The sequence below is a fragment of the Flavobacterium daejeonense DSM 17708 genome, assembly GCF_000425425.1.
Lineage (GTDB): Bacteria > Bacteroidota > Bacteroidia > Flavobacteriales > Flavobacteriaceae > Flavobacterium > Flavobacterium daejeonense.
In genome coordinates this window covers 1-40604 of record NZ_AUDK01000033.1, presented here as the reverse complement: position 1 = coordinate 40604, position 40604 = coordinate 1, and the positions used below count along the sequence as shown (strand labels likewise).

Annotated in this window: 50 protein-coding genes; 3 read left to right on the top strand and 47 right to left on the bottom strand. The window is 27.2% G+C overall.

Annotation, left to right across the window (positions count from 1 at the left end; genetic code table 11):
• Window positions 1-302 precede the first annotated feature (302 nt).
• The 7 genes from H599_RS0117160 to H599_RS0117130 all read right to left on the bottom strand — a co-directional run bounded on the left by H599_RS0117160 (window position 303) and on the right by H599_RS0117130 (window position 3488).
• Window positions 303-776 carry a thermonuclease family protein gene (locus H599_RS0117160; protein WP_026715258.1) on the bottom strand — a complete coding sequence of 158 codons (474 nt, stop codon included), beginning with the start codon at window positions 774-776 and terminating at the stop codon, window positions 303-305.
• 12 nt (window positions 777-788) lie between these two features.
• Window positions 789-1211, bottom strand: a complete 423-nt coding sequence (locus H599_RS20020) for a hypothetical protein (RefSeq protein ID WP_051590794.1) — start codon at window positions 1209-1211, stop codon at window positions 789-791.
• Between the two features lie 328 nt (window positions 1212-1539).
• Window positions 1540-2133 (bottom strand): recombinase family protein, encoded by a 594-nt coding sequence (locus tag H599_RS0117150; protein WP_026715257.1) that lies wholly within the window; start codon window positions 2131-2133, stop codon window positions 1540-1542.
• 115 nt (window positions 2134-2248) lie between these two features.
• Window positions 2249-2386, bottom strand: a complete 138-nt coding sequence (locus H599_RS20840; protein ID WP_155960817.1) for a hypothetical protein — start codon at window positions 2384-2386, stop codon at window positions 2249-2251.
• 2 nt (window positions 2387-2388) lie between these two features.
• Complete coding sequence (locus H599_RS0117140; RefSeq protein WP_026715256.1) at window positions 2389-2610, bottom strand: hypothetical protein; 222 nt, start codon at window positions 2608-2610, stop codon at window positions 2389-2391.
• 19 nt (window positions 2611-2629) lie between these two features.
• Window positions 2630-2950, bottom strand: coding sequence for a hypothetical protein (locus tag H599_RS0117135; RefSeq protein ID WP_155960816.1), 321 nt, complete (start codon window positions 2948-2950; stop codon window positions 2630-2632).
• A 244-nt stretch (window positions 2951-3194) separates the two neighbouring features.
• Window positions 3195-3488 carry a hypothetical protein gene (locus H599_RS0117130; RefSeq protein ID WP_026715254.1) on the bottom strand — a complete coding sequence of 98 codons (294 nt, stop codon included), beginning with the start codon at window positions 3486-3488 and terminating at the stop codon, window positions 3195-3197.
• Between the two features lie 452 nt (window positions 3489-3940).
• Here H599_RS0117130 and H599_RS0117125 point away from each other — a divergent pair, with 452 nt between their 5' ends.
• Complete coding sequence (locus H599_RS0117125; RefSeq protein ID WP_026715253.1) at window positions 3941-5824, top strand: DNA methyltransferase; 1884 nt, start codon at window positions 3941-3943, stop codon at window positions 5822-5824.
• 3 nt (window positions 5825-5827) lie between these two features.
• On the top strand, window positions 5828-8398 hold the full coding sequence (locus H599_RS0117120) for a DEAD/DEAH box helicase (protein ID WP_026715252.1): 2571 nt from the start codon (window positions 5828-5830) through the stop codon (window positions 8396-8398).
• Window positions 8399-8918: 520 nt separating this feature from the next.
• On the opposite strand, the gene H599_RS0117115 is transcribed toward H599_RS0117120, so the two are convergent.
• The 27 genes from H599_RS0117115 to H599_RS0116980 form a co-directional block, all read right to left on the bottom strand.
• Entirely contained in the window at window positions 8919-9416 is a 498-nt protein-coding gene (locus H599_RS0117115; RefSeq protein WP_026715251.1) for a beta-barrel fold lipoprotein, read from the bottom strand.
• A gap of 11 nt (window positions 9417-9427) precedes the next feature.
• A complete protein-coding gene (locus H599_RS0117110; protein ID WP_026715250.1) occupies window positions 9428-9889 on the bottom strand; it encodes a PH domain-containing protein in 462 nt (153 codons plus the stop codon).
• On the bottom strand, window positions 9886-10515 hold the full coding sequence (locus H599_RS20440; RefSeq protein WP_155960815.1) for a hypothetical protein: 630 nt from the start codon (window positions 10513-10515) through the stop codon (window positions 9886-9888). The genes H599_RS0117110 and H599_RS20440 overlap by 4 nt, the downstream gene beginning before the upstream one ends.
• 13 nt (window positions 10516-10528) lie before the next feature.
• Window positions 10529-11167 (bottom strand): hypothetical protein, encoded by a 639-nt coding sequence (locus H599_RS0117100; RefSeq protein ID WP_026715248.1) that lies wholly within the window; start codon window positions 11165-11167, stop codon window positions 10529-10531.
• A gap of 5 nt (window positions 11168-11172) precedes the next feature.
• The gene (locus H599_RS0117095; RefSeq protein ID WP_155960814.1) at window positions 11173-12435 is read right to left on the bottom strand and encodes a DUF4099 domain-containing protein; all 1263 of its coding nucleotides are present in this window, start codon (window positions 12433-12435) and stop codon (window positions 11173-11175) included.
• A gap of 31 nt (window positions 12436-12466) precedes the next feature.
• Window positions 12467-13150: a M23 family metallopeptidase gene (locus H599_RS20435; protein WP_081810595.1), complete on the bottom strand. Its 684-nt coding sequence runs from the start codon at window positions 13148-13150 to the stop codon at window positions 12467-12469.
• Window positions 13151-13174: 24 nt separating this feature from the next.
• On the bottom strand, window positions 13175-15169 hold the full coding sequence (locus H599_RS0117085; protein ID WP_026715246.1) for a type IV secretion system DNA-binding domain-containing protein: 1995 nt from the start codon (window positions 15167-15169) through the stop codon (window positions 13175-13177).
• Between the two features lie 12 nt (window positions 15170-15181).
• Entirely contained in the window at window positions 15182-15643 is a 462-nt protein-coding gene (locus H599_RS0117080; RefSeq protein WP_155960813.1) for a hypothetical protein, read from the bottom strand.
• A gap of 10 nt (window positions 15644-15653) precedes the next feature.
• Window positions 15654-16562, bottom strand: a complete 909-nt coding sequence (gene traN / locus H599_RS0117075; RefSeq protein ID WP_026715244.1) for a conjugative transposon protein TraN — start codon at window positions 16560-16562, stop codon at window positions 15654-15656.
• Window positions 16563-16566: 4 nt separating this feature from the next.
• Window positions 16567-17724, bottom strand: coding sequence for a conjugative transposon protein TraM (gene traM, locus H599_RS0117070; protein WP_026715243.1), 1158 nt, complete (start codon window positions 17722-17724; stop codon window positions 16567-16569).
• The gene (locus H599_RS0117065; protein ID WP_026715242.1) at window positions 17724-18122 is read right to left on the bottom strand and encodes a hypothetical protein; all 399 of its coding nucleotides are present in this window, start codon (window positions 18120-18122) and stop codon (window positions 17724-17726) included. Before H599_RS0117065 ends, traM begins: the two co-directional genes overlap by 1 nt.
• Window positions 18103-18720 (bottom strand): conjugative transposon protein TraK, encoded by a 618-nt coding sequence (gene traK / locus H599_RS0117060; RefSeq protein WP_026715241.1) that lies wholly within the window; start codon window positions 18718-18720, stop codon window positions 18103-18105. The genes H599_RS0117065 and traK overlap by 20 nt, the downstream gene beginning before the upstream one ends.
• Window positions 18721-18736: 16 nt before the next feature.
• Window positions 18737-19888: a plasmid transfer protein gene (locus tag H599_RS0117055; RefSeq protein ID WP_026715240.1), complete on the bottom strand. Its 1152-nt coding sequence runs from the start codon at window positions 19886-19888 to the stop codon at window positions 18737-18739.
• A 5-nt stretch (window positions 19889-19893) separates the two neighbouring features.
• Window positions 19894-20115, bottom strand: coding sequence for a hypothetical protein (locus H599_RS0117050; RefSeq protein WP_026715239.1), 222 nt, complete (start codon window positions 20113-20115; stop codon window positions 19894-19896).
• A gap of 18 nt (window positions 20116-20133) precedes the next feature.
• On the bottom strand, window positions 20134-20937 hold the full coding sequence (locus H599_RS0117045) for a hypothetical protein (protein WP_026715238.1): 804 nt from the start codon (window positions 20935-20937) through the stop codon (window positions 20134-20136).
• A gap of 1 nt (window position 20938) precedes the next feature.
• Window positions 20939-21601, bottom strand: coding sequence for a hypothetical protein (locus H599_RS0117040; protein WP_026715237.1), 663 nt, complete (start codon window positions 21599-21601; stop codon window positions 20939-20941).
• A gap of 1 nt (window position 21602) precedes the next feature.
• A complete protein-coding gene (locus H599_RS0117035; RefSeq protein ID WP_026715236.1) occupies window positions 21603-22256 on the bottom strand; it encodes a hypothetical protein in 654 nt (217 codons plus the stop codon).
• Window positions 22257-22267: 11 nt separating this feature from the next.
• Window positions 22268-22927 (bottom strand): hypothetical protein, encoded by a 660-nt coding sequence (locus H599_RS0117030; RefSeq protein ID WP_035141844.1) that lies wholly within the window; start codon window positions 22925-22927, stop codon window positions 22268-22270.
• Window positions 22924-25917, bottom strand: a complete 2994-nt coding sequence (locus H599_RS0117025; RefSeq protein ID WP_026715234.1) for a TraG/VirB4 family ATPase — start codon at window positions 25915-25917, stop codon at window positions 22924-22926. The genes H599_RS0117030 and H599_RS0117025 overlap by 4 nt, the downstream gene beginning before the upstream one ends.
• Window positions 25904-26203 (bottom strand): hypothetical protein, encoded by a 300-nt coding sequence (locus H599_RS0117020; protein WP_051590792.1) that lies wholly within the window; start codon window positions 26201-26203, stop codon window positions 25904-25906. Before H599_RS0117020 ends, H599_RS0117025 begins: the two co-directional genes overlap by 14 nt.
• A 2-nt stretch (window positions 26204-26205) precedes the next feature.
• Window positions 26206-26523, bottom strand: a complete 318-nt coding sequence (locus tag H599_RS0117015) for a DUF4134 family protein (RefSeq protein ID WP_026715232.1) — start codon at window positions 26521-26523, stop codon at window positions 26206-26208.
• A gap of 48 nt (window positions 26524-26571) precedes the next feature.
• Window positions 26572-26883, bottom strand: a complete 312-nt coding sequence (locus tag H599_RS0117010) for a hypothetical protein (RefSeq protein WP_155960812.1) — start codon at window positions 26881-26883, stop codon at window positions 26572-26574.
• 64 nt (window positions 26884-26947) lie between these two features.
• Window positions 26948-27373 carry a hypothetical protein gene (locus H599_RS0117005; protein WP_026715230.1) on the bottom strand — a complete coding sequence of 142 codons (426 nt, stop codon included), beginning with the start codon at window positions 27371-27373 and terminating at the stop codon, window positions 26948-26950.
• Entirely contained in the window at window positions 27361-27990 is a 630-nt protein-coding gene (locus H599_RS0117000) for a ParA family protein (RefSeq protein ID WP_026715229.1), read from the bottom strand. Before H599_RS0117000 ends, H599_RS0117005 begins: the two co-directional genes overlap by 13 nt.
• A 24-nt stretch (window positions 27991-28014) precedes the next feature.
• Window positions 28015-29412, bottom strand: coding sequence for a relaxase/mobilization nuclease domain-containing protein (locus tag H599_RS20005; RefSeq protein WP_051590791.1), 1398 nt, complete (start codon window positions 29410-29412; stop codon window positions 28015-28017).
• Window positions 29412-29810, bottom strand: a complete 399-nt coding sequence (locus H599_RS0116990; RefSeq protein WP_026715228.1) for a plasmid mobilization protein — start codon at window positions 29808-29810, stop codon at window positions 29412-29414. Before H599_RS0116990 ends, H599_RS20005 begins: the two co-directional genes overlap by 1 nt.
• Window positions 29811-30274: 464 nt before the next feature.
• The gene (locus H599_RS0116980) at window positions 30275-30511 is read right to left on the bottom strand and encodes a hypothetical protein (RefSeq protein ID WP_026715227.1); all 237 of its coding nucleotides are present in this window, start codon (window positions 30509-30511) and stop codon (window positions 30275-30277) included.
• 203 nt (window positions 30512-30714) lie between these two features.
• Here H599_RS0116980 and H599_RS20945 point away from each other — a divergent pair, with 203 nt between their 5' ends.
• Complete coding sequence (locus H599_RS20945) at window positions 30715-30891, top strand: hypothetical protein (protein WP_162174272.1); 177 nt, start codon at window positions 30715-30717, stop codon at window positions 30889-30891.
• A gap of 1335 nt (window positions 30892-32226) precedes the next feature.
• Here H599_RS20945 and H599_RS0116970 read toward each other — a convergent pair.
• From H599_RS0116970 to H599_RS0116910, 13 genes are all read right to left on the bottom strand, one after another.
• A complete protein-coding gene (locus tag H599_RS0116970) occupies window positions 32227-33321 on the bottom strand; it encodes a hypothetical protein (RefSeq protein WP_026715225.1) in 1095 nt (364 codons plus the stop codon).
• Between the two features lie 10 nt (window positions 33322-33331).
• On the bottom strand, window positions 33332-33817 hold the full coding sequence (locus tag H599_RS0116965; protein ID WP_026715224.1) for a hypothetical protein: 486 nt from the start codon (window positions 33815-33817) through the stop codon (window positions 33332-33334).
• A gap of 1 nt (window position 33818) precedes the next feature.
• Window positions 33819-34571 carry a ParA family protein gene (locus tag H599_RS0116960; RefSeq protein WP_035141842.1) on the bottom strand — a complete coding sequence of 251 codons (753 nt, stop codon included), beginning with the start codon at window positions 34569-34571 and terminating at the stop codon, window positions 33819-33821.
• Window positions 34572-34646: 75 nt separating this feature from the next.
• Window positions 34647-35012: a hypothetical protein gene (locus H599_RS0116955; protein WP_026715222.1), complete on the bottom strand. Its 366-nt coding sequence runs from the start codon at window positions 35010-35012 to the stop codon at window positions 34647-34649.
• 52 nt (window positions 35013-35064) lie between these two features.
• Window positions 35065-35463: a DUF6876 family protein gene (locus tag H599_RS0116950; protein WP_026715221.1), complete on the bottom strand. Its 399-nt coding sequence runs from the start codon at window positions 35461-35463 to the stop codon at window positions 35065-35067.
• A gap of 24 nt (window positions 35464-35487) precedes the next feature.
• On the bottom strand, window positions 35488-36081 hold the full coding sequence (locus tag H599_RS0116945) for an LPD29 domain-containing protein (RefSeq protein WP_026715220.1): 594 nt from the start codon (window positions 36079-36081) through the stop codon (window positions 35488-35490).
• A gap of 1309 nt (window positions 36082-37390) precedes the next feature.
• The gene (locus H599_RS0116940; RefSeq protein ID WP_026715219.1) at window positions 37391-37648 is read right to left on the bottom strand and encodes a hypothetical protein; all 258 of its coding nucleotides are present in this window, start codon (window positions 37646-37648) and stop codon (window positions 37391-37393) included.
• A gap of 23 nt (window positions 37649-37671) precedes the next feature.
• Entirely contained in the window at window positions 37672-37917 is a 246-nt protein-coding gene (locus tag H599_RS0116935; RefSeq protein WP_026715218.1) for a hypothetical protein, read from the bottom strand.
• A gap of 186 nt (window positions 37918-38103) precedes the next feature.
• A complete protein-coding gene (locus tag H599_RS0116930) occupies window positions 38104-38505 on the bottom strand; it encodes a type II toxin-antitoxin system HicB family antitoxin (RefSeq protein ID WP_026715217.1) in 402 nt (133 codons plus the stop codon).
• Window positions 38506-38540: 35 nt separating this feature from the next.
• Entirely contained in the window at window positions 38541-38729 is a 189-nt protein-coding gene (locus H599_RS0116925) for a type II toxin-antitoxin system HicA family toxin (protein ID WP_026715216.1), read from the bottom strand.
• A gap of 95 nt (window positions 38730-38824) precedes the next feature.
• A complete protein-coding gene (locus H599_RS0116920) occupies window positions 38825-39433 on the bottom strand; it encodes a hypothetical protein (protein ID WP_026715215.1) in 609 nt (202 codons plus the stop codon).
• A 1-nt stretch (window position 39434) separates the two neighbouring features.
• Entirely contained in the window at window positions 39435-39632 is a 198-nt protein-coding gene (locus tag H599_RS0116915) for a hypothetical protein (RefSeq protein WP_026715214.1), read from the bottom strand.
• An 18-nt stretch (window positions 39633-39650) separates the two neighbouring features.
• A complete protein-coding gene (locus tag H599_RS0116910; protein WP_026715213.1) occupies window positions 39651-40298 on the bottom strand; it encodes a DUF3560 domain-containing protein in 648 nt (215 codons plus the stop codon).
• Window positions 40299-40604 lie beyond the last annotated feature (306 nt).

Below are 40604 nucleotides of genomic sequence, written 5' to 3'. Positions count from 1 at the left end.
CTGCAGCTGAAAAATTTCCTTGTTTTTATTCCTGGTTAATTGGCTACACTTGGCCAAGATTAACCAAGCAATAAAAACCCTTGTAAAGCCTTGAAAAATGGGAGAAGTTCGGGCGGGATTTTGAATGTGTTTTTTTCAAAACTTATTCAAAATATCGAAAAAGGAATTTTTTAAGGCTGTTTTTGGTGGAATACGGACTAAAAAATAGTACAGTTTTTTCAACTGATCTATTTTTTAGTTGGTACTGGAGCATTGGACTGTTAGGTTTTTTTAGAATTGCGATATTGACCGAAGTATAATATTTAATAGTATGATGCTCTTTTTAAATTTCTAAATTCCCAAGGTGGAACTGGAGCTTTATCTTTCCAAAGTCCTAAACCATTTTTTTTTGCTAAAATTTCTATTTCCGCTAGTTTTTTTGAAATGGAATATTGTTTGTAGTGCCAACCAAAACCATTTTTTATAATTTCTTCGGATAAATATTTTCCATCATAAAAGACTTTAGCAATAGTCCTACCGTATCTATCTTTAGAATCAACTTTATAAGTTACTTTTTTATTTCCAACTTCATTAGCTGTAAATTGTTTGGCTCTATTTCCAAAAGCTTGACTATTTTCAGGACAATCGACCTCTGCTAATCTAATTGTAATTTGATTGTTTAAAGAATCAAGAACTACGATAGTATCTCCATCTTTGATTTTAATAACTTTTCCTGATTGAGAAAAAGCATATAATTGAAATAAAAGTCCAAAAAAGAAAAATGTTAATTTAATCATTGAATTAAAATTTTACTTGGTATATAATAAAGCTTTTGGCTTTTCATTTAGTTCACTTTTTTGTAAACTGGATAATAATTTCAATTTAGCAAAATAGTTATTAAACAATATATCATTACCTTTTTCTTTTCTCATTGGGTTTGTACCATCATCATATAAAAAAACCTTTGCTATTGCTCCATTTTCATGGCATTGAATAGCATTAAAATCATTATCTATTGAGACCAGTTTTTTTATAAATGCAAGATTTAAATTCTTATAAAAGGTGTAAACTGGTAAATTTCCAAAACTATTATTATTATCATCAACTGAAACAGGAAAGTTCCAATCATTAATTCCTAAAGGACGATATTCTCTGTTAAAAGCGAACCATTCTCCTTTTTCATTTTGAGCTATTCCGTAAGGTAAATTAATTCTAAAAAAATCTGTAAGCATAATTATTTAATTTAAAGTTTATATTTTTTTATTTATAAAGTTAATCAATGCAATAGGGATAGGAACGGCATCCTTTTTTTTGGACCAGGAGTAGCGTAGCGAAACCTAGTCCAAAAAAAAGATATAGTGTATAGCCCGACCTTTGGGATTGCCCTAAAAATTATTTTTGTTTAATTATTAATTATATAAAAGTTTTGACTCAACTTAACAATTGTTTTATTCTTTAAAGAAGAAATAGCATCACATATCCATTTAGCCAATCTCGAATTAGTTATAATAAATCCATCAGAAGAAATCATAAACCCCAATATTCTTAAACAATTATTTTTCATCTTTTTACTTTTTCTAAACGTTCGTTTTCAAATTTCAAGTATTTATAAAGCGTTGTTTTTGATGCAATTTCCAGTACTTTACAAATTTCGTCTATGCTTAATTTTCGTTCATCGTATAGTTCTTTAGCTCTAACTGCTTTTTTTTGTGCTGCTGCTGAAAGTCCTTTCGGTTTACCTCCAGTTCTTCCCCTTGCTCGTGCGCTTGCTAAACCTACTTTTGTTCTTTCTGAAATTATATTTCTTTCAAATTCTGCGAACGCTCCTACTAAATGAAACATTAATTTTCCAACAGCTGTTCCTGTATCTATTCCATCTGATAAACTTACAAAATCTACCTTTCGAACTCCTAAATCATTTACTAATTCAATTAAATCTTTTAAAGAACGTCCTAATCGGTCTAATTTGTAAACTACTACTACATCATTTTCTCTTAAAGAATCTAATAATTTTTTTAACTCTGGACGAGCTAAATTTTTCCCTGAAGCTTTTTCAAAGAAAATTTTTGAGCATCCATATTTTAGAAGCTCGTCTTTTTGTGAATCTAAATTTTGGTCTAACGTTGAAACTCTAGCATATCCAAAAACCGCCATATATCGTGATATTTTTAAATTTTAAAGTAATCGATATTTATATAAAAAATATGCGTGGAAATAAGAGAAAAAGTGCCGTAGGCACTCTTTACTTATTTATTGGCGAAGCCACTAATTATTTTTTTAATTTATCTTTTAAGTTTTTAAAAAATTCATCAGGTTTAACAAAAAACCATGTATGAAAAAAGAAAAATATTTTTTCTATTACAGTAAATTTATCTTCATTTTTGAAATTATCATTTTTCTTTTTCATGTTTAAAATTTTTGAATAAAGAGTTCTAAGTTTTCGCTATCTAAAGCCCAAATAAGGCTATCAGCGTTATCATATTTACCTAAAAAATGATTTGCCATACTTTCTCCCCAAACGGCTTTAAACTTGTCAAAAACTTCTTTTTTAGCCTCTGCGCCTGTTGGGTATAATTTAAAACAATTTTCTAATCTAATTGCTTTTAAAAGCGTTTTCTTAACATCGTTCATTTTATATTTTTTTAAAAGGTTAATCAGGATAAAGAGTTTTAAAAAGCTTTTCGGCTAATTCACTATCTACTATTTTAAGATTGTGTTTAAAACCAAATGAATTTTCATAATCCAATTCTTTTTTAATTTTAAGAACACTATCAATTTCAAATATTTCAAACATAGTTGTTTGAAAAAAAGGATTCAAAAGGGTTAAATGACCGTTATAACTTTTAATACGTTTTGAAATAGTAGCTTCTTTAGGAACTCGATAACCTTTAGAAGTTATACATCTTAAAGTTCCTCTTAAATCTTTCAATGTTGGAGAATAGAAATATAAAAATTCGGATGGTTCACTCATAAAGAAATTATTTTTTCCTTTTGAAGCTTTTATTAAAAAAATTCTAGCCATAATTTATTGTATAAAAGTTGAAACACTTGTTTGAAGCTCACAATTTATAAGTAACATTTTTTTGAATTTTACTGCCGTATCTAAATCATCGAAAACCATTGCATCGAAGATGGAACTGGAGAGAACCAAAGTACCAATTAGATATTCTACGAAGTAGGTATTTTGAAGAGTTAAGAGTACGTACATAGGATAATTAGATTATTAAATTAAGATATGTTTTGAATTTATTTATTATTTCGGATGGGGAAACAATTCTTTTTTGGTAATAATCAAAACAATGAAATTCAATAGTATTTTCATTTTCATTAAATACTTCACATTCTCCAATGAGGAATGCACTTTTATCTGAAAAGAAAATCAAATATTCATATCCAATTTTATCTTCACTATCAATTATCCTATCCTCAATTTGAAAAGTTGTATTAGGATAATTTTTAAGTTCTATCTTGTTAGTGTTAATAAAATCGATTATAGCTTTTTCAATCATAATTAATTTTCTTTTGATTAGAGATTAACAAAAATCAAATATACAAAAAAGTACATTAAAACGTTATAAAAAACATAAAAATGTACTTTGATTAATGAACTAATAAAATGAACCTAAATATTTATCTCCAGTTAAAAAAAGAAATCATTTTCTAAAAAATAATTTGGTTCATTTAAACGAACGTTATTATGCAATCTCAAATATTTTTTTTATTTAATAAAAAATTTCCATGTTTTTATTTCTGGTTATGGCTACACTTGGCTAAGATTAACCAAGCAATAAAAATCCTTGCAAAGCCTTGAAAAATGACAAAAGTGCTTGTGGTATTTTTTAATATTATTTAAGAAATATTGCAAAATAATAAAGTCAAAATATCTATTTATAATTAAAAAAATAGATAATGAAATATAAATAAAACCCATATTTTTACAAAAAATGATTTAAAGTATTAAATGAAGAATTTAAATTTAGAAGAACGTGAGTTTCTAATGGAATGTTTAGCGAAAGGCACAACTATTCCCGAAGATTTTAGAGAAAAACTTTTCCCAACAATTCATAAGGAATATGAACTTCGTTATGCTGGTAAAATGCGTAAAGAAGACATCTTAGCTGACCAAGACGGAACTTTTGCTGTACCTTTACAGCTTGAAAAGATATATAATGGAGAAAGAGAAAATTTTAAAGATGATTGGAAAAATATGCTCGTATTTGGAGATAATTTACAATTTTTAAAAACTCTTTACAAAAATGAAGACCCAATTATAAAAGATAAAGTAAAAGGTAAAATAAAACTAATTTATATTGACCCTCCATTTGCAACAGAAGATGAATTTCAAAATAAAGATGGTATTAAATCCTATAGTGATAGAAAACAAGGTTCTGAATTTATTGAATTTTTAAGAAAACGTTTAATTTTAGCTAAAGAAATATTATCAAATGATGGTAGTATTTTTGTTCATTGTGATTGGAGAATGTCTGCATATATTAGGGCAATATTAGATGAAATATTTGGAAAAGAAAAATTCGTTAATGAAATTATTATTTGTTATTCAGGACCAACTAATCAAAAAAACAATTTTCCAAGAAAACATGATAATATTTTCTACTATAGAAAAAGTAATTCATTCACGTTTAATAACGAAACAACAAGAATAGACTATAAAAAATCAAATTTCACAACTGGAAAAACTTCATTGGCAGGTAGAGCAGATGATGACTATTTAAGACAACTTGACGAACAAGGAAAGCAAATAGAGGATTATTGGACAGATATTAGGACTGGTTCTCATATCCCAAAAAACATAAGAGAAAACGCTAGTAATTATCCAACACATAAGGATGAAAAATTGTTGGAAAGAATTATTAGAGCAGTCACAAATGAAGGCGAAATTGTGTTAGACTTTTTTGGTGGTAGTGGTGTAACTGCTGCTGTTTCCGAAAAATTAAATAGAAAATGGATAACATGTGATATAGGGAAATTTAGTTTTTATACAACACAAAAAAGGTTGCTTAAAATACAAAACTCGCTAAATTTAGAAAACCCTAAAAAACTATATAACAAACTTGCTAAAACTTTTGTAACTATAAATACTGGCATTTATGACCTAAAAAAAATGCAAGAACTCAATCAAGATAAATATATTGAATTTGTATTGCAGTTATTTGAAGTTACACAAAAAAAACAAACGAAAAAGGGATTTTCATTTCATGGAGAAAGAAAAGACGGTTATCCAGTAATTGTTTGGGAATACTGGAATAATAAAGACAGTAATTTAGATATATACTTTTTAGACAATTTACATCAAACTTTGGGTAAAAGCATTTCTAAAAGAGTTTATATTATTGCGCCAGCAAATGCAGTTGATTTCATTAGTGATTTTCATGAGTTAGATGATGTTCGTTATTATTTTCTTAAAATCCCATATCAAATTATCAAGGAATTACATCCAAAAGATTTTGCTAAAATAAGACAACCCAAAAGTAAAAATAAAGTTAATGATTTAGATAATGCAATAGGTTTTCATTTTAGTTTGCAACCAGATGTAGATGCTTCTTTCGAAAACAATATTTTACTAATCAAAAAATTTGTTTCAAATTTTAGAGAAGAAGAAACTAATAAAGAATTAGAAAATTTTGAAAGTTTAAGTATGGTTATTATTGACAATCATTATAGTGAAAAGGACGGTTTTATTATGAGTGATTGTATTTTTAGTGAAGATATAGAAATTGTGCAGAACCAACTTCAAATTCCAATACCAAAAAAGGGAGATGATATTTGTGTTATATTTATTGACATTTACGGCAATGAATTTAAACAAGTGATTAAAACTAAATAAGCAATGGCAGTAAAAAAATTTTTTAACACCCAAGATTTAGTTTTAAAAGTAAACTATAAAAATTTTGATCCAATAAAATATCCTTTAGATGAATGGGAAAGGTATTTAGATGTTCTTTGTCAAAATAGAGAATATCAAAAAGAAGCAATTAAAATGGCTATTCACTATTTGATTTCGACCAAATATAATAGTATTGAAGATTTGGTGAAAGAAAATTACAAATCAAATGAGCAATTACAATTAAGATACAAAACTGAAAACGAATATATTAATAAAATACAGCTACCAAACAAACTTTCAGCTAGTATAGATTTAGCAACTGGTACGGGTAAAAGTTTTGTAATGTATGGTATTGCACAAATTGCATTAGGTTTAGGAATTGTAGATAAAGTATTAGTTTTAGGTCCGCCAAGTTTAACGATTGAAAGAGAATTGACTAGAAAATTTGAAGGACTATCTACAAATTCTAGCTTAAAAAATGCAATTCCTCCAAGTTCAAAAGTTAGCAACCCTACAATTATAAACGCCGACCAAACTATAAAAGATAATTGCATTGCTATTGAAAATATTAATGCAGTCTACTCAAAGACTGGTTCATCTATCTTCGACAGCTTAGCTTTTGGAAAAGGGGAAAGATGCTTAGTATTAAATGATGAAGTCCATCACGCATATAACAAAGTTGAAGGAACAACAAACGAAAGTAGAAGTATAAAAAAATGGAAAGAATTTCTGTTAGATACTACTTTTCAATTCAAATACATTTTAGGATTTACAGGCACATCATATATAGACAATGACTATTTCAATGACGTAATTTACAGATATTCTTTGCGTTCCGCTATTGAAAATCGATTTGTTAAAAGTGTCAATTATGTTGTAGAGAATGAAGATAGTAATGAAAATGAAAAATTTCAAAAAATATTACAAAATCACAAACTCAACAAAGCAAAATATTCAACCCTAAAACCTTTGACAATTTTATTAACAAAAGATATTAAAATTGCAAAACAATTAAAAACTAGATTAGTAGAGTTTTTACACGAAAAAGAGGAAGGGTCAGAGGAATTTCTAAGCAATGATAAAGTTTTATTAGTAACTTCTGACAAAGACCATAAAGCCAATGTTTTAAAATTACCTTATGTAGATAATCAAGAACAACCTGTCGAATGGATTATTTCAGTCGCAATGCTTACTGAAGGTTGGGATGTGAAAAATGTTTTTCAGATTGTACCTATGGAAGAAAAAGCTTTTAGTTCAAAGCTTTTAATTGCACAAGTTTTAGGTAGAGGTTTACGTATCCCAAATGGCTATCCAAATGCAGAAGTAACAGTATTTAATCATGATAAATGGAGTGAAAGAATAAAGGATTTAGTTGAAGAAATTTTGGAAATGGAAACGAAAGTAAAAAACAGTCCAATTCTTGAAGGAGAGAGAGCTTGTTTTCATTTTACATTACATAATTTAGACTATACAAAAGAAAAAAAGGAGATTGAAATAGAGAGAGAAACAAAAATATTTAATTATAAAGATTATATAAATTTTTCTTCTGAAACTTTAAACATTATAACAGAAACCAAATTTGTTAAATTTGGAGATAAAGAATATAAAATCCCTTATGAAATTGAAAAAGAAAAATTTTCTTTAGAATATATTGTCAATAAAATTTATGATGAATTCCAGACAAGAAGATTAGAAGGAATAATTTTAAAATTAAATGAAAATGATTTTAACAGCGATAATTTACCTCAAAAATCAGATATAGAAATATATATTAGAAACTCTATGGAACAAGCGGGTTTACTTGGAGATTATTTAGGTAAAAAAAACACTATGGCAGCGTTTAGTTCTTTTAATACATTACTTCGTAAAAAACCTAAAAGTATTATTTTAACTAGAATACCAAATTCGATAACAGAAATAAAAACACAAAACAGAGAACATGAAAGTGTTTCTGTTTTAAGTTTAAGAAGTGATTCAACAATATTTTTTTCTGATGATTATATGAACGAAGTTGTTATATCTGATTCTTTAATTTCATTTAATGAAATTAAAGAAGATATGTCTTTACCACGTTCTGCATTCGCTGAAAGTATTAATAAATCTCTTTTTAAGACATCAATTGATTTAGTATTTACTTCACGTGAGCCTGAAAGAAAATTTGTTTGTGATTTAGTTAAAAAGGAAAATGCAAAAAAAATAACAAGTTGGATAAAATCAAAAAATCAAAGTTTTTATTCCATAGAATACTCATTGACTAAAGGGTCACACACCAATAGTCATTGGTTTAATCCTGATTTTTTTATCTTAATAGAAAAAGATAATATTCAATATATTTCTATAATTGAAATTAAATCTGACAATGATAACAGTGATGAAAACAAGGCTAAAAATAAATACGCAATTGAACATTTTAAAGAATTGAATAAACAACTTGAAGAAAGAAAAATAAACCAAATGTATATATTCAATTTCTTAAGTCCTAAAAACTATAATGATTATTTTACGTTTCTAAGAGATGAAAGACTTATAACTGGCAAATTTAAAAGTGAATTAGACGTTCTACTTAACGAATAGATTAAATAAATATATTTCAATAAATCAGCTCGAAATCAAATTATGAATATGATTTCAAAATTTAGTGATTGGAAGAACTGGAAGGAAAAGATAAAACTATTTTTGGCAGCGGTTCTGCCCTGCGAAATTTATGTAGCCGGGCAGATCTGCAGCTGAAAAATTTCCTTGTTTTTATTCCTGGTTAATTGGCTACACTTGGCCAAGATTAACCAAGCAATAAAAACCCTTGTAAAGCCTTGAAAAATGGGAGAAGGAGGGCAGGGATTTTGAATGTGTTTTTTTTCAAAACTTATTCAAAATATCGAAAAAGGAATTTTTTAAGGCGGTTTTTGGATGGAATACGGACTAAAAAATAGTACAGTTTTTTCAACTGATCTATTTTTTAGTTGGTACTGGAGCATTGGACTGTTAGGTTTTTTTTAGAATTTCGATATTGCCCGAAATATAAAAAAAAAGCCTAGTCCCATTTTCGGGACCAGGCTTTTTAATTTATAAAATTGTATTGATAAAAAAAGGAAAATTAATTTCCTAAAACTACTGGAACAGTAAAAGTACTGGAGCTTCCATAAGATGAATTAAAAACCTCTGTTTTTATTAATTTATCATCAGCGTAAACTTTAACAGTAGTATTCATTTTCTGAACGTTATTATCATCAATGATTTTCGGAGTTGTAACATTTGAAATTGTTAAAGATTTAACTTTTTTTGATGTAACAAAAGTTCTGTTTTGGCTTGAAATTTCCCCATATTTAGAAAACCATCTAGCAACGTTTTCAGGGTTATCAATGTTATCCCAAGTTTCTCCAGTAACATTAATTTCTTTAGCATTATCAGCAATAATTTGAATGGTCAAGGATTCGTCAAAATCAGTAAAATTTGAAGTATTTAATACTTCAACTTTTATAATGGCTTCTGAATTACTGCTTTCTCCATTTTCTCCATCATCATTGCTACAAGAGAAAAGAGTTAAGAAAGTTAAACCCAAAAATAAACTTTTAAAATTGTTTGAAATAGTCATTGTATATTAATTTAAATTGTTTCGAAAATTCTGTTGTTTCTTCTGTTTTGTTGAACTAAACCTCTAATAGTTTCATCAATATTAGAGAAAGGAATCCCCTCTATTTTCAAAATAGGATTTGTTTCGTCCATTGTAATTAATGTAATTGTCATTACATTAAATATTCTCATTATAACGGATTGTTTGGTAACATAGTCTTTAACTCTATATAATTCCAAAGAATTAAATGTCCTTGATAATATTCCAGTTCTTACTACAATTGTTTCCTCAGAAATAATGTAATTAATACTAATAATAGATAAAAATTTATACCACATATAAGCAGTAAATCCAAGAGAAACAAAAATCAATCCATTAAAAAAAATGATAGCTAAAATTAAAGCCAGCAAAGCTAATACTAAATATTTACTTACAACCGCAATAGCATAAAGATTAGTAGGCTTTAAAATTATACCAGTATTGTTATTTTTCATTTTAAATTATTTAGAGCATTAAAAAAGTTACTTGGTATTGTATCAGAAATTGTCATTCTTAAAGAAGTGAAACGATCCTTTTCAATTTCATAAGTATCAACCCGATTTAAAATCCCGTGAAAATCTTTATCAAATTGTTTTGATAATGAAAACGGTAAAATAGTATCTGTTTGATGGATATAAAACACTGTATAATCTTTCTTAGTAGCTATTGCAACTCTTTTGTAATTGTAGCCATTAAAAGAGGTATCAGTAAGTATTTTTTTGGAAGTATAATTTTGAATAGAATCATTTATAAATTTAACTCCAAAGTTTTTTTTAGCAAGGTCATAAAATTTGGTAATCTGATTTATTTTTTCAAGATTATTAAATCTCGCATATTTATCTCCAGTTATAAAAGCAAAAGGAATTTGTTTTCTATTTTCAAAATCAGGTAATACTTCTATGAAGTTATTATCTTTAAAATACATTTTTGAAATAGGAATCCTAACAGCATCATAAATATTTTTTGATGGTTGGTTGTAAACAAAAATCTCTAATGAAATTTTTCCCATAGTCTTTTTTTCTCTATTATCGCAAGAAAATAAAGCAAAAGAAAATAGAATTAGCAATAATATTTTTCTCATAATCATAGTATAATTATTTATTTAGAATAAGCTCTTCAAAATAGCTTTTAGCAATTTTTGATTTAAAAGTTTTGTATGGTAATGTTATATTCAAGGCTTTACGAATCATTGATAAAGTGACGTAGTTTCTATTTATAGAAACCGATTGACTATTATAGTAAACAGTTAAAATATTGTCTTTAAGAATAAAAGAAACGTTATTAATTCCTTTAAGGTAACAAGCAATTTTAATATCTAACATTTTACCATAAAATGAGTTAGGATAGACTAAATAAAATTTTTTTAAATTAGTATAATCTTTCTTTAGATATTGGATATATGAAAATTTAGGATTGTTTCCAGTAACAACAAACAAAGCATGATTGAATGAAATGTTTTTTTTGATTTGATAAAAAGCCATAGCATCCAAAAAAGAATTAAAAAAATATACCTCATATATAAATGCTGATTCTAAAGGATTAATTAAATTAAAAAAATCAGCAGGAATAAATCTTTCTCTAGTAATAGATAGCATTTCATTTTTGAAATTTGGTTCAAAAAACGCTTTATGATAGGTAAAATATATTTTATTTAATTCGTTATCATAGATAATACTATCCCCAAATATGGAGATAGTATTATTAGTAAAACCGATGTTATTAAGGAAATTCATTTGATTTATCGTCCTATTTTATACGTTGTTTCTATTTCAACCTTTTTTGAAGTTTCAAGTTTTTCCTCTTTTAATTTTTCCTCTTTTTGATGTTTAGCTGAATTTTCAATTTCAGGGTCATTTACTTTTTCTAAAACATCATTAACTGATTTTTGTTTTGTAAGTGTAATATTTGAAGCAGTTGTAAAGCGTGTAATTTCTCCCTTAATAGAACTTAAATCATTTTGAATTTTAGTGTCATTTGGAAAATTATGAGCTTTCCTTTCTAAATCATTTTGAATTTTTTTCAAGGCTTCTAAATACCCTCTTGAATACTCAGTTTCTTTTTTCTTATCTAGTTTATCAGCTATGGTACGACTAGCTTTAATAAACAGATAAGATAATCCACCATCTAACAACAAAGAAGTTATTAGTAAATTTTTATTTGCTTTTATAGAATCTTTAGAAGTTGGCGAATATTGAATTTCAATACCATCTTCTAATTCAACTTTTTTTCCTTTTTTGAAATCTTCTTTATTTTTTTCAGATAGATTTTTTCCATTCACTTGAAATGGTGGTTGAATATTTGAAGCATCAACTGAAACAAAACTTTTTGTTTCTTTATCAAATTCATAAACAAGTGTCTTTTCTTTTTTCTTGTGTTCTGAAAAAGGTTCAATGTTCCAAATGTTTTTATCAACTGTTTTTTCCTCAGTTTTGATAAAAACATTTTTATCATCATATACTGGAACATCTACAAGTACTGGAACTTTGCCTAAGTGTGAAATTTGAATCATATCTCCTTTTTTAAGATTAGATTCTTCTAAAGCTTTTTGAAGTTCAACTCCCCAAAGAACAGTTTTCTTTCCATCAAATTTTTCCAGTTCTACAAAGAAACTTTGTTTGTTTTTTGGGTCATGCTCATAATTAGCATTTCCAAAATTAGTTAATTTTCCATAAGCAGAAATTACTTTTTCAGTAGCTCCATTTTCCTGAATTAATTTTGCTTCATCTGGAGTTAATTCTTTAGGAATATTGACTTCATTATAAATTGGATGAATTAATAATGAAACCCCTCCATTTTCCTTTTTATGAAGCGATAATTTAGCATCTAATGAAATATTATCAGTTCCATTAATATTGATGTTATCTAACTTAACAAAATCCGTTAATTCGCCTTTTAAAAGCTGTTTAAGAGTATCTTCTTTCAAAGTTACTATATCATTTTTTATTAATCCCAATGCCTTTAAGTCCTCTCTAGGAACTTCATTTAAGCTAAAATTTTCCATGTTTTTATTGTTTAAATTAATGTATTGTTTATCACTCAATATTTTGAGCTAAATTTTTAAATGTTTGTATGTTTTTATCGATTAAAACTAAATCTTTAATAAATCCTAAAGGATTAATACTTTCTCCTTTATAACTAACGGAGAAATGCAAATGTGCGCTTGTTGACAATCCTGTATTTCCTGTTACACCAAGAGCAGTTCCGACTTTTACAAAATCATTCTTCAAATAAAAGTATTCATTCAAATGAGCATAAGTAACTACATAATCATTATACTTTACTTTGATAAAATAACCTAAGCCTTTGTTATAACCTGAGTTCAGAACCACCCCATCTAACATTGATTTTATTGTATCATTGTTAGCTCTGAAATCTATTCCATCATGGAATATCCATTTTGCTTTTACTGGATGAAATCTCATACCGTAATTAGATGTGATTTTTAATTCATCTAAAGGCAAGGTTAAACTGTTGTATAAATCAGTTTTTTCAAGAATTGGTTTATTAACAACTATTTTTTTCTGAACCTGTGCAAATTTTGCACTTGTTGAATCTTTTTTAAAAACAGTATCTAGCGGTTTCTTTTTTATAATCTCTTCTTGCTTTTTAATTGAGATATTTTTATAATCTCTCTGAAAAGAAATAGAATTGAAATTTTGAGAATACATTATTATTTGAAAAAAAAGTCCAAAAAAGAGAAGCAAATATTTATTCATTTCTTCTTATTTTAGATTAATAATTTAATTTTTATTTGATAAAATTTCTTCCATCAAATCCTTAACAAAGAATGTGATTTCATCATTTATTTTTTTGAAATTCTTAAAAAGGATTTCATCTTTTTGACTTCCAAAGTCATAATAATTAGGCAGTTCTTTATAATTATCTTCTTCAATCTTAAGATTTTTAAGGTTCAAATTTATTTTACAATTAACAGCTGACGTTTTATAATTTCCAAAATCTGATTCTCCAACATCTTTAGCTATAATACCTACCATTTCACCAGTTCTTAAACTGGCTATTTTACCCGCAGGAATTAAAGCATCTAATTTCTCATTATAGGAAACTGAGGTTTTATTTCTGTCAATACTCAACCCCTCACCTTTTTGTTTTACTTTACCGAAAAGCCTTTCTAACCAATCTAAAGTTTCTTTATTCCTTACAGAACCTGATAAAATATTACCAACAATTGAATTAATTGAATCAGCTGTTTCTTTTCCATACTGCTGTTTAAATTGTGGTAATTCTTGTAAACCCAATAATACCGCAACTTTATTACTTCTTGCAGTAGCAATAAGATTTTCAATCTTATGAATATACAAAGTAGGTACTTCATCAACTACGATAGAAGTTGGTAAGTTATTCTTTGAATTTATCAATTTTAACATTCTATTTAAAACTAACGAGTACAAAGCTGAATTAATATTTTGTGTGGCAGGGTCATTGGCTAAAATCAAAATAGATGGATTTTCGGGGTCTGATATTTTGAGGTTAAAATCATCATCTGAAAAAACCCAAAATGATTCTTTAGTAGCTAACCTACTTATAAAAACTTTCAATGTACCAATTTGCCCCTCTAACTGGTCAAACGCTTTTTTTTCAAAAGCACTATAAAAAGGAGATAATAAAGAATGTAATTCAGTATTTGAATATAATACCGTAAAAATTTCTTCATAACCTTTATTAATAAATGCTAATAAATGAGGAAGAGAAGAGTATTTCCCTTTCTCATATTTAGCTAGAAAATAAATTGAACTAGCTAAAAAGTTAATTGCTGATTGAGTAAAAAATTGGTCTGCTCCTCCTCCTCCTCTATCTCCTTTTTTCAAAGCTTCAACCATAGCTTCGGCAATTTCCGAAGCTTCGGCTAAAGTATTAACGTACTTTGAATTTAAAGGATTTATTCTATTACTTTTCTCTACATCATTAAGATTAATAACATGGAAGTTATGATTTTTTAATCTTCCTTGCTGTTTACCTAAACAGTAATGATAATAGGCTATTTTTCCTAAGTCTGGAAATTTAAAATCATATAAACACATTGTAAATCCTTTCTTTATCAGTTGTCTAATAGCTGGATTTATAACTCCAAAACTTTTACCCGATCCTGGAGTTCCAATTACAATAGTTCCTCTAAATGGATTAATATTTATATATCCATTATGAATTTTTTTATCATAATAAAATTGAGTAGGTAGATTAATTGAATATGGGGTATCATCTATTATTGTTTCTTGCATAAAACTCTCACCCTCGACATTCCATTTATCTTTTCCAAAACCTGATTTGACAATCTTACTAATATTATCAATTGCAACTAAAGTTAAAATTGCACCTAGAAACGAAAGTATAATATAAGCCAACTCATACTTATCGGTATAGGATAATAGTAAATTTTCGGGATTTTCTTTTGAAACAGTTAAAAATAAAATTGAACTGAACAAAGAAAGTAATCCTAAAACTAAAGGATATACAATGTGATTTTTAACATTAATATCTAATTTTTTTTTTGCTAAAGTTCCAATTCCAACTAAACAAATTAACAATAAAGTAAATAACTTAAAGTATAAAGGTTTTGAAAAAATTACAATTGCAGAGAATTTTTGAAGAACAACGTTACCCATTCCTAAAAAAGCTTCTCCTTTATAAACATTAACCAAAACATCTAAAACAACTAAGCCATATACCGCCATTTGTAAAAAGCCATAAAGCTTTTTCTGACTTTGGTTTTCTTCCATAATTTATTTGTGTTATAAAGCTATTCTTAATCCTATATTTGCAGTCGTAACCCATTTTTGACTAGTTTCAAAATAATAACCGTTATCATTACTTAAAAACAAATCCACGTTATTAGATAAAGATTGGATAAATTCAAATCCAATATTTGGGGCAATAGCAAAATTTTCTGTTCCACTTCCTGCATAAACCCCAACCCTTAATTTTCCTAAAGTATTTCTTTCTCTAAAAAGCAGAGGTTTATAATTCACACCAAACAAATAATTTTCATAATCAATTAAATCGTTTCTCTTAAAATAGTTTGCCGATATTTCAACAGAATTATAATATTGCCCTGCAAAATCAAATCCTAATCCAACATTTATTCCATTTGATATAACAGCACCTCCTTTAAAAAAGAAGTGCTTATATCCATCCTGTGCGTTCATTGTATATCCTGAGATAATAAATATTGCAACTAAAAAAAATCTATTCATAATTTTATTATTAAAGTGTATCAGCGTTTAGTAAATCTCTGTAATCAATTTTTAATTCAATCATTCGTCCGCTTATTTGTTCTTCGGTTAATTGAATATTCAAAACCTTAGAATTTGGAAAAGTGAATTTTTTAAATACATAAATATTTCTAAAATTCTTTCTAAAGGATTTATTATTGTAAAGAGTGAAATCAGGCTTTACTTCTAACTCTTGAACGTTGGTAGCTTTAAATATTTTTTTATCCTCAATTTTAAATCTTACTTCGTTAAAATCATATTTTATATTGGTTCGGTTTTTATAAGATACATCAAGAAAAATATAATCTCCGAAAGAATATATGTTATTCAATGAAGCTATTAAACCAAGACTTTTAGAAGTAACATTTTTAAAAGTCGGTTTTCTTTTTAGCAATTCATACGAATAACTCTTCAACTCATTATTAGTTAATGTAACCTTTGGAAATTCTAAAGGTTTCATGTCTTTAGGTTGAATTTCGATTTCTGTAGATGTAAGTTTTGAATCTTTATTTTGAGTGTAATTGATTCTATATTGAGCAAGAAATGATTGTCCAACAACAGTTACTATAGCAACTTCATTATCACTACTAACATTCACTTTTTTTAAGGTGTCATTTTCGGGAACGTATTTTATTCTTAATACATTTTCTACTGGCAAATCTCCAACAACTAAATTTGAAGATATATCAACGTACTGGATCGGTTCAGGAGAGCGAAAATGAATAGAAACATCATCTGTAATAAATAACCAAGTCAAATCCTCTTTTGCTTGTTGTCCTTGCATCCCTGCATCTTTAATTCTGGAAATATAATCTTCTGTCTTTTCTACAGAATCATTTTGTGCAAATGATGCAATTGAAAAAAATATTAATGCTGCTAAAAAAAATAATTTGTTTTTCATCGTATTAGTTATTTTGATTTTTAAGTTCTTCTTGGTCTATTAAAAAAATATAAGTACTGTATTTAAATTTTGCTTTATTCTTGCGAATAGCTGTTGCTAAAGCTTGCGAGGTGGATTGAAATGCTTTTCCAATTGTACTCATTACAAAATCCTCACTATTACCGCTTGAAATATCTTGTCCTTGCATTGTAGTACTACCTAATTCTTTGGTAAAATCTCTAAAAGCAGAAGCCGGAACATACAAACCAAGCATACCATCCAAATCGAACACATCTAAATTTACTGGCAAAATTTTATTTTGATACATAACAGATATTACTTTCATCATAACTCTTTGCTCGGTAAAACCGTTTATGATAGCATATAAATACGTTCCTTTTTTTAAAAGATTTGTACCTACTTTAATATCTTCTAAAAGTTTAATTCTAATTCTACTACCTGCATAACCTTTTGTATTTTCATCAATGATTGCTTTGATAAATTCATTTGCTTTTACTGGTTTTATAGTATTAAAATTGTTTCTTAAAGACGATGCTTTTTGAACTGCTAATTTTTTGCTGTTTCGGTTAGCTTTTTCTTTTTCAAAAGCTTCCTGTTTTTTTAATCGCTTTAATTCCTCTTGATATTCAGGGTCATTTGCTTTATTCAAACTATCCATTAGTCTAGCCTGTTCCTGCATCATTTTAATAGGATTGTAATCTTCTTCTTTTTCAGATACTTCTTTTACTGGTTCTTTTTCCTTTTTAAATAATGCCAATAATTCTTTATTTTCATTGCTTTGATTTCGAATAGGATTATAACCTTTTGCCTTTTCTTCTTGCAATTTTTTACTGGTCAAAATTTGATTATCTAAATCATCATTTTTAGAATTAATCCCATTTTGATAAGTTGGTAGTTCCTCTTCTTCTAATTCGGAAATGGCACTATAACCGTTTGCATCTTTATAAGAGTTCTCATAATTTTCTAATTTATCCTTTAGCTCTCTATCTTTAATACTTTCTGATACATCAGAAATATTACTTTGCATTCCATCATTTCCAACAACTACCGTTTTAGGTTCATCTTTGAAAGTATCTTTGTACAGATAGAACCCTAAAATTGTAAAAGGAAATAGAATTAAAGGAAGTATGTATTTTTGTTGCTTAAAATTTATTTTTGCCATTATTTCTTTGGATTTAAACGTTTTTGAATAATTTGTAATTCATTTAATGAATTAAGCAGTTCAGTACTATCTTGTTTTGTCAAAGTTTTTTTAGCTAAAATTGTTTGAATTTTAGAATCTAAATCTTTGATTTCATTTATTGAACTTCCTGCATTTATTAACCCACCTAAACCAGTAGAAAGAGTATTTTCAATTGAATTACTTTTTACTACTAAAGGTTTTCTAACATAAGGTTCTTTAAATACAGAGTATAAAACAGAACCTACAATAGAAACTCCTAATATTAAAATCATTGCTTTAAAAACCATTTTTGGATTTCTTTCCAACCGTTCTATAAAATAACCCTGATAATCATTATCAGGGTTATCATTTTCTTGATTATAATTGCTGTTTTTCATCTACTTTTAAATCTTTATTTTCAATTGTTTTCCAGTTTTGAATTATTACACCGTGAGGGTTATTAGCACTTCTTGGAATATCTTTTAAAGACCCCTCCGTAATTAACGACCTTATAATTATTGTTGATTTTCTTTCAATTTTCTGCTTACCGTAATAAATAAAATGACGTTTAGGATAATCTAAATGAATACTATCAGTTTCTAAACTCAATACGGCTGAACTTGCTAAAATTTGATTGAAATAACCTTTTTCCTTTAAAGTATTATATTGTACCATTCCTGATTCATCAATTAAATACATGGCTTTCTCCATATTGTATTTTATATGTTGCTCGTCAGGACTTAAGGAAAAGTATAACGAATGAAATAAATCAACGTGAGCTTTATACTCTACTGGTCGATTTACTTCTTGATTCGTCTGTTTAGCAAGAATAGGAACATCCTTATCTAAAACATAAATTGATTTTCTTGATTCAATTATTAAATTATTTGCAAAAATTGCACCTATAATAATTACCGCCAAAGAGAAAAGTAAAGAAGAAATTGAAATGATTGTCGCTAATTTTATCTTATCTTCTATGTTTTTTATTAAACCCATTTTTTATATTTTAAAGTTAAAATCCTTTTGCTATTCTAGCAATTGTACTTGCTCCTCTACCCATTGTAGAAACAGCAGAAGTTGCACCACTTGTTGAAACAATCCATGTTGAAATACTTGGAACAGTAAATATGGAAATTGCTGAAATAAGAAAAGTTACAATTACAACTCCAAAAGACATAATTCCATTTGTTCGTAAATACATTAGTTTCTCCATTGAAACTATATCTCCGTTTTCTGTAACTATTTCTTTAAATTTTTGAATTTCTGAGGTTAAAGCAAATTCTTGTAATATTCCACAAACAAAGAGAATAATAAATGCTACACCTAAATAGAGCTGAACCGAAATAAACCTACTAATCCATGTACTAAATGATTCTTTAAACATAGGTAAAATGGACATTGCAACTGAAAATGGTCCGAGCATAATAAGAACTCCAGAGTAAATAATCTGTATCATAAATATGGAATAAACTGCAATTCGTAATATCCATAATCCCAGTATTTCTAAACATTGAGTTATAGCCAAAGAAATTGCAATGTTAAATTTCTCTTTTAATTCTAAAATAGGATTTACAACTGCCGAAAGTCCATCTTTAACAGTACTTGAAATACTTCCTAAAGGGTCACTCATAAAATCGCTTGACTGGTCTGCTGCTAAAGAAGTTTCAGCTGAAACTTTATACAAACTATTAACCATTGCATACTGATATGTAGCTCTAGAAATTCTCAACTTATTTATTCGTTGTTGTTGAGCTTCATATTTCTGACTAGCTACATTTGCAACTATTGTTGTTGGAACAGAAATTGCATCAATAAAAGCTCCCCAATAAATAATGACTAAGCATAATCCAAAAGGTCTTAATAATGGCAGTATTTCTAATTGTTTATCTCCTGTCATCATTTCATAAGCTTTGATTGCAAAATAAATTAAAGCCATTGCACCGCCTAATATTCTAGCGGTATCTATAAAAGTTGCATATTCAGCCCAAACCATCGATTTATAACCTGAAAGAAAATCTTTCATAAACCAATCTTCTAAAACATTTCCTCCTTGCGCCCAATCAACAGCTTTTTGTTGCTCTGCGGTTGTTTGAGAAAATAAAAAACTTGGTACAAAAAAGAGAATTATTGTACCAAGTATTAAATAAATTTTTTGATATTTCATAAGTATTATTTTGAATTTTTAAGAATGTCCTGCATCAGTTGAGAATCAGTTTTTTTCTCTTCTTTTGGCTTTACTTTTGGTTTTTCTAAAGTGTCTTTTTGAAGAACAAGATTTATTTTTTCTTGTTCTTCTTTTTTAGATTCCTCCTCTTTTTTTCCGCAAGAAATTATAAGAGTTCCTACTATTAAGACTAAACCGATTTTGATTATTTTCTGATTATTTTTCATAGTTTTTATTTTATATATTTATTTTGAATTTTTAAGAATGTTTTGCATTATTTCTCTATCTGATTTATAGTTCCACTCCGCATTTTTTAAATCGTCTCCTGAATTTTGACTTTGTGAGCGTTTATTTAATTTTATCATTGTAGAAGCCATTGTTAAATGCTGTCCTAATTTACCTTGTACTAACTTGTATTCTTTCATTATCCTATGGTAATTTAGAATTCTATCTCCCCGATCCATATTCGTTTTAAACGCTCCTGTTAATCTATCTTGAAACCTCTCCATTTCTGATTGATACCATTCTTGAACTCCTGTATCTTTCAAATATTTTTCCGTTTCTAAATCAGTACTTAATGGTTTTGATTTATTATAATCAATAACATCTGCTAATTCTATTTTATAATACAAATTCCATAAAGGGTCAACTCCTGCAAAAAGTCCTGAATAATAATATAGTTCACTAAGAGCTGTATTTCCTAATTCGTCTGTTTGTTCTCGATACTGTTGAGTAACATTTTCAAGAGAAGTATTCATAAGCATTCTTTGAGTTTGTTCTCCAGTAGGACTTAGAGGTCTAATATCTTTTCCTTTGCGATATTTTTTATATTTCGAATTTGCTAACCAACCCCAAGTCATAGCGTAATGAATATTAGTTTGAATCCCGAAAAAATTATACTTTGGATTTGGTAAAAAATTTCCCCAACTTTTATAAACCATCCTATTTTGTTGTGCTGTGATATGTGGGTCACTAATTTTTTTTATTCCTTGTGAATAAGAAATCACAACTATAAAAAAGAATAGAATAAAAAATATTTTTTGTTTCATCTTATAGTTGTTTAGAATTAATAATTATAGAATTTATTAAATACATATCCTGATTAATCCAAGATTTGAAAGGATTCAAACTGTTCCACATTCCGTTCATTTTCGCCCAATAAATACTGGTTCTTGCTCCGTACAATTCAGCTCTTAAAAGTTGTAATTTGTAAACCACTTTTTTAAGCAATTCATCCCTAGAATTATAATTCATAAGAATATCTTTATTACTTGTCAATACCATTGTTCTAACATCTTCATATAATGTCAAAGATGTTGTATAGATTCTTTTTCCGTAAGAAACCGCAAAAACATTATATTGAGGACTGTCTTTTGTTAAAGCGAATAATCCATCTGCTTCATTTTTAATATCCAGTAATAATTGAGCTATGTATTTCACTTCCTTTCCATCTTTTATAACCTCATTAACTTCATACAATGAATTATAAATCAAGTTTTTTGTAGCGACTACTTTTGCTAAATTTTTATTAATAGAATTTACGTTTTCATTAATTTTATTAGTTTGCTTTTCCAAAGCAACTTCTGCTGTCATACGCATAACATTATTTTCTGTTACTGCTTTATAATGTTTTTCATCATAGTATGGTTGAAGATACTGTTGAGAAAAACATTTCCACCCAAAAAACAAAAAGAGAAAAAAGAATTTTTTCATATTAAATTTGCTTAGAATTATTCATAATTTCTTTGATAATATCTTTTTCTCGATTGATGTAATTATTCCAATTATGCTTTGCTATAAGTTTTTCCATTTTAATATTTTGGATGATACTTAATAAATTTCCTGAAATTGATTCCAGTATATTTATTTCATCAATAGCATGATTTAACAACATCTTTCTATCTCCTGATTTCATTTGGTTAATATCTCCGTAAGAGATAGCTAAACCAGTTATAAATCTTGAAATCATTTGTATTTTATAAACAAAATCTTTTTCTGATTTTAAAGCAATAGGAATCAATAAAGGGTCATTTTGCACTTCCTTTATTATTTTATCCTGATTAGCTATTGTATTTTTTATAGCAGGAATAGCACTTGGTGTTACCATTACGGCATCAAATAAAAATCCTAAACTATTTAATCGAGATTTTATTTTTGCGTATTTAGTTTTTAAAGTAGTGGTTTGTTCTTTGTTATTTTGCTCCAATGCTAAAACCCCTGCTTGATTGTCTTTTATTTTTATTTGCCTTTTGTTTTCATCAAGTTGGTGGTCAATGCCGGTATGAATTAAATAATAAGATATATAACTTGCTTTAGCTGTATTAACATAAAAGCAAAAGAAAAGCAGTAGTAATAAATTCTTTTTCATAATCGTAAATATTAAATTTGTTTAGACCTTTGCATCACACTTTTTATTATCATTTCATCCTGATTAATCCAAGCTCTAAAAGGGTTTAATGTATTCCAAATCCCGTTCATTTTTGCCCAATACATACTTTCTTTCATCATATAAACATTCGCTCCTAGAAGTCTAATTTCAGTATGGATGTAGTTTAAAAGTTTTTGTCTTTCCCCTGCATCCATCATATTAGTTTCTCCACTAGCTAAAATCCTTGAAATTTCAGCAGTCATTAAAACAGCTCTTTCTTTAAAAGTTTTAGCAGAATTAACAGCAAATACAGTTAGAACTGGATTACCTGCTGCTAAATCAATTGTCTGTTTAGTATCATTAATAATGTCAACAGAAGTCGAGTAGATTTCTTTAATTGTTAGGGCATTATTCAAGGTTTGGGAAACTTGGGTTAATCCCTTTAAAACCTTGTCGTGCAAATCATTTGCTACTTTTAATTGACTTGCAACTAAAGCCTGCCCCTTTTGAATATTTGACAAATTTGTATTTGTCTTATTTTGTTCAGTTTTGAGAGTATTAGAATAAGCTATCATTGCAGGAGCTGTCAATACATCAACATAAACAGTTTGTGAAAAACCTTTAACCCCACCTACAAAAAGCAGGGTTATTATTAAAACTCTTTTTTTCATGCTACCTTATTTAATTGATTAATATATTGTTCAAAAGTAATTTCTTGGTTTTTCAAGATTCTTTTGATATAATTAAAAGTGTTTTGTTTATGTTCTTCTTCTAAAATTTTTATTTTCAAAAGAATATCAAAAGGAATAGGTTTACCGTATAGATTTACAAAATTCACAAGAGTAGGTAATGACAGTTTAGCTAGTTCTAAAGATTCAATAAAGGCATCTAAACCTTTAGGATAACTACCGTAAGAAGTTGTATAAAATTCGACTGCCATTTTCTCAGGTTTTTCAGTTGTATAAGTTAAATATTGAGCTAAAGAAACTTCATTTCCGTAAACTTCACCTCTATCTCCTCTTTTAAAATAAAACTCTTTAAATCGGCTACGATTAGCCCTGTTATCCAAATTATTAATTGTGAATATTTTCTTTTGCTCAACAGTATTTAATGATAAAAGATTAGCTATTTCAGCAAAATTATCTTTGAATTTAGTTTGGTCTAATAAGAGTAAACTATCGCTATTATTAATAATAGAATCTTTCACAACTGGATTACCTATAATATCTCCTAGTTCCTGCGTAACAACAATAGCTTCTCCCCAAAATTTTCTAACTGTCTTATACAAGTAAAGAATATATCCTGCCATCATTGGAGAAGCTATTGCTTTCCACGCTTCCTCAATAATTAAAGCTTTTCTTTGGGTTTTTCTTAATCTCATTTTCTGAATAAAAACATCCATAATAATAAGAGTTACAATAGGAAATAATATTTTGTGTTCTTTGATATTGTCAATCTCAAAAATGATTAACTTTTCATCAAAAAGAGAAGAATCAGAATTTTCATTTAAGATTGTTTCAAACTCCCCACCTCTGTAAAATTTCTTCAAAATATATCTGAACTCGTCAATTTCAAAAGGTATTTTTTCCTTTGTTGTAACTAAAGGAATTTTATATAAAGCAAACTCATAAAAAGAATTAAAACTCAATTCCTTAACACTTCCTTTTTCTTCAATTTCATCAAATTTTTGAAGCAACTTAGATTTATAGACTACAATTACATTATTATCTATATCGCTTTCCAGTTCCTCTTTTTTCAAAACAATACTTGTGTTTTTAGATTTTTCATCCCTAAGTATCATTCTATTTAAAATCACATTATAGGCTTCTGATATTGAAGAAAAAATAGCCGAAGCATCTTTTAAGTTTGGGTTTTTATCGGGATGGTACTCAATTGCCTTTAATCTATAAGCTCGTTTTAGTTCCTCCTGTGTTGCTTTTTCAGAAATACCCAGTATATCGTAATGATTAAGATTTTTATCTCCAAAAACAGCTAATTTACTTTCTTCTAACAAAAGCGTTACATTAACTCCTCTGTCTTTTAAATATTCCTCTAATTCTGAAATTGATAAAGAATCTTTATCAATTGAGTTATTAAAATACGTTGCATAATAAGCAGTTATTACTTCTGCTAAAACATCTGTTTCAATAGATGTTATTTTTCCATCCGCACCTTTCCACAATAAAGAAATAAGAGTTTGTAAAAACTCTTTCTTTTCTAAATTATATTCCTCCTTTTTCATAATAAAAGGATTCATTGTAATAGGTTTCTCGGCTGTATAAGTGATGTATTTTCCATTATAATATGAAGATAATCCTGAATAACTATCTCCAGTATCTACAATAACAACATCCATATTGTATAATAAATACTGTTCAATAATATTATTCATTACAAAGGATTTACCCGAACCACTCGGACCTAAAACAAATTTATTTCTATTTACAATTCTCCCAATTTCCATTGGATAATCTGAGGGATCTACTTTTAATGGTATGCCCTGTCTATCGGTAAATCTCAAAAAGAAATTAGAAGGTTCACTAACAGGCAGGGCTTCTTTAAAAAAAAAGCAAAGACTAGCATCAGAGGTAGTCATAAACCAATCATAAGGTTTTAATTCAACTGAATTTCCTGCTAAAACAGTTCTAAATAATTCCATTTGATTAAATGACCTTTTAGATGCTATTACATTTTGATTAAAAAGGTGTGTTTCAATAGAATTTAATGCTTTAGTTACTTCATCCTCTTTAGCACAAATAACTATATTAAAATGAGCATTTACGATTAATTGACTTTCTCTAGCAACATCATTCAATAATGCGTCAATATCTTCTACACAAAGGTCATTTGCAGGGTCAGGCATTCCTGAGTGTCTTTTCTTCTTAACCTCTAATTGTCTTAAAGTTTTCATCTGATTAGGGATTTCAATAACTTGATTATAAATCAATGTTTCATAATCCCCTACTTTGTTTAAAAATCCCATTCTATCTACTGGGAAATTTTTCAAAGCATCTTCGTTAATTTCTATATATGGAGTTACTGTAGATGGTAAATCGCAATTATCAATATCAATTAAGGATAAACATTTTATAAGTTTACCCTCCATTTTAATATTATAATCTGTTGGTTGCATATTATCCAAGTGAACGAACTTTGAAGAAAAATCCATTACAAGAGTTCTTCTAATAAGGTCATTGATTTCTTTCTCAAATAATAATTTAGGATTGAATCCCGAAGAGGATAAAAGCTGTAAAACTTTATTTATTTTCTGCTTAAATTCATCATCTTCTTTTTTAGAATATTTCTTTTTTGCCTTTCGTGTAATTGCTATAAAAGTATCGATACTTTTATAAGCTCTTCCATCAAAATGAGAATCATATTTTTTTTGTAAATACTCCTCAGAAATATTTTCAGAAAATATCTTTTTTGAAAATACATCTAATTTTTGTATAAAATGTTCTTCTCCAATTATCTTAATTACATTTAAAAAAGCGTTGTGAAAATCTAAATAATAATCTGGATTTGCTGAATACTGTAATACGTTATTAATTATTTTGAAAACTACTGTAGCTTCTCCTTTTTTTCCATAAAGAATATTAATAGTTTCGTCACTTTTATCAACTGCTAAATATGGTAGTTGAAATTCTTTATTTTTTCCCATTGTTACTAATGTGTTTAATATTATTTGAAATTATATAAATTTCATTTTTACTTCTAGTCTTATCATACAAACCTCCTTTCTGTTTTTGAGAGGTGTAAAAAATACCACCAACAGAAACAATAATCATTGTTAAAACTCCTATTCCTAAATTAAATATTGCTCCAATAATCCCTGCTAAAACAAATCCACTAATAAGAAATCCAGCTCCCCAATAAATATATCTTCCTTTGAAACCTTTAAAAACAAGGGGCTTTTGAAGCCCCTTATATACCTTATATTCTTTCATAATTAAACTCCGAAAAATCCTTTTACGATAAGTGGTGCAATGATTAGAAAGACACAAGAACCACCCCATCCCATTAATTCTTTATTAATGTCATTATCTCCAGAGTTCCATTTAGAGTAAACTCTAATTCCTCCAACAATTCCAACAATTCCACCAATTGCCATCGTTAAGTTGGTAATTGGGGTAATATAAGTCTTTAGAATTGTAACTCCTGCGGTTATTCCTGTAACTCCATTTTGAGCATTCATACTGTCGATTGCTAATACAAAAACTGCTAATAATGTGAAAAGTGTTTTTTGATTCATTCTAAATTTGTTCATAATAATTGTTTTTAAAAATTGATATTTGATTTATTTAATTGTTCTTTTTTATGCAAAAGCAATTGATTTAGATTTTACTATTGCTTCTGTTTTTGCGAGATTAATTAATTCGCTAATTGTTAATCCTCCTGATACTCCAATCTCAGTTTTTTTATTACTACCCTCCTTTCTTTCTATTAGTTCTACATTTTCAATTTGTTTTTCTTGAACAGAATTTTTTTCATCTTCTAATCTATCAGAATTAATGTTTTTTTTTTCTGTTAATTCCTCTTCTTCAAATTGCACCTTTTTAGGGGTGTAATCATCAGAAAAAGATAAAGTTTCTAAAACCTCATTATCCGTTTTTTTACCTCTATTCATTAAATCCAACACTATATTAACTGTGTAATAAATAAAGTAAATCACGAAAATTGTTATAAAGAATTTACTCCAACTCATTTTCTAAAATTTGTTTAATTAAAATTTTTACTTCCTCTTTTTCTAAAAAATCACTAATCAAAAATGAAACTATTGATTGTGTAGATAAACCGTGAGCATTTAATATTTTGAGCTTCTTAAATGCCTTTTCTTCCGTTCGTGTGTGAATCATATTATCAACCGATTTTGATTCCTTATTTGACTGCTTAATCTTTAAAATTAAAGCATCTATTTTTTTAATTATTTTTACATCTTCATCTGTTTTTGATTTTTTAATTATTATTTCATTTTGGGGTTTCTCTTTTAAAATTTTCTCATTTTCAATGGGAGTAATTTTTTCAACTACAACAACTTTTTCATCAGCAACATTAGAAATTTGTTTTCCCGATTGCTGTGCTTTTATTTTATCAGCTAAATCTTTTAATCCTCCCATCTATCTATATTATTAATTATTGTTTCGAAAACTGGCTCAACTATATTAAGTAAATTGATTGGCAATTCTTTAGTAGTTATTCTTTGAAATCCAACACTATCGTTAATAACAGATGTAACGATACCATTCTTTTTGAAATCATCATTAACAGAATCTAAAGTTTCATATTTAACATTCCCCTTTATTCTATTGGGAACAAAAAATTTTTTAGCATCAGGATTAATCTGTTGAGATATTAAATTGAATATAGTTGTAGCTTGATAAGTCAATTTATCATAACAAAAAGGGATGATGAAAACATCCGCATTTTGCAGGATCGGAAGCAAATTTTCATCATCTAATTTCCCTGGTAAATCAATGATAATATTTAAGTTTTTTTCCTCCTTTAAAAAAGGAATAGTTTCAGGAAATTTTTCAAGATTCAACTCTAAAACTTCGTATAATTCGGGATTATCTAAAATTTTATCTTCTTCATATCTGTTAAAAATTGAAGTTTGATAATCCATATCAAGCACAATGCATTTTTGTTTTTTTACAAGCGTTAAATAATTTGCGTATAAAATAGCAAGAGTACTTTTTCCTGCTCCACCTTTTTGATTACCAAAAACAATTATCATAAGAATATTTTTTATTAATTAATACTATCTTTTTTTTCCTTTTTTATTTCTTTCATTTCCATGAACTTTTTCATCATCTACATCATTTGCCAAACTCCACCCAAACACAACCGAATTTTTATTTTCTTCTTCATTTTCTAAATTCATTTTTCTATTTTCAAAAAATTCATCTATTTTTCTTTGGTCTAAAACTTCACTAGCAGGAACAACGTTTAATCCTAGCTTATCAACTAAATACAAGTTGCCACTTTCAACAACTGGATAGATGTTGATTTTTGACATATCAAGCCAATTGTTGTTTTTAAAAAAAACATCAAGTAAGCTCTTATAGTAAGAGGTTTCGTTTTTGGATAAAGACCTTTCATTAGGGAGAATCTTATCAGGGGGTATTTGATAAAGATTTGAAAGTACTTTTAAGTTTGCAAAACTATTAATATTATACGAATTTACTTCGTTAATTTTTTGGTAATTTTTACCTTTTGTCTTACTAATAACCTCTTCTCCAATTAAAGCTTTCAATTTTAAAACATCACTACCTTTTTGTATAGTCTTATTTTTATTATCAATAAGACTATAACCGAAAGGTTTTTTTTCATCTGAAAAATGAAATACAAACTGTAAACCAAATGAAGTTTTTAAAAAGTTTGTCAAATCAGATTCATAAGCAATAATTTTTCCCTCTCTATCACCTTTTAATTTTTCAAAAACTGGGAATACATTATTTGAATATTCTTTAGAATATTTATAAATCAATGCTCTAATTTGTTCATTTCTTTTTTCTGAAAAATTATCAGCTAATTCAATTTTTGAGTGTTCAATCTCTTTTTGAAAATCCCCATTCTTATATATCTTAAGTAGATTATTATCATCAGATAAAGTGTAACCATTATTATTTAATAACAGCTTTAATTGATTAACAGATGAATATTTATAATCGAATAACTCTTTAAGATTATTGTCATTTTTAATGTTATAATCTTTTTCTAAAATTTCTTTAATAGCAGTTTTAGAACGATAACGTTCGTTAGAATCATTAATCTTTTTACCATCCTTACCAATTCTTGTAGAAACTATATGAACATGATTATTAGCAGTATCATTATGAAAAATAACTAAATAAGGTTGTTCAGAATATCCCATCTTATCCATATATTTTTCAGCTATAACAGTGAGTTCCTTTTTATCAAATTCTTTACCTTTACAACTTATAGCACAATGAAATTGAGGTTTTTTAACCCTTTTATTTGTATTTGATACAGCCTTTAAATAATTCTTAATTGATTCTGAACTTATGTTATTAATGTTTCCCATTTGAGAAAGATTTTTAACTAACATTAATTCTCCTTTTCCTTTATCTACCTTGTTTGAATTATACTGAACACTACTAAAAGAACCCCCTGAACTTAAAATTTTTGCTACCATTATTTACTTAATTCTCGATAAATCGAATTAATAATTGATTTTATTGATTCAACTTTTTTCACATAATCACTAAGCAAAAAAGAGAAATTTAAAAAAAGGCTTTGGTCTAAACCTCCAACATTTTTTATCCTATTGGCGTGTTTAGCTAATTGATTAATATTATTTCCTCCTTTATGAATTTCCAAATTAAGAGCATCTAATGATGATATTAATTCGATCCTATTAGATATTATTTTTTCATCTAATCCTTTTTTTATTAAATATTGTGAAAGGGATAAATTATAAGACTTAGCATTTTTTTTCAAAATATCTTTTTCAGACTTTGAGCATCTAAATTTTATTATTTCGGTTGCTTTATCTTCTTCTTCCAGTTCAGGTCTTCCAACTTTTTTTTTCATTTTTTTATAATTTGAGTTCCGAAAATTATATTCCAATTTCTAATTGGCAAGAAGTTTTTGTGTACACAAAAACACATCTTGCTTTACAAAAATATAAAAGTAATTTTCATAAAAGAACAATAACCTTTATTACTTGAAATAAAGGTTGAAAAATTAAATAAATAACAAATATATTAGATTGATATGGAATAGATATTACGATGTAATAAGTGTGCTTAATTTGTAAAAAAAGATATATAACAATGTAACAGTATAACATTATAACAAAGGGTTGAAGTTGCAATTTTACACTACCCTAGATAACATTATAACATTATAACAATGTAACAGTATAACATTATAACAAAGGGTTGAAGTTGCAATTTTACACTACCCTAGTTTTATTAATCGAAGTTATATTTTTATAAAAGCAGAATGCTAGAAACACTCTGCTTTTATAAAAATTTTCCAATATGTCAAAGACCTTATTCTTTGGATTCAAATCGCAATTGAGTTATAGCAAATAATATTTCTCTAAAAGCTGTAATTATGTCTAAGTCTTGATTATTTGGCATTTGTATTAATTGATATAAAACTTGGCTTCTTGTTTTGCCAGTTCTAATCATTACCATTTTAACCATGCCTTTAGGCATATTTTTCTTTATGAAGAGTAATTCTTCTTCGCTTGCTTCAATGCTTTGTTTTGTAGCTTTTTTATCCATAATTAAAATCAATTAATCATATTTGATTAATCAATTTTGATTAATCAAATATATACATTATCTTTATAATAACAAAAAATCTCACAAATTTCTTTAAAAAAAATTTGTAAGACTTTAGTAATAAAAGAGTTAAACTAGTTTATATAATGTAACAATATTACATAATAACTATATAACATTATAACAATTTAAACAAAAGTCTAATGAAAAATCTATTTTTATTCTTCATTGTAAACATTATCTCAGTAATTAGCATCAGTTCAGCTATGGGAACAAAAACATTAACTGGAATTATCATTGCTTTTTTTGCGTGGGGATACTTCTTAAATAGAATTATTTTTGTTCAAAAAAAAAGCAATACTAGAAAAAGGTTTTTTTAAGAATTTCGATATTGCACGAAGTTAAAAAAGTTTTCTTCTTAAAATGAGAATATATATAATCAGCTCCTTTTTTTCTCCAGTATAACTAAAAATATCCATTTTTCGGCAACAGTTCTGCCCTGCGAAATTTATGTAGCCGGGCAGATCTGCAGCTGAAAAATTTCCTTGTTTTTATTCCTGGTTAATTGGCTACACTTGGCCAAGATTAACCAAGCAATAAAAACCCTTGTAAAGCCTTGAAAAATGGGAGAAGGAGGGCAGGGATTTTGAATGTGTTTTTTTTCAAAACTTATTCAAAATATCGAAAAAGGAATTTTTTAAGGCGGTTTTTGGATGGAATACGGACTAAAAAATAGTACAGTTTTTTCAACTGATCTATTTTTTAGTTGGTACTGGAGCATTGGACTGTTAGGTTTTTTTTTAGAATCAGGATTTTGCCCGAAGTGATGTAAAAATTAATTTCTTTTTAATCAAATATGATTATTTTTTTATATATTTGCTCTGTCGGGTAGGAAAGACAAAGAGGCAACGTGAGGACGACCTTGAGAAGAGCCGAACCCGAGATATTATACCGAAGTATATAAAAAGTCACTAAAAAAGTGACTTTTTTTTTGCGCAACTTTTTTTTAAAATAGGTTGTCTTCGGGAAATATCGAAATTCTAAAAAAAACCTATCCTTTTTTTTAGCAAAGCTAAAAAACATAGAAGTACCTATTTTAGCCATTTTTTTTAAAATAAGTACTTGTAGTTATTTTTTATTAAATAATTCCTCTATTCGCTTATATTTGTTCTTATTTGGTTTTCATTTATAGATTTCTATTGTAAAAATAGCGACCAAATTTTTTTTTTAAAAAATTTAGCGTTCCTTATCTTTTTCTTTTATATAAAGTTTTTAAAAGTTTTAAATACTTAGTTTTAAAACTCCCTTAAAAAAACAATATAAACACTTATTTTACAGCGTTTTAAGGTTACAAAAGTAAAAATATTAAGGTAGTGTAAAATCGTGGGTATAAGGTAGTGTAAAATTGCAATTAAGGTAGTGTAAAATTGCAATTCAGGGTAGTGTAAAATTGCGCAGGGTAGTGTAAAATTGCACAAGGTAGTGTAAAATTGCGCAAAAAAAGCAATAAAAAAACACCCTGATTTATATAAATTACTGTAAAACAATGGCTTAAAATAAATCTAGGGTAGTGTAAAATTGCTATTTAAAGGTGTAAATTATTAAATAAGTGCTACATTTTAACTATTTCAAGGTAGTGTAAAATTGCAATTAGGGTAGTGTAAAATTGCAATTCAAGGTAGTGTAAAATAGTTCAAGGTAGTGTAAAATTGCTGTTATTCAATAGTAGGATAACCATTCTTACTCACGCTTCCCCACGCTGAATTTTTATAAGTTTCAATAATTTCTTCTTGAAATTTTTTAATAAACTCATTTTCTTGTAGCTCAACTATTGGAATTTTTTGCGCTCTATAAGTTTTTAAAATATTAGAATATGCTTTTTGGAATAGTTTAAAATTAGAATAATCAATATTAATCAATGATTTAAGAATGTCAATATTGTATTTACTAAGATTATGCCGTTGTTTCCAGTAATTTAACTTTTGTACAATTTCTTGTTTTTTATTAGTTTCTGAACTTATTTTAAGTTCAGTATCTTTAGTATAAAACGGAATAATATTTATCAAATCGCCTTTAACAGAATAGTTAAACGACCTATTAGAATATTTATCTAAAACCACTTTAAGCGATTTTAAGACATTTTTAGCGTATGTATTTGCATCTAAGTAATTATATCCATAAGCTTCTTGAAAAGTTATAAAATTAACCCTTGTTCCTTTATCGGGTACTTCCAATAGCCACAAATAAAATAGTATTTGTTTACTCTTGGTAAATTTCCACGCTATTTCAGTATAAGCTGGATTATATCTTTCTAATGAAATTACTTGTTCTAAGAAAAAGCTTGACATTAAAAATGAAATCTTTCCATCAGAAATATTAGAATTAGTAATAAATCCTCCTAAAGATTTTATTTTTTTTCCTTTTTCATTAACTGATTCGTGCCAACCTTTTTTATAATTTTCAAGGAATTCCAATCCTTTTTTAACATTCAAATAATCCCCTCTTTCGGCAATATCAGTAATTTTAAATGTAAATCTTGCAAAAGTATTATTTTCAGTTTTGAAATCACTTTCAAAAAGAGAATACTGTTTATTCTGCAACTTATTGCTCCCCCTAAACTGGTCGTGGCTGATGTCATTTAAAATTTTAATAATAATTCTTGTAGCACTAACAGGAGCGTCTAAAATTTCTTTATTTACTTGTGGAGATAAAAAATTTCTTCTCAAATCAACTGGAAAATTCACAATATCACTATTCTTTTTTCCTTGATAATGTCTTTTTTCAATTGGTTTATCTTCTTTATTTTCCATAATTCAAAAATTATTTTTTCTTATAAGATGCTTCTAAAATATCAACGAGTTCTATAATAAAATCTGTTTTAGAAAAAAACTGATTTTTTTTTCTTCTTTCTGCAATAAAGTTATCGATCCAATTTATATCTGAAACCAAAAGAATACTAGAAGTATTATAACTTTCAATTTTTTCTTTTTGTCCTCCTCCCCTATAATATCGTCTTTCTAATGATTTCTCACTAGTAACTAAAGGATTGGCTTTTTTAAGCAATTCTAAGCCCTCTGCAAAAGCATCTTTTAAATTGTAATTATATATACCTTCACTTGTTTTTTTACTGATTAAAGATGTAATATATACATATTTATCAAGAGGAAAAGTAAGGCTAAAGGTTTTTTTATCATTACTTATTTTTTCTTCTTTCGGTTTTTTAACCTGTGGATTAAATAACGTTGAAACTCCTCCTCCTAAGTTTTTATTTCCTTTTTCTAAATCTTCAAATTTTTTATTTTTCATATTAAATTTTCATTAAAATTTCATCAACTAAATTTCCATAATCAATTGCTCCATTTGAAGTTGGAGAATAATCAAAAATATTTTGTCCTGATACTGGAGCTTCTGCAAGTGCAACATTTACTCTAATAGAAGTATCAAATAATTTCTCTCCAAAATATTTTTTCACACTTGTTTTAATGCTGTCAGTTAATATTCTTTGAGAATTACATTTTGTAATAAATACCCCTCCAATAGCTAATTCAGGATTAAAATTAAATTGAACATTTTCAATTATATTAATAAGCCTATCAATACCTTTATAAGCGTAAAATTCAGCTTCTAAAGGAACTAATACCGTTGTACTCGGAACAAGTGCGTTTAGAGTTAATAAACCCATCGCAGGAGGACAATCAATAATAATATAATCATAATTGATATTAATTCCATGAATTAGTTTTTCTAAAATACTTTCTCTCTTACTACGTGATACTAATTCTAATTCAGCTCCTAATAAATCCAAAGAAGAGGGAACTAAATGTAAAAACTCACTAATTTCTACAATAGGAAGAGGTGTTTTATATTTATCATCTTTAATAGAATCATAAATTGATTTTTCCGTATTAATTAAACCTAAACCCTCTGTTAAATTAGCTTGGGGGTCAATGTCAATTAACAACGTTTTTTTGTTTAGCCTTGCTAATCCTGCTCCGATATTAGCAGTCGAAGTAGTTTTTCCAGTTCCTCCCTTGTGATTTAAAATAGATATTATTTTCATAGTTTTGATATGATTATGTTTTACAAAATTATATTATTTAGACAATATAAACAAATTAATTAAATAGTATTTGTATTAAAAAAACTCTAGTTGTGTATTTTCTGGAATTGGCAAAAAATCTATTGATTCTCCAATAATTACCCAATCAACTTTTTTACATTTAAAGGTAATACCTGTATATCCTCTTTCTGCTTTGCCATCTAAAACATCAAAGCCGTGTTGAGCATAAGAAACAGCCTTTCCTTTGTAATTTTTTAAAAGAACCACCTCATAAGCATTAACTAAAGAAACTCCTTTAGCACCGCTAGAAATGCTCCCTATAACTATATATTTTTTGTTTTTATAGCTAAATAGTTCAGTTATTTTATTTGAACACATTTCACTACAAGCGTTTATTTTAGCCAAGTCATTTAATAGGCTTTTAGAAATAAAATATTCCATAAGACAAAATTTAAACCTATCTAATTTTAAAACGTAGATAGGTTAGTTAATATTAATATTCAACTGGCAATAATACCACCCCATCAACACACCAAACTGTATATTCATCAAAAGTAAAATCTGAAAATTCAATGTGTTGTTTAATTAAAATTCTATTGTTTCCATCTTCACAAATTACATTAAAACTATCCTTTCTTTCATCAATAAATTTTTGGTCATTAACTGTGGTAAAAGAATATTCTCTTTCAAGCTTCCAAACCTGAAATCCCTCTTCCATTAGTTTTTTTTGATAACTTGCTATAATATCTAAGAACCAATAAGATTCTGTATTTTTAGCAATCTCTTTCACTCCCTCTGTATATTTTAATTTTGTAACTGGATTAACAAATAATTGTTCTCCTCCGCAATACCCTTGTAAAGAATCGTTTGCATTTTGTACTTGTGCGCTCATAATTATATTATTTATAGTGATTAATTAAATAGTATTTTTGTCGAAAATAATAGTAAAAGAATCTTCACTATTTCCTCCTTTAAAGTTATCATCTTTTTTTATTCCTATAACTTTTGCACCAATGGGAAATGATGTTTTTCTAAGCAATCGATATAAAGTATCGCTTACATTATTTGGATAATTTCTATCTGTATCATTCATTAATTCCCCTAACTTTTCCAGTAATAGTTCTTTAGAATCTCCAAAATTTCTATAGGTAGAAATAAATTTAAACCCTCCAAAAAGCTTATTAAAATTGGTTGGGGTGTAATCTCTGAAATCTCCTGATACATCATTTTGATGGTCAATAAATTTTCTTACAACATTATCAACTTCTTCAATTGTTACACTTTCAAACCAAGTCACACTATAACAATCGCTAAACTCTTTTTTTACTGAGAATTTAACTTTAGGAAAGTTTTTTTTAAGTTCAACTACTAAATTTTTTTTTGTAGTTCCTTGATGCTGATTTTCATTAATTATAAACTCAGGATAAAACTCAATTAATTCATTTTTTCCTGAATTAAGACCTATTACTATTATAGGCTCAACAACTTCAATTTTTTCAACGTTTTCCATAATTATATTATTTATAGTAATTAATTAAATAGTATTTTAGATTTAGAAGAGGGAATCATTTCCCTTTTTTACTTATGTAAAGATAGTTTATTTATACCGTATATACAAATTAATTAAATAGTATTTTATAAATAAATACAAAGTATTTTACTGAAGTACTATTCAATTTTTGTTGCTTTTAAATAACATACGTCTAAGAAATAAAAACCACACAAAGAAAACTACAAAAACACCTGTAAAGGTTCTTGTACCCATTGCAGAAGAAATACCTATTACAGATATTATATTTACTAAAAAAAACAAGAATACTGACTTCATAAACCACGACATTAATTATCCTTAAAGATAGTTTATTTATATCATATATACAAATTATTTAAATAATATTTTGTAATTAAATGCAAAGTTTTTTAGATGGAGCAGGAGCAGAACCACAATAAATAAGAAATTGATTTTTTTTGAAAATAGTTAGGCAAAAATTAGGTTATAAACTCAATTATATCATTTGCAAGATTTAGATTTTGAAGCCTTTAAAATAGGTGTAATCGGTATTTTTTATTTTCAAAAAATCCGATATCCGAACAGCTCCTTTTTTTTCTGCAATAAGACTAAAAATTTTTAGAAAATTACATCTTCCGCTGAGTTTGAGTTTTTCGCCTTTAAAACTAAACCGTTTAATAGAAATTCGAATTTTAAATAAGCAATCAGATAGAGTATAAATCTAGTATTCTTGACTTGTAAGGAACGAAAACAAGTCTTAGAATACTTTTTAAGGCGAGAGCTGTAATTGTGTTTAAAATCGAATTTAAAACCTTTGTTTGGTTTTATGGCTAAAACTTGAACTCAGGATGTCATTTAAAATTTTTTGAGGATTATTGCAATAGAAAGAAAATGTAAATATCCATTTTTTGGCAGCAGTTCTGCCCAGAACTTTTTTTGTTCCGGGCAGATCTGCAGCTGAAAAATTTCCTTGTTTTTATTCCTGGTTAATTGGCTACACTTGGCCAAGATTAACCAAGCAATAAAAACCCTTGTAAAGCCTTGAAAAATGGGAGAAGGAGGGCAGGGATTTTGAATGTGTTTTTTTTCAAAACTTATTCAAAATATCGAAAAAGGAATTTTTTAAGGCGGTTTTTGGATGGAATACGGACTAAAAAATAGTACAGTTTTTTCAACTGATCTATTTTTTAGTTGGTATTCAAAGCGTGGGGAAATCGCTTCTAATTTTTAAACTCGTTATCCCTAGATAATGAGTTTAAAAATTAGAAGCGCACGCAAAAAAAAATCCTACCAAAGCAGGACTTTCTTTTTATTCAGAATCAAGTTTTAATTCTAAATTCCAATCTTTTATTAACTGTTCAAGTTTTTTCTTAAAAACATTAAATCGAGTTGAAGAAACAACAATCGCCCCGTTAAATTCAATTTTAAATCCATTCGCCCAACTATTGCGTGATTCGTCTCTGAAACTACATAAAGCAACTCTAAAACCATCATCACTATTGAAAGTTCTTTCGTTATCAAAAACAACTTCTTTACCACTTTTCAATACTTCTTTTAAATTTTCCATCTTGTATCTTGTATATGGTTTTATTATTTACCGTGTTGAAATTTTCCATCAATAAAAAGAGGTTCATATTCTCTATGTTCTGCTATCATATCTCCAGTTTCAAAAAAATCTGAATATGAAGCTAATTTTAATTCGTGACATATACAAATAACTCTTTCTTCATCCCCTTTTAATGGATGTTCCACAAATGTGATTTTTTGCCCTAAAGAATTAATAAACTCTTCATAAACAAAAGGATTAAGATTCATTAATTTTTGATAATTAAGCATAATAATATATTTTAAAATTGATTTTTAAATTTTCCTTTTTACTTACGTAAAGATAGTTTATTTATATCATATATACAAATTAATTAAATAGTATTTTATTAAGCCAATCAATATTTCTAAGCACTCATAAAAAGAAAGACCCCCTAAATAGAGAGTCTTTTCAAAATCAAAAGTTTAATCTATTAATCAAATGAACTCGACTTGATTTAATTCCTTACCAAATTCATGTAATTTTTTTTCTATCTTAAGAACTGTTGTTTTAGAAGGCTTTCTTCTTCCAGTTACATAATGACTTAATTGACCTTGATTTACACCTGTCAACCTCTCTAAACCTGCCAAAGAAATAATATTTCCATAATATTCTAAAAAAGATGCTATGTCATAAGAAAATTCAAACTCACATTTTATAAAGCTTTTATTTTCTTCTTTATAATATTCTTCCATTTCCTTATATGAATTTAAAAAATCCTTTTTTGCTTCTTCAACAGTTTTGCCGTCTCCAACAATCCCAAAAGGTATATTATCAGAGCCTATATAAGCTCCGTAACTTCCATCTGTTCCTCTTTCAATAATAACTTTTGCTTTCATAAAACTTGATTTTAATAACTTTTAAAATTCCCCGATTACTTCTTTAATCCTGAATCTCGTAAAATACTTTGTAATGTTCCAAACTTAATTTCCTCACTTTTATGGTGGCTAGTTTGAAATTCTTTTTCTGTAATTGGACTATACCAAATAGGATGTTTTTTACCATCTTTTACCCAATAACAACCAGCCTTTTTTAGCTTACGCTCTAATTCCGAATATTTCATAGAACAATCATTTAATCACATTGCAAAGATACGAATATTAATATCATTAAACAATGTAAGTATTAATTTTTTTCTTCTTTATAAAAGCATAATAATTATGAAGAAAAATAAAATTTATCGATTTTATTTTTCACGTTATCCATAACATTGATTATTCTTTCTACTTGTAATTCAAGTTTATTTATTTCATTAGAGTTTTCCTTTTTTTCGTTGAAATTCTCTAACTTTTCAATTTTTTTATTCAGATATATTAAACTATCACTCATTCTAAAAAATTTAATTCTCATTAAATTAATTTTTTCAGGTAATGAATTTTTGAAATAATAACTTCTTTTCATTTTTTTTGATTCTTTGATAAGAACAAATTTTTTCAAAAAGCAATCTTCAAAAACACTATAGTACATTTTTAATTCTTCACTACGTGGTAAATCTCCTAAAGTGATTAAAGTATTATCTATTACATAGCTCGATTTAGCTTCAATTTTCAAATTTATATTCAATCCATCATCCAAATATTTCAAAATTTTACAAGTATCACCTACCCAAAAAACCCAACTTTGTCCGCTTCCTGAATCTTCCCAAAAAACCGAATTATTATTTGTATTTAAAAAACCTGAATACTCTTTATTGACTTCCAATAAAGAATTTGATTTTCTAACATCTTCGATTTTTGTTACTTTAAAAACAACTTTTATAGCTTTCATATTATCCAAAATTAATACTTATATCATTAATATTTTCAACTTCTTTATCACATTTAGCACACGTAATTGATTCAATTTCATTTCCTGAATTTTTTGCGCCTAATTCTTTTTCTCCATCGATAGAGAAACCTTTCCACGTTATGATTTCTAAAATTTTAAATTCTGTACTTCCACATTCACAAATAAGATTTTTACACATAGTCTTTAATTTTAAAAATTACTCTCCCCAAAGTTTTTTAGCAATTTCTAAATTTTTCAAAGCTTCATTTAAAGCTTTTTTAGCATAAGTAAGAGAGTAACCGTGTGGACGTTCAATTTTTCCAGATTTCATCCCCTCATGTTTTTCTTTTGCTTCTTCCGCTTTATGCTCATAAAATTCTATGCTTTCAGGCATCGATAAATTAATATCGTTCGTTCTTTTTTCCCAATATTCCGCTTTACTTTCGTGTTCTTCCGCTTTTTTCATTTCCTCTACACATTTTCCCATTCTATTATGGTTTCGGTCAATTAAGGCTCTATGTCTTTTTTCGCTGTGATGTCCTATTTTTATAGGTTCACCCAATGAAAGAAAATCTTTTCCCTCCTGTGATGCTTTCCAGTATTCAGTAGATTTATTTTCTGCTGAAATCGCCCATTGTTGGTAACGTTCGGCTTTTTTCTTTGCGAACTCCTGCATATTAAAACCATCAGCACGAACAATTGAGTAATAAAATTCTCCTGATTTTCCTTTAGCCACAAGATTAAAAACAATACACTCGTGTTCTTTACCGTATTTAGTAGTTAAAGTTATTGTTTCCCCTTTTTCGTGTTGCTCTTCACATTTTGCAACAAAAACATTAGCCGTATATTTTGCGTAAGTATTCATAATTATATAGATTATAGTAATTAATTAAATAGTATTTTAGATTAAGAAAAGAGAATCATTTCTCTTTTTTACTTACGTAAAGATAGTTTATTTATATCATATATACAAATTAATTAAATAGTATTTTGTAATTAAATGCAAAGTTTTTTAGATGGAGCAGGAGCAGAACCACAATAAATAAGAGATTGATTTTTTTTGAAAATAGTTAGCAAAAAATTAGGTTATAAACTCAATTATATCATTTGCAAGATTTAGATTTTGAAGCCTTTAAAATAGGTGTAATCGGTATTTTTTATTTTCAAAAAA

Bases quoted from the DNA above. Each gene is read 5' to 3' on its own strand.
- H599_RS0117050 (WP_026715239.1), bottom strand. From the start codon at position 20,115: ATGAAAAATAATCAGAAAATAATCAAAATCGGTTTAGTCTTAATAGTA.
- H599_RS0116950 (WP_026715221.1), bottom strand. From the start codon at position 35,463: ATGAGCGCACAAGTACAAAATGCAAACGATTCTTTACAAGGGTATTGC.
- H599_RS0116970 (WP_026715225.1), bottom strand. From the start codon at position 33,321: ATGGAAAATAAAGAAGATAAACCAATTGAAAAAAGACATTATCAAGGA.
- H599_RS0117030 (WP_035141844.1), bottom strand. From the start codon at position 22,927: ATGAAAAAAAGAGTTTTAATAATAACCCTGCTTTTTGTAGGTGGGGTT.
- H599_RS0117080 (WP_155960813.1), bottom strand. From the start codon at position 15,643: ATGAATAGATTTTTTTTAGTTGCAATATTTATTATCTCAGGATATACA.
- H599_RS0116945 (WP_026715220.1), bottom strand. From the start codon at position 36,081: ATGGAAAACGTTGAAAAAATTGAAGTTGTTGAGCCTATAATAGTAATA.
- H599_RS0117130 (WP_026715254.1), bottom strand. From the start codon at position 3,488: ATGATTGAAAAAGCTATAATCGATTTTATTAACACTAACAAGATAGAA.
- H599_RS0117120 (WP_026715252.1), top strand. From the start codon at position 5,828: ATGGCAGTAAAAAAATTTTTTAACACCCAAGATTTAGTTTTAAAAGTA.
- H599_RS0116935 (WP_026715218.1), bottom strand. From the start codon at position 37,917: ATGCTTAATTATCAAAAATTAATGAATCTTAATCCTTTTGTTTATGAA.
- H599_RS0117100 (WP_026715248.1), bottom strand. From the start codon at position 11,167: ATGAATTTCCTTAATAACATCGGTTTTACTAATAATACTATCTCCATA.
- H599_RS0117110 (WP_026715250.1), bottom strand. From the start codon at position 9,889: ATGAAAAATAACAATACTGGTATAATTTTAAAGCCTACTAATCTTTAT.
- H599_RS20005 (WP_051590791.1), bottom strand. From the start codon at position 29,412: ATGGTAGCAAAAATTTTAAGTTCAGGGGGTTCTTTTAGTAGTGTTCAG.
- H599_RS0116955 (WP_026715222.1), bottom strand. From the start codon at position 35,012: ATGGAATATTTTATTTCTAAAAGCCTATTAAATGACTTGGCTAAAATA.
- H599_RS0117160 (WP_026715258.1), bottom strand. From the start codon at position 776: ATGATTAAATTAACATTTTTCTTTTTTGGACTTTTATTTCAATTATAT.
- H599_RS20440 (WP_155960815.1), bottom strand. From the start codon at position 10,515: ATGAGAAAAATATTATTGCTAATTCTATTTTCTTTTGCTTTATTTTCT.
- H599_RS0116930 (WP_026715217.1), bottom strand. From the start codon at position 38,505: ATGAAAGCAAAAGTTATTATTGAAAGAGGAACAGATGGAAGTTACGGA.
- H599_RS0116960 (WP_035141842.1), bottom strand. From the start codon at position 34,571: ATGAAAATAATATCTATTTTAAATCACAAGGGAGGAACTGGAAAAACT.
- H599_RS0116990 (WP_026715228.1), bottom strand. From the start codon at position 29,810: ATGAAAAAAAAAGTTGGAAGACCTGAACTGGAAGAAGAAGATAAAGCA.
- H599_RS0116925 (WP_026715216.1), bottom strand. From the start codon at position 38,729: ATGAAATATTCGGAATTAGAGCGTAAGCTAAAAAAGGCTGGTTGTTAT.
- H599_RS0117005 (WP_026715230.1), bottom strand. From the start codon at position 27,373: ATGGGAGGATTAAAAGATTTAGCTGATAAAATAAAAGCACAGCAATCG.
- H599_RS0117135 (WP_155960816.1), bottom strand. From the start codon at position 2,950: ATGAGTGAACCATCCGAATTTTTATATTTCTATTCTCCAACATTGAAA.
- H599_RS0117040 (WP_026715237.1), bottom strand. From the start codon at position 21,601: ATGAAAAAATTCTTTTTTCTCTTTTTGTTTTTTGGGTGGAAATGTTTT.
- H599_RS0116940 (WP_026715219.1), bottom strand. From the start codon at position 37,648: ATGGAAAATTTAAAAGAAGTATTGAAAAGTGGTAAAGAAGTTGTTTTT.
- H599_RS0117015 (WP_026715232.1), bottom strand. From the start codon at position 26,523: ATGAACAAATTTAGAATGAATCAAAAAACACTTTTCACATTATTAGCA.
- H599_RS0117000 (WP_026715229.1), bottom strand. From the start codon at position 27,990: ATGATAATTGTTTTTGGTAATCAAAAAGGTGGAGCAGGAAAAAGTACT.
- H599_RS0117025 (WP_026715234.1), bottom strand. From the start codon at position 25,917: ATGGGAAAAAATAAAGAATTTCAACTACCATATTTAGCAGTTGATAAA.
- H599_RS0116920 (WP_026715215.1), bottom strand. From the start codon at position 39,433: ATGAAAGCTATAAAAGTTGTTTTTAAAGTAACAAAAATCGAAGATGTT.
- H599_RS20840 (WP_155960817.1), bottom strand. From the start codon at position 2,386: ATGAAAAAGAAAAATGATAATTTCAAAAATGAAGATAAATTTACTGTA.
- H599_RS0117065 (WP_026715242.1), bottom strand. From the start codon at position 18,122: ATGAAAAACAGCAATTATAATCAAGAAAATGATAACCCTGATAATGAT.
- H599_RS0117115 (WP_026715251.1), bottom strand. From the start codon at position 9,416: ATGACTATTTCAAACAATTTTAAAAGTTTATTTTTGGGTTTAACTTTC.
- traM (WP_026715243.1), bottom strand. From the start codon at position 17,724: ATGGCAAAAATAAATTTTAAGCAACAAAAATACATACTTCCTTTAATT.
- H599_RS20945 (WP_162174272.1), top strand. From the start codon at position 30,715: ATGAAAAATCTATTTTTATTCTTCATTGTAAACATTATCTCAGTAATT.
- H599_RS0117150 (WP_026715257.1), bottom strand. From the start codon at position 2,133: ATGGCGGTTTTTGGATATGCTAGAGTTTCAACGTTAGACCAAAATTTA.
- H599_RS20020 (WP_051590794.1), bottom strand. From the start codon at position 1,211: ATGCTTACAGATTTTTTTAGAATTAATTTACCTTACGGAATAGCTCAA.
- H599_RS0117140 (WP_026715256.1), bottom strand. From the start codon at position 2,610: ATGAACGATGTTAAGAAAACGCTTTTAAAAGCAATTAGATTAGAAAAT.
- H599_RS0117020 (WP_051590792.1), bottom strand. From the start codon at position 26,203: ATGAAAGAATATAAGGTATATAAGGGGCTTCAAAAGCCCCTTGTTTTT.
- H599_RS0117125 (WP_026715253.1), top strand. From the start codon at position 3,941: ATGAAGAATTTAAATTTAGAAGAACGTGAGTTTCTAATGGAATGTTTA.
- H599_RS20435 (WP_081810595.1), bottom strand. From the start codon at position 13,150: ATGAATAAATATTTGCTTCTCTTTTTTGGACTTTTTTTTCAAATAATA.
- traK (WP_026715241.1), bottom strand. From the start codon at position 18,720: ATGGGTTTAATAAAAAACATAGAAGATAAGATAAAATTAGCGACAATC.
- H599_RS0117045 (WP_026715238.1), bottom strand. From the start codon at position 20,937: ATGAAACAAAAAATATTTTTTATTCTATTCTTTTTTATAGTTGTGATT.
- H599_RS0116980 (WP_026715227.1), bottom strand. From the start codon at position 30,511: ATGGATAAAAAAGCTACAAAACAAAGCATTGAAGCAAGCGAAGAAGAA.
- H599_RS0117055 (WP_026715240.1), bottom strand. From the start codon at position 19,888: ATGAAATATCAAAAAATTTATTTAATACTTGGTACAATAATTCTCTTT.
- H599_RS0116915 (WP_026715214.1), bottom strand. From the start codon at position 39,632: ATGTGTAAAAATCTTATTTGTGAATGTGGAAGTACAGAATTTAAAATT.
- H599_RS0117095 (WP_155960814.1), bottom strand. From the start codon at position 12,435: ATGGAAAATTTTAGCTTAAATGAAGTTCCTAGAGAGGACTTAAAGGCA.
- H599_RS0116965 (WP_026715224.1), bottom strand. From the start codon at position 33,817: ATGAAAAATAAAAAATTTGAAGATTTAGAAAAAGGAAATAAAAACTTA.
- traN (WP_026715244.1), bottom strand. From the start codon at position 16,562: ATGAAAAACAAATTATTTTTTTTAGCAGCATTAATATTTTTTTCAATT.
- H599_RS0117085 (WP_026715246.1), bottom strand. From the start codon at position 15,169: ATGGAAGAAAACCAAAGTCAGAAAAAGCTTTATGGCTTTTTACAAATG.
- H599_RS0117010 (WP_155960812.1), bottom strand. From the start codon at position 26,883: ATGAATAGAGGTAAAAAAACGGATAATGAGGTTTTAGAAACTTTATCT.
- H599_RS0116910 (WP_026715213.1), bottom strand. From the start codon at position 40,298: ATGAATACTTACGCAAAATATACGGCTAATGTTTTTGTTGCAAAATGT.
- H599_RS0117035 (WP_026715236.1), bottom strand. From the start codon at position 22,256: ATGAAAAAGAATTTATTACTACTGCTTTTCTTTTGCTTTTATGTTAAT.